Origin of the sequence: Enterobacter sp. 22452, assembly GCF_052045065.1 — a bacterium.
Taxonomy (GTDB): domain Bacteria; phylum Pseudomonadota; class Gammaproteobacteria; order Enterobacterales; family Enterobacteriaceae; genus Enterobacter; species Enterobacter mori.
Genome location: NZ_JBQEOB010000001.1, coordinates 993817 through 1049231 on the forward strand (window position 1 = coordinate 993817; position 55415 = coordinate 1049231).

Here is a 55415-nt window from a genome sequence, read left to right on the forward strand (position 1 = left end):
CGCGATTGTTTCTGACTCACCCCTCTTTAAGGAGTATCTCAAGGTACAGAATGCCGGGATAGCCAGTTCCATCTCGCGGTTTGATAAAATCGAACGCATCTACGCGTTTGAGAAAAACAAACGCTATGGTTTGGTGACGACCGTGGCAGTCAGCAAGGAGGAGGCGCTCTCTCCCTGGCGCAAGCAGGCCATTCAGCTCGCCGTCGTTATTCTTATTTTAACCGCCGTGCTGATCGTGGCTTCCTACTTTTTGTATGTAGACTTATCCAGAAAAAACCGGGTTAACAAAGAGCTTCAGATCATTGCCTCTGAAGATGCTTTGACCGGGCTTTTCAATCGCCGCGCATTTGATGAAAAGATCCTGTCTGAAATTGCGCGCTGTGCGGCTGACAATTCCCCGATTTCGGTGCTGATCGTGGATGCGGATTTCTTCAAAAAATACAATGACAACTACGGGCACCCGGAAGGGGATCGCTGTCTTAGCCTTCTGGGAGAGTGTCTCAGGAAAAGCCTTACGCGCAACAACCAAATTGTGGCGAGATACGGCGGTGAGGAGTTTGCGCTCATCTTGCCTGACACCGATATCGAGGAGGCGTGTCGCCTTGGCAAATCGATTATTCGCAATGTCTGTTCCCTGAATATTGAACACGATTTCAGCCCCTTTGGGCGGGTAACGGTAAGCGTAGGGGTCTCAACCGCGCGTGCCGTGGAGATTGCAGGCAGCCAGCAGGACATTATTATTGCTGCCGATCGTGCGCTCTATCAGGCAAAACGGGCCGGACGAAACCAGCACGCTTTTATTGCGGTATGACGTGTCTGTCTTGCAGGCAAAAAAAGCCCACTCAAGAGTGGGCAAGAAATACTGGAAGCAATGTGAGCAATGTCGTACTGAATACCTGAGTATTTCACTCAACTATTCAGTGTTGAGAAAGATAATCTTTCTCAACAAAAGATGCAACCCTACATTTCATGTGGAACGGCATTTTTTTATAGCTCAGATTTTACTCAATCAAACCCTGTGATGCCTATCACAAATTTCCTTTCTTAAATCCTGTGCTATCCTTTTCTGTGTCGTTGATTTAATGACAAAAACCATACAGAGAGGAAAGCTATGGGAATTTTATCCTGGATTATCTTTGGGCTGATTGCGGGGATCCTGGCGAAGTGGATTATGCCGGGCAAAGATGGTGGTGGGTTCTTCGTAACCGTCATACTGGGGATCGTGGGTGCAGTCGTTGGCGGCTGGATCAGTACCCTGTTCGGTTTTGGCAAAGTAGATGGCTTCAATTTTGGCAGCTTTGCCGTCGCGGTGATTGGCGCCCTGGTGGTTCTGTTTATCTACAGAAAAATCAAAAGCTAAATCTGTTATTTGCTGAAAAAGGCTGCCAGATGGCGGCCTTTTTACATTGGAGGTTTACCACCAGCCGAACTGTGAACCTGCGACAGCCACGATTGCCACGACCAACATAATGATGGTTGTTTTTCTCATTTATGCCCCCGGCGCAGCGTAACCGCCAATGAAAAACCAGGCTAAAAAAATCACCGCCGTTATAAAAATAACAACCGGGAAGAGGATCCCTATTCGCATGCCATCACCTTTATCGTTTTACGTAACGCCGTAAAGTGTACGGCGTTAATCCATCGTGAGAAAGCGTGTTTTGCTTTTTCCTTTTTTGTCTTGATACATCGCCATATCTGCCGCCTGTAACGCGCTGTCCGCATCGGTGCTCGTGGGATCAACTTCGACGATACCCAGACTCGCACCCGGATACACAATATGAACCTGACCGAGCCAGTATTCACCCGCGATGCGAGCGCTAAGCCGGGTTTTCAGCAGATTAATTTGCGTCCTTTCGGCTTCTTCTGTGCTTTGACTCAGACAGGCTACCAGAAACTCATCGCCGCCTAATCTTCCGACGATCTCGTCCTCGGTCTGTTCGTCAGTGAGTCGCTTGCCCACTTCAATCAGGAATCGATCGCCCGTCTCATGCCCGAAGCGATCGTTAATCAGTTTGAAATCATCCAGATCGATAAACGCAATAATGGCGTTACGTTTAAGGTGTTTAGCTAAGGAAAACAGGGTGGTGAGATTCTCGAAAATCGCCCGACGGTTGGGCAACCCCGTGAGGGCATCGGTATAAGAGTGGGCGATAAGCGCGGCATTGGCTTCGCGAAGCTGGGCCACCAGGGACTCTTTCTGAATGGACTGTGCAATTAAACCGGCAAACAGCTTCAGCACTTGTTCACCGCGCTCGCTAAGCTGCTTCTTCTCCGTGCTGGTCGCGCACAGGGTCCCGTAAATCGAACCATCAGCCAGGTGAATAGGGATACTCATGTAGGATGTAATCCCAAGCGCTTTTGCGGCTTCGCAATCAGGCCAGCGACCCGCCACGTCGTTGCTGAACAGAGTATCGCTGTCTATCGCACGCTTGCACAGGGTATCCCCCCACGGAACGCTCAGCCCTTCAGGGATCTGCATCTGCTTACTGTTGCGGGCATAAAGAATGTGCTGCAACCGCGCGTTGATATCCACCTTTGTCAGGTAGGTGGATTCCATTTCGGTCACAATTTCCAGCATCTCCAGTAGCTGGCGTACAAGACTTTCTAAGGATTGCTCGGTGGCGAGTGTTTCAGAAACACGGGCAAGGATGATATCCGACATGACGTGGGTTGACTCCCATACAGAAGACGTCTGCATCTGCATGTTAATGTTATGCTGAAATTTTCCAATTTCGACATAGTAAAACATGAATATAACAAATTTTATACATTCTCCGGGGCGATTCTGGAGACAAAAAGGCCCCGGTGCAGAGACCGGGGCAAAGACATCTTGATTACGGAATGATGTTCTCTGGTCATATCGAGAACACGCTGCACTGTAAGGGGCAAAAGTGCAGTTACGATGGAGAAATCATGGAGAAAACCCTCCTGACCCGTTACCCTGACGTTTTCAGGACGCTTTAAGGATCGCGATGATGAAATATCTGTTACTGGCACTGGCGTTACCGCTCGCGGCATGCACAACAAAAGCCACTCAACCTGACGCCCCCATGCCGCCGCATGCGATAGGGATGGCGAACCCGGCCTCCGTGTACTGCCTGGAGAAAGGTGGCGAACAGATCCCGGTGCAAAGTCCGCAGGGTGTGCGTACCGAGTGCAAACTGCCTGGCGGTGAAGTGATTGATGAGTGGGACCTTTACCGTCGCGATCATCCGCAACCTGCCAGGTGACAGCGGGATACTGTCTGCGATACACTTCTCTTTAGGATTATTCTTAGCCAGTTTCTGGCGATATTGACCGCGAGAGAAGTATGTTTCAGTTAAAGCCGGGCAGCCTGGCGATAATCATTGGCGCGCGTACGCCAGCTGGCCGCCGCAACGTTGGAAAATCTGTGGAGCTGTTTGGTCTTTGCCAGCCAGGTCAGCGTTTTGTTAATCCAGTAAACGGCGTGATGACGCAGTTGCCTGCAACGGCGGACCGTGCACTGTGGCTGGTGACGGGAGATGTCTATGCGTTTGATAATCAGCATGGCTTTGCGTTTGTCCGCCCGGAACATCTGCTGCCGCTGACGCCGGACGAAACATCGCAGACCTGTGATGAACTGACGATCGGTTGATTACAGATGGCGCAGCCAGTCAGCCAAAACCTGGGCATGATTTTGCGCCTCATCTTTAGCGCCGTAGAGCAGGGTTAAGGTCTGCCTGTTTGCCAGAGCCGCCAGACGCTGGCCTTCGTCCTTATGCTGCGCCAGTTCTTCCCGATACGCCTTACTGAAGGCAGTGAAATCAATCGTTTCGCTATGAAATGCTTTGCGCAATTCATTTGAAGGCGTGAGCGTTTTACACCATTCATCATACGCGAGGTCTGTTTTTTTCACCCCGCGTGGCCACAACCTGTCCACCAGAACCCGATAACCGTCGTCCTGACTGGCCCGATCGTACAGGCGCTTGCACTGAATCATATTTCACCCCTCCCAATTTAAGGTATTGTGATAATTGCAGAAGATCGGTAGTCTGAGGTTCCTTATGTTATCTGATAATTCTTTGGCATAAGGACTCCCTCATGGAACACCTCCCGGTTAAAACGACCCTGCGCATTGCCCTTGTTGGCGATTATAACGCTAATGTGGTTGCGCATCAGGCGATCCCACTGGCAATTGACGATGCCGCTGCTGTACTGGATCTCACCGCCGATTATGACTGGCTTGCAACAACGGAGCTGACCAGTCCGGAAGACCTGGTAGGCTATGATGCCATCTGGCTGGTGCCTGCAAGTCCCTATAAGAACACCGAGGCGGCCTTCATCGCCGCACGCTACGCCCGTGAAAACAGTATTCCCTTCCTCGGGACCTGCGGTGGATTCCAGCATGCATTGATTGAGTACGCGCGCAATGTGCTGGGCTGGAGCGATGCGGCTCACGCCGAAACGGATACCGAAGGGACGATGGTGATTGCGCCGCTGACCTGCTCGCTGGTGGAAAAAACCGATGCCATTGAACTGCGCAACAATACGCTCATCGCGAAAGCCTACGGAAAGCCGGAAATTGTAGAGGGTTATCACTGCAACTATGGCGTGTCGCCAGAATTTGCGCAGGAGCTGGAAAGCGGTGATATGCGCGTGACGGGCTGGGACGAACAGGGCGACATTCGCGCAGCCGAACTGGTTACGCATCCGTTCTTTGTGATCACCTTATTCCAGCATGAACGTGCAGCCCTTGAAGGGCGTCCGGTGGTGCTGGTGCAGGCGATGCTGCGCGCGGCACGCGGATAAAACAAGGGCAGACTATCAGGTCTGCCCTTGTCATTAGCGGGGTGTGATCTCCCGGTCACGCCCGGCAAGCACGCCGAAAACTGCCATCACCGCGGCGGCCAGCGCGCAGGCCATGAGTGGAATGCGCCAGTCCCCGGCTGTGTCGTGAACTTTCCCCATCAGAGGTGGCCCGCAGGCGGCCAGCAGATAACCAATCGACTGCGCCATACCGGATAACGCCGCCGCCTGGTGCGCAGAGCTGGCGCGCAGACCGATGAAGGTCAGGCCGAGGATCATGGTCGCACCCGAGCCAAAGCCAAACACCAGCGTCCATATTACCGCCATGTCAGGCGCAAACCAGAACCCCGCCGCGCTCACCGCGCACATCAGTGCCACGATACCGGCGATCCCGCGCTGATCCTTCAGGCGATGGAGGAGCAGTGGGACAGCAAGACCCGGCACGGCGGTGGCCAGCTGTAGCAGGCCGTGCATCGAACCTGCCTGTGTTTCACTGTAGCCGTGGCTGAGTAAAATCGCCGGCAGCCAGCCGATGATCACGTAGTAAATCAGCGAGTTGATTCCCAGAAACAGAGTCACCTGCCAGGCAAGGGCAGAGCGCCAGATGGCGCGATTGTGCAACGCGCCTGCGCCGGTCACGGTGGCAGCAGGAGTCTGACGCCACTGCGGCAGCCACAGCAGCAGGGCGACCAGCGGGAAGATCATCAGCATCAGCAGCGCGCCGTGCCAGCCCGCATCACCCAGCGCCAGGGGAACAATCAGCGCAGAGCCTAACGCAGCAGACGCCCCCATTGTCAGGGAATACGCCCCGGTGAGCTTAGCCACCTGTCCCGGGAAGTCGCGCTTGATTAACCCTGGTAACAGCACATTGCCCAGTGCGATACCACAGCCGATGACCGCCGTGCCGATAAACAGCAGAGAGGCCGAAGGCAGGGAACGCACGCCAATTCCGGCGCAAATCAGCAGCAGGGCGAGAAACAGGCTGCGCTCCATGCCGATACGGCGGGCGACACCTGCGGCGAGGGGAGAGATTAACGCGAATGCCAGCAGAGGCAGCGTGGTGAGCAAACCCGTTTGTGCGGTGGTTAAGCCGTAGTCCTGACGGATGGTGTCAAGCAGCGGCGCTGCCCCGGTAAAGGTGACGCGAAGCGTGGTGGCAATCATCAGGATGCCTGCAATCAGCAGCGCGCCGTGTTTTCCTGACGTTCGAATAGCTGTAGTCATTATGTTCTCATACGTTCAAGCGAGCGCACACAATACCGATTTTCAGCGTGGTTGAAATCAAGCTAAAATGACAGTTTATCGCTAATATCGGACAACTTTATGATCGGTCTTGGGCTGGATGGCTACGATCCGGATAGCCAGCACGACGCGGCGGTGGCGTTTCGCATCCGCGTGGTGGCTGAAGAACAGCATATTCCGCTGCATCATCACCGTAAAGGTCAGCTGATTCTTGCGCTGGGGGGCGCGATCACCTGCGAGGTGGAAAACGCTATGCTGATGGTGCCGCCGCAGTATGCCGTGTGGGTTCCGGGGGAGATGCCGCACAGCAATAAGGCCACACCAGGCGCACAGCTGTGCTTCTTATTTATTGAACCCGGCGCCGTCAGTTTGCCCGATCGCTGTTGCACCCTGAAAATCTCCCCGCTGGTGCGGGAACTTATTTTGTCGCTGGCGGATAAATCGCGTGAAGAGCTGCGCCTTGCGGCCACATCGCGCCTGGTGGATGTCCTGTTTGACGAGTTACCGCTCCAGCGCCAGGAGCATCTGCAGTTGCCCGTGTCGCCCCATCCTAAAATTCGGCTGATGAGCGAGAAGATGGCAGAAGAGCCTGCCGCCTGGCAAACGCTGGCGCAATGGGCGAGTCACTTTGCCATGAGCGAGCGCAACCTGGCGCGGCTGGTCGTAAAAGAGACGGGGTTGAGCTTCAGGCGCTGGCGACACCAGCTGCAGTTGATTGTCGCCTTGCAGTTGTTGATTGGCGGGAACTCCGTGCAGCAGGTGGCACAGTCACTGGGGTATGACTCTACCACCGCCTTTATTACCATGTTCAGGAAAGGGTTGGGGCAGACGCCTGCTCGCTATATTGCCAGCCTGACTACGACTTCCCAATAAACAGCGAAACCAGCCCGGCGGCAATCAGCGGCCCCACCGGCACGCCGCGGAACAGCGCTACGCCGAGCACGGTGCCTACCAGCAGGCCCGCCACCAGCGAGGGCTGGCTGCTCATCAGCGTCACGCCGCGTCCACCCAGCCACGAGACAAAAACACCCACCGCGATCGCCACCAGCGATTTCCAGTTCATGAACGAATGCAGCAGTGTCGAGGCGGGAAGCGTGCCGCTGGCGATAGGAGCCATCACGCCGATGGTCAAGATGATAATCCCGATGGTGAGGCCTTGTTTTTCTATCCACGGGAAAAAGGTATTGAGCGGGGTCACGCGCACAATAATTAGCACCAGAATCGAGATGGCGACCGTGGTGTTATGGCTGACAAAGCCGAGCGCGGCGAGTGCCAGAAGAATGAGCAGAGTAGGGTCAAACATAGGGAATCCTTGCCAAAATAATTAACCTGCTTACTGTACGCGCAAACGCGACGCAGGACAGTTTTAAAAAGATTTTGTTGTTGTCATAACCTTGTCATTTACGCGGATTAAAACGGAGGCAGATATCGCAAAAGGGGTCGCCATCATGAACGATCACATGTTTGTTGAAACGCTGATTATCTCCTCATCGTTTTTCGCTATTGCCGTGATTCTCGTCGCCTCCGTACTGTTTCTGGAAAGAAAAGGCTGACGGGGGCGTCAGCCTTAGCGGTTACGCTTTATGGAAGGTCACCAGCTCAGGACGGGCGATGCGCAGGTAATCCTGGGTATCCATAATAACGGATTTCTCCAGCAAGCCAGCGTTAAACGCGATTTCGTCGAAGCGCTCGAACAGCAGCGGGTCGGCCACCAGCGCCAGGTCAGGATGGAAGCTAAAGGGCGGGATAGCGCCGAAAACGCAGGCGGTCAGGGTATCGACTTCCGCCGGGCTGGCGAGCGAGGCCTTAAGCCCGCCAAAATGGCTGGCAAGCTTGCTCAGGTCGGCCTGCAGGTCGGCGGCCAGGATCGCCAGAACGTGTTTTTTTACGCCGTTGCCTTTCACTTTGCACACCAGCGCTTTTGCGCCTTGTCTCAGATCGGTCCCGCGAATTTCACTTACCGCTTCACATTTCCCCACCGCCTCGTGCTCCATCACCCGAAACCGCGCGCCCTGCCCGGTAAGTAAGGTAATCAGCTGCTGGTGAGTTGCCGTCCCAATAACATCTTCAGACATAACGATTTTCCCGGTAATAAACCCATTTGCAGCTTGCTACATTATCACGGGATGAACGGGGTCGAAAGAAAACAGCCAGCGGATTCGCTGGCTGCTGGGTTATGCATTGCTGGTGGCAGACTGCTTGTGGAACAGCTCCCGGAATACCGGATAGATATCATCCTGATCGCGGATATGCTGCATGGCAAAGTTATCGAACATCGACTGCAAATGTTCATACTCCCGCCACAGAGTCTGGTGCGCGCGGCGGGTGATTTCGATATAGCTGTAGTAACGCACGACGGGCAGAATTTTCTTCGCCAGAATTTCATGACACAGCGGTGAGTCGTCTGCCCAGTTATCGCCATCCGACGCCTGCGCGGCATAGATGTTCCACTGCGCCGGGTCATAACGCTCTTTCACCACTTCATCCATCAGCTTCAGGGCGCTCGATACAATGGTCCCACCGGTCTCCTGTGAGTAGAAGAATTCATGTTCATCCACCTCTTTCGCCTGAGTGTGGTGGCGGATATAGACCACCTCCACGTTCTTATAGGTTCTGCTCAGGAACAGATAGAGCAGAATATAAAAACGCTTCGCCATATCTTTGGTGGCCTGGTCCATTGAACCGGAAACGTCCATCAGACAGAACATCACCGCCTGGCTGGATGGCTCTGGACGTTTTTCGTAGTTCTTGTAACGCAGGTCAAAAGTGTCAATAAACGGCACGCGGTCGATTTTTGCCCGTAGCTCGGCAATCTCTTTGCGCAGGCGCTCCTCTTCCAGCAGTTGCGCCGGTTCCGTGTTTTCCACGACCTTCAGGCTGGTTTCCAGCTCGCGCAGTTCACGTCGTTTACCTGCCGTCATCGCCGTCCGTCGCGCCAGTGAGTTCTGCAGCGAACGCACGACGCTGATATTGGCGGGCACGCCGTTTGCTGTATAACCTGCGCGATGGGTTTTGTATTCGTTAAGCTGGCGTTGCTGGTTCTTTTTCAGATTAGGCAGCGCCAAATCCTCAAACAGCAGGTCGAGATATTCATCTTTCGAGATCTGGAAGACAAATTCATCCTGACCTTCACCGTCCTGGCTGGCTTGTCCCTGACCGCTTCCAGAACCGCCGCCACCGCCTTGTGGACGCTCGATTCGGTCATTCTGAACAAAGTGATCGTTACCTGGGTGGACGCGATGGCGCAGACCGCCTCGCCCCTGATGAAACATCGGTTCGCTGATGTCATCAGTGGGGATGGAGACAGACTCGCCGCTGTCTACGTCAGTCACCGAGCGTTTGTTGATGGCCTCGGAGATCGACTGTTTAATTTGCGCTTTATAACGACGCAAGAAGCGCTGGCGGTTCACCGTGCTCTTGTTTTTGCCGTTAAGACGCCGGTCAATAAACCAGGTCATATACCCCCCGTACTGCATTTGCCAACTTGCATTTTGTAGGCCCGGTAAGCGTGAACGCTACCGGGCACTTGTTTTAAGACGATTTGCGCACGCGCAGGTACCATTCGCAGAGCAGGCGGACCTGTTTGCGGGTATAGCCTTTCTCCATCATACGGTCGACAAAATCGTCGTGCTTTTTCTGCTCGTCGGTTGAGGTTTTGGCGTTAAACGAAATAACCGGCAACAGCTCTTCGGTATTGGAGAACATTTTTTTCTCAATAACCGTGCGCAGTTTTTCGTAGCTGGTCCAGTTCGGGTTACGCCCGTTGTTATGCGCTCTGGCGCGCAGGACGAAGTTGACAATCTCATTACGGAAGTCTTTCGGGTTGCTGATACCGGCAGGCTTCTCAATTTTTTCCAGTTCTGCATTCAGGGATTCACGGTCAAACAGCTGACCGGTATCCGGGTCGCGGTACTCCTGATCCTGGATCCAGAAGTCAGCATAGGTGACATAACGGTCGAAAATGTTCTGCCCGTATTCAGAATAGGATTCCAGATAGGCCGTCTGGATCTCTTTGCCAATAAACTCGGCGTATTTCGGGATCAGGTAGCCTTTCAGGAACTCAAGGTAGCGTTCAGCCTGCTCCTGCGGGAACTGCTCGCGCTCGATTTGCTGCTCCAGGACGTAGAACAGATGCACCGGGTTGGCCGCCACTTCCGCATGGTCAAAGTTAAAGACGCGGGAGAGGATCTTAAACGCGAAACGCGTGGACAGACCGTTCATCCCCTCGTCGACGCCAGCGTAATCGCGGTACTCCTGATACGACTTCGCTTTCGGGTCGGTGTCCTTCAGGCTTTCACCATCATAGACGCGCATTTTCGAGTAGATGCTGGAGTTTTCCGGCTCTTTCAGACGCGACAGAATGGAGAAGCGAGACAGCGTTTCCAGCGTTCCTGGTGCGCAAGGGGCGTGCACCAGCTCACTGTGGTTAAGCAGTTTCTCGTAAATTTTGATCTCTTCCGAGATCCGCAGGCAATAAGGTACTTTGACAATGTAAACACGGTCGAGGAACGCCTCATTGTTTTTATTATTACGGAAGGTGACCCACTCAGATTCGTTGGAGTGCGCCAGAATGATGCCGTTAAACGGCAGGGCGGAAATACCTTCCGTCCCGTTGTAGTTCCCTTCCTGGGTGGCGGTCAGCAGCGGATGCAGCACTTTAATCGGTGCTTTAAACATCTCGACGAACTCCATAATCCCCTGGTTTGCACGGCACAGGGCGCCGGAGTAGCCATAGGCGTCCGGGTCGTTTTGCGCGTGATGTTCCAGCTTACGGATATCGACTTTGCCTACCAGGGCCGAAATATCCTGGTTGTTCTCGTCGCCGGGTTCCGTTTTGGCGATGGCAATCTGTTCCAGAATTGACGGCCAGACTTTGACGACGCGGAATTTGGTAATATCGCCACCAAACTCGTGCAGGCGTTTTGCCGCCCACGGTGACATAATCGTGCCGAGATAGCGGTGCGGGATGCCAAACTCTTTATCAAGGATCTGCGCATCTTCCTGCGGATTAAACAGGCACAGCGGGTGGTCATTGACCGGGCTGCGTTCCCCGTTGGCACTCAGCACGTAAATCGGCACGCGTTGCATCAGGGCTTTCAGGCGCTCAGCAAGCGACGATTTACCGCCACCCACAGGACCCAGTAAATAGAGGATCTGCTTCTTCTCTTCCAGACCCTGAGCAGCATGCTTCAGGTAGGAGACGATCTGCTCGATGGCATCTTCCATGCCATAAAACTCTTCAAACGCCGGATATCGGGCGACTACCCGATTCGAAAAGAGACGGGAAAGCCGTGGCTCCAGGGCAGTATCAACCATGTTAGGCTCACCAATAGCCATCAATAGCCGTTCTGCCGCATTGGCATAGGCACTGCGATCTTGCCGACAAATGGTAAGAAACTCCTGCAGTGTGAACTCTTCGTCCTTGGCAGCTTCGTAGCGCTGGCGATAGTGATCGAATATATTCATGGCATGCCGTCCTTTCGTTTTTTAGCACAGGATAAGAGCCGTTCGTATGAGTAGTGGAGGCTCCCGGAAGAGAATTTCTCGCACCTCACTGCCAGAGCAGCAACCTGTGTGCCAGGTCAGACGCTAAGAAGTGCGGGGGTGTGCAGCAAAATCTCTTCTTAAATTAAAGCGTAGATGGCATTTGCAAAACTTGCATGCTGAGAAAATCTAATTTCAATGACATATCAATAACTCATCCAAAAATTCCCACGTGCGTAATAAGGCGAAGCCGCGTTTTTCATTCAGGGTTCACATAAATGAAAGCAGCCTGTCATCTGAAAAGTAAAAAATAACGGGTTAATCAGACTCATTAGTCAGCAAAAAATTTTGGGATGAACGGGAATGGCGGTTACACTTCACCCGCTGATTATTTGACTACAGGAAAGAATGGATTGTGACCAAACTCAAACTTCTGGCATTGGGCATCCTTGCCGCTACCGCAGTGAACACCGCACAGGCAGAAAGTCAGTGGACTGTTGGCGCGGGCGCGGGTGTCATTAACAGCCCGTACAAACAGTATGACCGCGACGTGTATCCCGTTCCCGTTGTCACCTATGAAGGCGATAACTTCTGGTTCCGTGGCCTGGGCGGCGGCTACTATCTGTGGAACGATACGGCTGACAAGCTGTCGATCATGGCGTATTACGACCCGACGCACTTCAAGCCAGGCGACAGCGACAGCAACGCGCTTCGCCAGCTGGACAAGCGCAGAAGCTCGCTGATGGCGGGTCTTTCTTACGTACATAATACCCAGTACGGCTTCCTGCGTACTGCGCTGGCGGCGGATACGCTCGACAACAGCAACGGCTTTATCTGGGATCTGGCGTGGCTTTATCGCTACACCAACGGCGCGCTGACGCTGACGCCGGGCATTGGTGTGCAGTACAGCAGCGAGAACTACAACGACTACTATTACGGCGTCTCTAAAGCTGAATCTCGCCGTAGCGGTTTGAAAAGCTACAGCGCGGATGATGGCTGGGATCCGTACCTGGAGCTGACCGCGAGCTATAACTTCCTGGGTGACTGGAACGTTTACGGTACTGGCCGTTACTCCCGCCTGAGTGATGAAATCAAAGATAGCCCGATGGTCGACAAATCCTGGTCAGGCCTCTTCTCTGTGGGTGTGACCTACAAGTTCTGAGTGTGCATCATTAGCGTGCATTCTGTGCATCAAAACGGGGCGCTTGCGCCCCGTTTGTTTTATTTTGGTGCAACAGAACAATATTAACGCTTCACAATCTTAATCGTCTGTCCTAAACGGGATGGTTTTTCTTCGCTTGCTTTCTGCGGCGTGCTCACGCAGGCGGTTTCTACGCAAACAAAGGTTTTATAACCGTCATCCGTTACGTCCGCCATGCTGACAGAAAGCGCCGGGCCTGGGTTCCAGCCGACTACGTCGCTGTGATGGTGATGAACCACTTCAATACCGCGATTCAGGGCACCGTCATGGATCACGCTGCATGCTTCCGGGTGCAGGTAAACGCGGTCGGTACGGTCAGGGAACGTTTGCACGCCGTCGCTCAGCTTGCCTTGCTTCGCGTTATCCACCTTGTCGATAAAGGTATCACCAAGACCGCTCACTTTTACCGCGCTAATATCACCCACGTTGAAATAGGTGTGCAGGGCTGACGTGGTTTCAAACTCGCCATGGGCTTCCAGCTCAATTTCGCAGGTTTTCGCCAGCTTGAAGCGGGCATAAAGGGTGAAATCGTGCGGCCACAGGGCGCGAGTTTCATCGTTTGCCTGCAGTTCAAAGGTCAGCACCGCGCCGTTATCATCTTCGTTGTGTGCTTTCAGCGTCCACTGTTGATTACGGGCAAAACCGTGAGACGGCAAACCCGGTTGCGCGGAAGGGCCAAACCATGGCCAGCAGATCGGCACGCCGCCACGGATAGCCGCCCCTTTTTTGAATGAGGTCGCATCGCTCAGCCATAAGCCTTCCACTTCTCCTTCCGGTTTCCAGGAGAGCAGGTGAGCGCCGTTCAGCGCCACGGAAGCTTTTACGCGCGGATGGTCTACAACGATAATATCAGCACCGTCGATCTGACGGCGGGAGAGCACAGGGGTAAGTTGTTCGACTACCGGAAGTGCAAAAATTTTATTAATCATTAAGCAATCCTCTGTCTTAAAACAATAAAAAAGGCGACCGAAGTCGCCTTTTTGGATCAAACACTCATCTCAACTTATTTGGAGATGTGAGCGATCAGGTCCAGTACTTTGTTAGAGTAGCCGGTTTCGTTGTCGTACCAGGAAACCAGTTTAACGAAGTTGTCGTTCAGTGCGATACCTGCTTTAGCATCGAACACGGAAGTGCACACTTCGCCGTTGAAATCGGTAGATACAACGTCGTCTTCGGTGTAGCCCAGAACGCCTTTCATTGCGCCTTCGGAAGCAGCTTTGATTGCTTTCTTAATTTCTTCATAAGAAGCAGCTTTTTCCAGACGAACGGTCAGGTCAACAACGGATACGTTAGGAGTTGGAACGCGGAACGCCATACCAGTCAGTTTGCCGTTCAGCTCTGGCAGTACAACGCCTACAGCTTTAGCAGCACCGGTAGAAGATGGGATGATGTTCTGAGCTGCGCCACGGCCGCCGCGCCAGTCTTTGTGAGACGGGCCATCAACAGTTTTCTGAGTAGCGGTAGTTGCGTGAACGGTGGTCATCAGGCCTTCAACGATACCGAAGTTGTCGTTGATAACTTTAGCCAGTGGAGCCAGGCAGTTGGTGGTGCAGGATGCGTTGGAAACGATGTCCTGGCCAGCGTATTTTTCGAAGTTAGCACCACGAACGAACATTGGGGTGTTGTCTTTGGAAGGACCAGTCAGAACAACTTTCTTCGCACCAGCGGTGATGTGTTTACGTGCGGTTTCGTCGGTCAGGAAGATACCGGTAGCTTCAGCTACAACGTCAACACCAATTTCGTTCCATTTCAGGTTAGCTGGGTCTTTCTCAGCAGTAACGCGGATGGTTTTACCGTTAACAACCAGGTGGCCGTCTTTCACTTCAACGGTGCCGTCGAAACGACCGTGAGTTGAGTCGTACTTCAGCATGTACGCCATGTATTCAGCGTCCAGGAGATCGTTGATACCAACGATTTCGATGTCAGAACGTTTCTGAGCAGCACGGAAAACAATACGGCCGATACGGCCAAAACCGTTGATACCTACTTTGATAGTCATATATTCCACCAGCTATTTGTTAGTGAATAAAAGGTTGCCTGTAAAATTACAAAAACCTTACGCAGCGTCAAGCGGAATCGTGTCAATCATTGCGACAAATCAATCCTGTGACTAACGTTTGTGCGACTGACTCGCCTCACTTTCCCTTTGAGCTAGCAACCACATGGGGGCTGCGGCCGGGATTTTAAAGGCCTCGCAGGATAAAAATGTGAAACAGATCACAATTGCCTGACCGCCTTTTCGCGACACATAAGTTTAGAACAAAAGTGCACGCAAGGGTGTTAATGTTTTGTTAGAATTCGGGTCAGAAGATGTCTGTTTCTACAGCGAGATGTAAGCATATGTCGAACCAACGTAACCCCGACGATTTGAAAAAAAACCTCACAGAAATGCAGTTTTACGTGACGCAGAACCACGGAACGGAACCGCCATTCACCGGGCGTTTACTGCACAACAAACGAGACGGCGTCTACCACTGTCTGGTGTGCGATGCGCCGCTGTTTAATTCGCAAACAAAATATGATTCAGGCTGTGGCTGGCCGAGCTTTTACGAGCCGGTTAGCGATGACGCGATCCGCTATCTGACGGACTCCTCGCACGGCATGGTACGCACTGAAATTCGTTGCGGAAACTGTGATGCGCACCTCGGGCATGTCTTCCCCGATGGGCCTCAGCCAACGGGTGAGCGTTTTTGCGTGAATTCAGCTTCGTTAAGCTTCACTGATGACGAAAATGGCGATCACACTAAAGGTTGAAAAATCGATTCAGCAAATTATTCCTTTAAAAGGGAGACATCATGAATATTGATGACATGATTAGCGGTATGACACCGGAGGTTTATCAGCGTCTGGTGACGGCCGTTGAACTGGGAAAATGGCCTGATGGTGTGGCGCTCACCCCGGAGCAAAAAGAGAACAGCCTGCAGCTGGTGATGTTATGGCAGGCGCGCAACAACACTGACGCGCAGCACATGACTATCGATACCAAAGGCCAGATGGTGATGAAAAGCAAGCGCGAGCTGAAAGAAGACTTCGGCATCACGCCGAAGCCGATTGCGACGATGAAAATGCAATAACGGTGCGGGTTGATGCCCTCACCCAACCCTCTCCCACGGGGAGAGGGCTTGATTGTCTTACTGCTTATGCGGGATCCCGAGCGACTCCGCCAGCTGCTTCGCTAACTGGTTGTTGTCGTCCGCGCCGTACTCCCAGAACATCGCCCCTGCCAGACCTTTCTCTTTGATGTAGTCCGCTTTGATCGCCACAGAACGTGGGTTCTCATAGGAAATCGCAAACAGCGCCTTCCCGTCGGCAGAATTCACCGACAGCCACGGCACCTTCGCCTGGTCATCCCAGTGCTCGGTAAAGCGCTTCTGCGGATCGTTCAACAGGTTCTTCACGATATCGTTGTACTTCACGTAGGTATCTTTGGTCAGGTCATAGCCGAGTGACTTGAACACCCCGATCTCCTGAGGTCCGAAGTAGGGCTGGGTCACCGGATTTTTTTGCGCATCCGCTTTCGTCCAGTCGATCCCCGGCTCGACGGCGCGTTTCGGCACGCGGCCATAGAAACCGATCCCGAGGTTCATCTGCTGTGGCTTCAGCCCGGCGGCCAGATAATTGTTCACCACAAAATCGACGCTGTATTTATCGGCCGCGGCTACTGTCGGCCAGGCGCTGGAGTCATACAGGTTCGCGTTGAAATACTGCGTCCCGTACGCCATGTCGTAGGTCATCAGGTTGATGTAGTCGAGCAGCGGGGCGATGGCTTTGACATCCACCCAGCTTTTCGGACTTTCCGCATTCGCGCCTACCGCGATGGTGACCAGTTTTTTCTGCCCGAACGCCTCACGCATCTCTTTCAGCAGGGCGGTGAAGTTATCCCGGTCGGCAGGCGTGCTGGCAACCAGCCCCCACGCGCCGTTGACTGGATACTCCCAGTCGAGATCGATCCCGTCCAGACCGTATTTATCGACGATCTCCTGCGCGGAGCGGATGAACACCGCGCGCGTCTCTTTAGTTGCCGCTGCGCCAGAGAAGCCACGCGCCCCCCAGCCGCCAACAGAAAGCAGCACTTTGAGGTTCGGGTTTTGTTTACGCAGGGTCGGGATCAGTGCCAGGTCGGAGGCGACTTTTGGGGATAGCCAGATTTGATGCAGCTTTGCCGGATCTTTTAGCGCAGCGTTGGTTTCGTCTTTCTCATTGTTGTAAACCAGACCAAACGAGTAGTTCAGGTGGGTGATCTGGCGGACGTCCAGCTTATTGATATCGCCACCCGGTCCGGCGGTGACATCGCCACCCCCGTTAAAGTAGCCCACGGACATCAGGGGACTGGCGGAGGCAACTGACGCGCAAAGCAAGGGTAATGCTGCCAGCAAGGGCAAACGTTTCATACAAGTTCCTCTTTGACTTATCAAAAAAACCACGCCACAGAAAAAGGGTGGCGGAAAAATAGCCTGATGAGAATAGCATTGCCGCTTCGCTAAGGATGCGAGGGAGTTCACTTTATGGGAGATCGGAGAGGGGGGGCCGGGTGGCGCTGCGCTTACCCGGCCTACAAATCCAGAGAAAGTAGGCCAGGTAAGGCAACGCCGCCACCCGGCTAAAAAGGCTTACGCCTGCGTTTCCAGCCAGTCTTCAAGCGTATACAGGGTCGCGCCTTCGGCGGCCATATCCATAAACGCCTGGGCGCTGTCCTGCGGGTTAATGTTCACCCCGCGGCAGCCGTCGGTGATGACGCTGACGGTATACCCCAACTGGAGCGCGTCCAGCACGGTAAACTTCACGCAGTAATCCGTCGCCAGGCCCAGCACAATCAGCTCCGTGATTTCGTGGTGACGTAACCATGCGTCCAGCGCCGTTTTCTGGCGATGCCCGTTATCAAAAAACGCGCTATAGCTGTCGATAGTCGGGTTTTCCCCTTTATGGAACACCGCGTCGATGGCCTTTTGATTCAGGAGCGGATGCAGCTCCGCGCCTTCCGTCTGCTGAACACAGTGATCCGGCCAAAAGGTTTGCGCCAGCCCGTCGAGTTCACCCTGGGTGAAGGGCGCAACGTCGTGCTGGCTGGCAAAGCTGCCGTGGTTCGCCGGGTGCCAGTCCTGGCTTGCGACAACCGCCTCGCCGCGGGCTTTGCACCAGTCAATCAGCGTATTCGCCACATCAACGGTGCTGTCACCTTCCGCGACGGCCAGCGCGCCGCCCGCGCAGAAATCATTTTGCAAATCGACCAGTAACAGAGCGCGTTGCTTCATGTGGCCTCCTTATTCGTCCGGGGTCAGTTCGCCGCGCAGGTTTTGCATCATCGCGCTACGAATGGACTGGATGTCCAGATCCTGGCTCAGTAAATAGTGAAGTTTAGTCAGCGTTGCCTCAACGGTCATATCGAAGCCGCTGATGACTCCGGCATGTGCGAGCGCGTTGCCGGTGGCGTAGCCGCCCATGTTCACCTTGCCGGACATACACTGGGTCAGGTTCACCACCACGATCCCGCGCTCGCTGGCTTCCTGAAGCTCTTTCAGGAATTCGCCGTTCTGCGGGGCGTTGCCGACGCCGTAAGAGCGCAAAATCAGCGCTTTCACCGGCTGACGCAGGAAGTTACGTACCACGTCCGCAGAGATCCCAGGGTAAATCGTCACCACGCCAATCGGTTGTGGGGTAATCGGGTGCACAATCAGCTCACCGGCAGTGTTCGGCGCAGGCGGCGTGCCCAGACGACGGATATGAATACCCGCTTCCAGCAGCGGCTGCAGGTTAGGTGAGGCGAAGGCGTCGAAGCCGTCGGCGTGTGCTTTGGTGGTGCGGTTGCCGCGGTAAAGACGGTTGTTGAAGAACAGCGACACTTCGTTGATCGGGTAATTGGCCGCCACGTAAAGGGAATTCAGCAGGTTGATCTGGCCGTCCGAGCGCAGCTCCGCCAGCGGGATTTGCGAGCCAGTGACGATAACCGGCTTGCCCAGATTCTCCAGCATGAAGGAGAGCGCGGAAGCGGTAAACGCCATGGTGTCGGTGCCGTGCAGGATCACAAAGCCGTCGTACTGGTCGTAATGGGCTTTAATATCATCCGCGATGTGCTGCCAGTCTTCCGGCGTCATGTCGGAGGAGTCCATCAGCGGCTCGTATTCGTGGATGGTAAAGTCAGGCATTTCCGGGCGGTGGAATTCAGGCATCAGTGCAAGCTGACGCTGCAGGTGGCCGGAGACAGGAATATAGCCATTTTCAGAGCGCTGCATCCCGATGGTACCGCCAGTGTAGGCTACATAAATCGATTTCTTCTGCATGGGTGTGAGTTCTTGTTCTTCAAAAGAAAAAATCCCCTCTTCGTGGAAAGAGGGGACGGTTTTTAACGGACGTTCGCGCAGGTCAGGCAAAACGCGTAACGACTCTGTGGATCATTAAAGGCCGCGAGTTTATCGCTTTCCGCCTTCATCGCTTTCGCCGCCGTGGCAACAGGCGCAGGCAGGTAAGCCTGCAGTGCCTCCGGCAGCATGGCGCGAACGGAAACGGACATGCTGTCCATCACCATATCGAAGAACGACGGCTCGTCCTGATAATACTCAACGTGCCACTGCTTAAGCTTCGCCAGTTCGGCCGCTTTCTTAACGGCGTCGTCAAAGTCACCCAGGCTGTCTACCAGTCCGTTGTTCTTCGCGTCCTGTCCGGTCCAGACGTGGCCCTGCGCAATCTGGTCAATCTGTTCTGGCGTCTTTTTACGCGAGTCGGCAACCAGCGTGATGAAGCGCTTGTACCCGTTTTCAATGCTGAGCTGCATCATCTCAGAGACTTCAGGCGGCAGAGATTTCGTCACCGACACATCCGCCAGCGGAGAAGTGGAAACGCCATCGGTATGCACGCCCAGATAGTCCAGACTGTTTTCCACGGTGTTGATCACCCCGAAGATGCCGATAGAGCCGGTCAATGTACTTGGGTTGGCGACAATGTAGTTCGCTGGCGTCGAGATCCAATACCCGCCCGATGCGGCCATTCCGCCCATTGATACCACCACCGGTTTGCCAGCAGCGCGTGCCGCGGCCAGTTCCGCGCGGATCACCTCAGAAGCGCTCACGCTGCCGCCAGGGCTGTTTACGCGCAGAACAATCGCTTTCACTTTCGGGTCAAGGCGCGCATCGCGGATTTGCGAGGCGGTGGTGTCACCGCCAACGTTCCCCGGCGTCTCCTGGCCGTCCATAATAGCGCCGTTAGCGAAGACCACGGCAACGCTGTCGCCGGTCTCATCCGGTTTTTTCGCTGCGTAGTCATACATGCTGATGGCGCTGAAGTTTTTATCCTCTTTGCTCCAGCCAAACTGTTTGGTCAGCGCTTTTTCGACATCCGCACTGGAGCCGAGTGCATCAACCAGCTTGTTGTCGAGCGCATATTTCGCGGTATCGCCGTCAACCTTACGCAGCCCGTCCAGCATGCCGCGTGCGCCAGGGAAGACCTGTTCAGCGGTAATCTGACGGTTGGCGGCGATGGTGCCGAGATAGTTCTGCCACAGTTCGCCAATCCAGCGGCTGTCCGCTTCACGGGCGGCAGGGGACATATCGTCACGGATAAACGGCTCGACGGCAGATTTATAGGTGCCGACGCGGAAGACGTGGGTGGTGACTTTCAGCTTGTCGAGCAGCGACTTGTAATACAGCCCGTTGGTGGCAAAACCATGAAGGTCGACCGTACCCTGCGGCGAGAGCCAAATTTTATTGGCAAAGCTCGCCAGATAATATTGCCCCTGGCTGTAGCTGTCGCCCACGGCAATCACCGGCTTGCCGCTGTCGCGGAACTCGCGCAGCGCTTTACCGATGTACTGCATGGAAGGCTGATCGCCTCCGGCAAAATCTTTCAGATCCAGCACGATCCCGGTGATGTTGCGGTCGTCTTTGGCCTGACGAATGGTATCGACGATATCGAACAGGGAGTTTTCCTGCAGGCGGTCGGATGTTGCGCCAAACAGCTGGCGGCCAATCACGCCCAGACGGTTGCTGGTGGATGGTTTATCCACGATGACGCCGGTGATGTCGAGTAACAACGCCCCGCGGGTTGAATGTTGAGCCTGGTTGGCGTTGCTGATGTGCATCCAGACGCCTACGCAAACCAGCACCAGGAAGATGAAAAAGATGTTCATCACCAGGTTGCGGACGAAGTTGAGCAGTCGCCACGTCCATTTAAAGAAACCGGCAAAGATTCGCCAAAGGGTTCGCATGTATTCTCCCTAACCAGAAAATGACTGTTTCCGTCGCCACGTGACGGTAATGTTGGGCTATCGTAATGACCCAACCGCCACTTGTCAGCAGGAATCGCCTGACACGCTGTAACAAAATCTGCCGTCGTGTTAATTTTGTGAGTAAATTTCAAGAAAGGAGTTAACCAATGGATGCACTTGAACTGCTTGTTAACCGCCGTAGCGCGTCGCGTCTGGCCGAGCCTGCTCCAGCGGGCGAGCAGCTGGAAAACATTCTGCGTGCGGGCCTGCGGGCGCCGGATCATGGCACGCTCCAGCCCTGGCACTTCTTTGTGATTGAAGCCGAAGGCCGCGACCGCTTCAGTGAATTACTGGAAAAAGGCGCGGTTGCTGCTGGTCAGGATGAGAAAGGGATTGATAAAGCCCGCAGTGCGCCGTTCCGCGCGCCGATGATCATCGCTGTCGTGGCGAAATGTCAGGCCGACCACAAGGTGCCGGTCTGGGAGCAGGAAATGTCCGCTGGCTGCGCGGTGATGGCGATGCAAATGGCCGCCGTCGCGCAGGGCTTCAATGGCATCTGGCGCACCGGACCGCTGACCGAAAGTTCGGTCGTGCGTGAGGGCTTTGCCTGTGGCGAGCACGATAAAATTGTCGGCTTCCTCTATCTTGGCACCCCGCAGCTTAAAGCCTCCAGCACCATCAGCGTGCCGGACACCACGCCTTTCGTCAGCCGTTTCTGATAACCCGCGCTAAACTGTCTGGATTCTGAGCATCCGCCGCAGAATTCAGACAGTCATACTTACCTCTTTATGGAATGAGCGCTACCATAGCGCGATTGAGATGACAGGAGACGTCCATGAGCGAGCAAACCATTCGTTTAACGCAATACAGCCACGGAGCCGGTTGCGGTTGTAAAATTTCCCCGAAAGTGCTGGAGACCATCCTGCACAGTGAACAGGCGAAGTTTGTCGACCCGAACCTGCTTGTCGGTAACGAAACGCGTGACGATGCAGCGGTTTATGACTTAGGTAACGGCACCAGCATTATCAGCACCACTGACTTCTTTATGCCGATTGTCGACAACCCGTTCGATTTCGGGCGCATTGCGGCGACTAACGCCATCAGCGATATCTTCGCGATGGGCGGTAAGCCGATCATGGCGATTGCCATTCTGGGCTGGCCGATTAACACCATTCCACCTGAGATTGCCCGCGATGTGATTGAGGGCGGACGCTTTGCCTGTCAGCAGGCAGGGATTGCCCTGGCCGGTGGTCACTCTATCGATGCGCCGGAGCCGATCTTCGGCTTGGCCGTTACGGGCGTGGTACCGACCGAGCGCGTGAAGCGCAACAGCACCGCGCAGGCGGGCTGCAAGCTGTTCCTCACCAAGCCGCTGGGCATTGGCGTACTCACCACCGCCGAGAAAAAATCCCTGCTGAAGCCCGAGCATGTTGGTCTGGCAACGGAAGTGATGTGCCAGATGAACCTCGCGGGTGCGGCTTTCGCCAATATCGACGGCGTGAAGGCGATGACCGACGTGACCGGTTTTGGTCTGCTGGGGCACCTGAGTGAAGTCTGCCAGGGCGCTGGCGTCCAGGCGCAGGTCTGGTATCAGGACGTGCCGAAGCTGCCGGGCGTGGAAGAGTATATTGCTCAGGGCGCGGTGCCGGGCGGTACCCAGCGCAACTTCGCCAGCTACGGTCACCTGATGGGCGAAATGCCTGAAGCGTGGCGCAACCTGCTGTGCGATCCGCAAACCTCCGGCGGCCTGCTGCTGGCGGTGACGCCGGGATCCGAAGCCGACGTTCAGGCGACCGCCGCTGAGTTTGGCATCACCCTGACGGCGATCGGCGAGCTGGTGACCGCGCGCGGCGGCCGACCGATGATTGAGATCCGTTAATTCGATGCGGTTGTTTATTGCCGAAAAACCGAGCCTGGCCCGCGCCATTGCCGATGTGCTGCCTAAACCGCATCGCAAAGGCGACGGCTTCATCGAATGCGGTAACGGGCAGGTGGTCACCTGGTGTATTGGTCACCTGCTTGAGCAGGCGCAGCCGGATGTCTACGACAGCCGCTACGCCCGCTGGAACCTGAACGATCTGCCTATCGTGCCGGAAAAATGGCGCCTGCAGCCACGGCCTTCGGTCACAAAACAGCTCAACGTGATCAAGCGCTTCCTGCATGAAGCGGCTGAAATCGTGCATGCGGGTGACCCGGACAGGGAAGGGCAGCTCCTGGTCGATGAAGTGCTTGACTACCTGGAGCTGGCGCCGGAAAAGCGCCAGCAGGTGCAGCGCTGTTTAATTAACGACCTCAACCCGCAGGCCGTCGAGCGGGCGATCTCGCGCCTGCGCGCCAACAGCGAGTTTATCCCGCTGTGCGTTTCCGCACTGGCGCGTGCGCGTGCCGACTGGCTGTACGGTATCAATATGACTCGCGCCTACACCATCCTCGGGCGCAACGCGGGCTATCAGGGCGTGCTCTCCGTGGGCCGCGTGCAGACGCCGGTGCTGGGGCTGGTGGTTCGCCGTGATGAAGAGATTGAAAATTTCGTCGCCAAAGATTTCTTTGAAGTGAAAGCGCATATCGTCACCCCAAAAGACGAGCGCTTTACCGCCGTCTGGCAGCCGAGCGACGCCTGCGAGTCATACCAGGATGAAGAGGGGCGTCTGCTCCATCGTCCGCTGGCCGATCACGTGGTTAACCGCATTACCGGGCAGCCCGCTATCGTCACCAGCTATAACGATAAACGGGAATCAGAACCCGCGCCGCTGCCGTTTTCGCTTTCTGCACTTCAGATTGAGGCAGCTAAAAAGTTTGGCCTGAGCGCGCAGAACGTACTGGATATCTGCCAAAAGCTCTACGAAACCCATAAGCTCATCACCTACCCGCGTTCGGACAGCCGCTATCTGCCGGAGGAACACTTTGCCGGACGTCACTCGGTGATGAACGCCATCGGCGTGCATGCGCCGGATCTGCTCCCGCAGCCGGCGGTCAACCCGGACACCCATAACCGCTGCTGGGATGATAAAAAGGTGGATGCCCACCATGCGATTATCCCGACGGCGCGTGCCAGCAGCGTCAATCTGACCGAGAACGAAGCGAAGGTGTACAACCTGGTCGCCCGTCAGTACCTGATGCAGTTCTGCCCGGACGCGGTGTTCCGTAAATGCGTCATTGAGCTTGAGATTGCCAAAGGCAAGTTTGTCGCCAAAGCGCGTTTCCTTGCGGAAGCGGGCTGGCGCACGCTGCTCGGTAACAAAGAGCGCGACGAGGAGAACGACGGCACGCCGCTGCCGGTGGTCGCTAAAGATGACGAGCTGCTGTGCGAGAAGGGCGAAGTGGTTGAGCGTCAGACCCAGCCGCCGCGCCATTTCACCGACGCGACGCTGCTTTCCGCCATGACCGGGATCGCCCGTTTTGTGCAGGATAAAGATCTGAAGAAGATCCTCCGCGCCACCGACGGCTTGGGTACGGAAGCAACCCGCGCGGGGATTATCGAGCTGCTGTTTAAGCGTGGTTTTCTCGAGAAAAAAGGGCGCTATATCCATTCGACAGAGCCGGGCCGGGCACTGATTCACTCCTTGCCAGAGCTGGCCGCGAGGCCGGACATGACCGCGCACTGGGAGTCGGTGCTGACGCAGATCAGCGAGAAGCAGTGCCGCTATCAGGACTTTATGCAGCCGCTGGTTGGGACGCTTTACCAGCTGATCGATCAGGCGCGCAGCACGCCGGTGAAAACGTTCAGAGGGATGGTTGCACCCGGTGGTGGCGCGAAGAAACCGTTTAAAAAGAAAAAGAGCGCGGCAGCCTCTTAAACCGTAGGCCGGGTAAGGCGCAGCCGCCACCCGGCGAAAAGCAGCTCTGCGGCCTGAAAAAAGCCCGGTGGCGCTAACGCTTACCGGGCCTACAAGGGCGAGAATGCAGCGAGAGCTTAAATCACGCCCTGCCCAATCATCGCATCTGCCACCTTCACGAACCCGGCAATATTCGCCCCGCGCACGTAGTTGGTTTGCGATGCTTCACCACCGTACTCCACGCAGGCATGGTGAATATCCAGCATGATGTGGTGCAGGCGCGCATCCACTTTCTCCGCCTTCCAGCCCATACGCGCGGCGTTTTGCGCCATCTCGAGGCCGGAGGTCGCCACGCCGCCCGCATTAGCGGCCTTGCCCGGCGCAAACAGCACGCCCGCGTCCAGGAACAGGTCCGTCGCGTCGATGGTGGTCGGCATATTCGCCCCTTCGGCTACGGCTTTCACGCCATTGCTAATCAATGTACGCGCGGCGTCCACGTCCAGCTCGTTCTGCGTTGCGCACGGCAGAGCGATATCCACCGGCACGCCCCACGGCTGTTTCCCTTCCAGGTAGGTCAGGCCAAACTCTCGGGCATAATCCGCCACGCGACCGTCGCGGCTGGCTTTGATTTCACACAGGCGCGCCAGTTTCTCCGCCGTGAAGCCCGCTTCATCCACCACCGTGCCGCTGGAGTCAGAGGCGGTTACCACGCGAGCGCCAAACTGCATCGCTTTCTCAATAGCGTACTGCGCCACGTTACCGGAGCCGGACACCGCGACGCGCATCCCTTCAAAACCTAAGCCGTGACGCTTGAGCATGGCTTCGGTGAAGTAAACCAGGCCGTATCCGGTCGCTTCCGGGCGGATCAGACTCCCGCCAAACGACAGCCCCTTGCCGGTAAAGACGCAGGCGCTGTTATTGGAGAGTTTTTTCATCATCCCGGCCATAAAGCCCACTTCACGTCCACCGACGCCGATATCACCGGCAGGAACGTCGGTGTCAGGACCAAGATGACGATACAGTTCGGTCATTAGCGCCTGGCAGAAGCGCATCACTTCGCCTTCGCTTTTGCCTTTCGGATCGAAATCGCTGCCGCCTTTCCCGCCGCCCATCGGGAGCGTGGTGAGGGCGTTTTTAAAGGTCTGCTCGAAGCCGAGGAACTTCAGAATCGACAGGTTTACGGACGGGTGGAAGCGCATGCCGCCCTTAAACGGGCCAATGGCTGAGTTAAACTGTACGCGCCACGCACGATTGACCTGCACCTGATTGCGATCGTCAACCCACGTCACGCGGAATTGGATCACGCGCTCTGGCTCGACAAGGCGTTCAAGCAGAGACATCTGACGGTAACGCGGATTTTGTTCAAGGAAGGGCCACAGGGTGGTCATCACTTCACGAACGGCCTGCGCGAACTCGCTTTGGTGCGGGTCGCGCTGCTGAACATGGGCAAGGAAACTTTCCAGAGTGCGTGTCTGATCCATAGATATAAGAGCCTCTTATATTAATTTATGTATGTTGCTTATGCGATTTGTGTTGTTTTTTTGACTATACCACCCGTACCGCTTTGTGAGGCAAGCAGAAATGTGTGCCGAAAGGGAAATTCATGAGAGAGGGCGGGTCATAACCAAAAGCGATGACGAGATAAATTAAAGGTTCTGCTCAGGTTTACCGTTATAGTCAATATCAGGACACAACAGGAAGACAAGTCGATGAACCGTTACGTGATGACCGCGTTATGTTTGATGTTTACCGCTGGCGCTCAGGCGGACCGCATTCGCCCGGATGTGGAAGTGAACGTGCCGCCAGAGGTTTTTAGCTCCAGCGGCCAGCGCGCGCAGCCGTGCAATCAGTGCTGCATCTATCAGGATCAAAACTATTCTGAAGGGGCGGTGGTAAAAGCGGACGGTGTTTTACTGCAGTGCCAGCGTGATGAACGCACCATTAGCACGAATCCGCTGGTCTGGCGTCGCGTAAAAGAATAAAGGCCTCCAGCAGCGGAATATCCGCCGGGGCTAAGTCGTAGGCGAACGCCTCTTCCGGCGTACACCACACCAGCGCGCTGTGGTAATGCGCCGTGAGCTCTCCACTGAAGACGGGAACATGCCAGGCGTGCAGGTTGATTAGCCGCTGCGACACTTCGCGCTGGTGGCTTGCCACGTAGTGCGCAGGCTGAGCCTCAATGCCCAACTCTTCACGCAGTTCGCGGATCAGCGCTTCGGGCTGGGTTTCACCGGCTTCGACTTTCCCGCCTGCAAATTCCCACATTCCCGGCTGGTCGGCGTGGGCAGGGCGCTGCGCCAGTAAAATCTTGTCGTCTTTTTCGATGATGGCGGCAACGACATCGAGTGTTTTCAGCATGGTCGTCAATAATTGTTAGCAAAAAAAGACATATTATCGTGCCCTTTCTCAGAGTCCAGCTATCAGGAGAATCAGGTGAAAAAGACCAGCACCTGGGTTGCCCCCATCGAATCCCTTCCCGCCAGCCTTAAGCCGATTGCCGCCATGCAGAAAAAACATTTTGGCGCGGTGCTTAATCCCACTCGCTGGTGGGGACGGATGCCGCGTCTGTTCTGGCTGGTGGCGCTGTTTGTCGGTTATCTGGAGCGCCGCAAGGCACCTCTTTCCCCGGTGCTGCGTTCACTGCTGATGACACGCGTGTCGCAGCTGTGTCACTGCGCATTTTGTATTGATGCCAACAGCCTGCGGCTTGCCGAGCGGGCGGGCGCACTGGATAAAGTTCAGGCGGTGAGCCACTGGCGTGAAAGCGGTGTATTCAGCGACGAGGAGTGCGCTGCGCTGGCATACGCCGAAGCCGTCAGCGTCACGCCGCCTCAGGTGGATGACGTGGTCAAAGCGCGGTTGAAGCGCCACTTTACAGACGACGCGATTACCGAAATGACGGCGTTGATTGCGTTTCAAAACCTCTCGGCACGTTTTAATGCCGCGCTCGACATTCCTGCTCAGGGGCTGTGCGCAACCTTTAAAGAGAAACCCCATGCTTGATAAACACCTGCATCCTCGCCTGAAACCTCTCCTTAACCAGCTCGTGGCCGTGCTGGATAAACCCTTTATTACCCCTGATGGCCTGACGTTAACGGGATTTGCCGTCGGCGTGCTGGCGCTGCCGTTTCTGGCGCTCGGCTGGTATTTTGCTGCGCTGGTCGCCATCGTATTCAACCGCCTGCTGGATGGCCTGGACGGTGCGCTGGCGCGCCGCAGGGGATTAACCGATGCGGGAGGGTTTCTGGATATCGCGCTCGATTTTCTGTTTTACGCGCTGGTCCCGTTTGGCTTTGCCCTGGCTGCGCCCGCCGGGAATGCGCTGGCCGCCGCCTGGCTGTTGTTCGCGTTTATCGGCACCGGCAGCAGTTTTCTGGCGTTTGCGGCGCTGGCGGCGAAACACGATATCGACAACCCCGGCTATGCGCATAAGTCGTTTTATTACATCGGTGGGCTAACGGAAGGGACGGAAACCATCGCGCTGTTCGTGCTGTGCTGCCTGTTTCCGGCACACTTTACGCTTTTTGCGTGGATATTCGGCGCGTTGTGCTGGCTGACCACCACAACGCGCGTCTGGAGCGGCTATGTGACGCTGAAGTCACTCAACGCTTAGAGGGTACTCTCAGGCCCGCGCTTGCCGGTAGAGACCGGATTTTGCGAATGACTGCTCCATTCGTACCAGCCGCCGTCATAGACGGCGACGTTCTTCCAGCCCATCGCGCGGGCGTACATAAAGCTTTCTGACGCCCGCCAGCCGGTGCCGCAATAAAACGCGACGTGCTGCTCAGGCTGGATGTGCCAGGTCTTCCACATTGCGGCAATATCCTCGGCGCTGCGCATGGTGCCATCCGGGTTGTGGAAATCTTCCATGTGGGTCGCGTCGCTGCCCGCGTGACCCCATCTCGCCCCGGCAATGTCACCTTTGGGCTTGATGTAGCTGTAGCCGCTGGTGTCACCGATAAACTCCGGCCACGAACGAATGCTGACCAGCGAGGCATCCTGACGGTGTAGCATGCCGCGCGCCTGTTCCATATCCACCATCAGCTGCGGCTGGCCGGGGATCGGTGCACCGAAATCAGGGGCGGGCTTCACGTTTGCGGGCATACCGCGCTCAACCGGCAGGTTGGTCTCTGACCATGCTTTCCAGCCGCCGTCGAGAATGCGAACATCCTTCACGCCCGCATACAGCATGATTTGCGCCACGCGCGCGGCGGCGTAAACGTCACGGCCATACAGAATGACGGTGGTATCGTGACGGATCCCGTGTTTCGCCAGCATCGCTTTCAGCGCGTCGTCAGAGACCTTATTCCACAGCGGCTCGCTTTCCACCTCGTTGGTGTCGATGTAACCCGCGCCGGGGATATGGTTCAGCAGGTAAAACTTCGGTGCGCCCCAGGCGGCTTCAATCACTTTCCAGTCGCCAGCCGGGGCGGCGGCGACCGGTTTGCCTTGTTGCAGCTGGTGGATCCACTGCGGGTAGACGAGTTGTTCAAAGTGCGGCAGGCGCTGTAAACGGTCGGGTGTTTGCAGGGCATCGCTGAGAAGCGACACATGCGTGTATCCGGCCTTCTCCAGGCTGGCTTTAACGGCCTGGTTGTCTGCATCGCGACCGTAAAGGGCAATGGGCGTGGACGGGGTAAGCTGGTGCTGTTTTATCCACGCGCCAATCTGCTCGTCGCTCATGGCGCTAAGCCAGGAGGCCGCCAGGTTGAGCGCGGCGGGTTCATGCCCGGAGGGGCCGCTGAGCGTTTGCGGCCAGCCGTTGTAAAACGCGCTGGGGCGGGTGTCGATGGCTTTGCCCTGTTGTGCCTGCAGTTCGGCCAGCGTAAGCGAAGAGGACATATTAGCCGCCACAGAGGAAAAAGAAGCGAGGCCGCAAAGCAGGGCCAGCGCGGTCAGTTGAGAAACACGTTTCATCGAATAACCTGACATCAGTAAAAGAGGGGGGCATTGTCGTCTCTCCCGGATCTGAAAACATTGCGTTAGCACATTATTGCCAGAGAGAAATCTCGAACACCTCGCCACCGGGCGGAATGTCTTCCTCATCATGAGTGACCAGCACCACCGGAATATTACGTTCCCGGATGACGTCAAACACCCAGGTTCGAAACGTCGTCCGTAACGCTTTATCGAGGCGGCTGAAAGGTTCATCCAGCAATAATGCCTGCGGCTCCGCAAGCAGGGCGCGCAGCAGGCTGACCCGGGCGCGTTCTCCGCCGGAAAGCGTAGCAGGGTCGCTGGCAGAGTAATTTGCCAGCCCGGCAGAACGTAGCGCCTGCTCAACGCGCTCCCGACGCGCCTCGCCTTTAATGCGGGAAGGCAGGGCGAGCATCAGGTTTTGCCCGACGCTAAAGTGGTCAAACAGCAGGGCGTCCTGAAAGAGGATCCCTAAACCACGCGTTTCCACGGGCAAGGTGTCACAGCGGCGTTCATCAAGCCACAGTTCTCCCTGCGCCTTAAAATCAGACGATAACGCCCCTACCATCCAGGAGAAAAGTGTCGATTTCCCGCTACCGGACGGCCCCATCAGGGTCACTATCTCCCCGCGCGGTACACAAAAATTGACCTGCCGGAAAAGCGGTTCAATGGTCAGATTTTGCACCTTTAACATTAACGTAATCCTCGACGGTAGCGGCCTGCCAGTCTGGATAAGAGGGCGGCGATGCCAAAAACAATGCCTGTTACCAGCAGTAATCCCAGCGCGCGGGTAGCCAGGATCGGAAGACTTCCCCCGCTGCTGAGCGCCACGGTTTCAGTGGTCAGCGTGGCAAAACGTCCGGCACCCAGCCACAGTGTGGGCATGTATTGCGCCATGCTCACCGAAAACCCGGTGGCAAAAGCCAGTAATGCCGGGCGTACCAGCAGCGGGCATTTTAGCATCCAGAATATTTTCATCCGTCCCCAGCCAAGCGTTCTGGCGGAGAGGAACAGTCGGGGATCCAGCTTTTGCCAGGCAGGTTGCAGCACCAGCAGCGTCCAGGGCAGCACCCACAGCAGGTGCCCCCAGAGCACGGCAGCGAACTGCCCGTCGATGCCCAGCGTGAGCGCAACGGCATATTGACCGGAGACAAGAGGTAGCGCGGGCAACGCGAGCGGCAGCCAGACCCACAGCGCGCCTCTTCTGGGCCCCCATTCGAGCCAGAGAAAACTCAACCCAAGCGCCAGCACGCCAGAGAGTAGCCCCAGCGTAAGACTGGTGGTTAACGGGGACAGCGCGGCATCTTCGGGACGCGCTAAACCGAGCAGCACGATGGCGCAGAGGATCCCACATCCCGGTAGCCACCAGGCGAACGACTTTTCCGGTACCGGCAGAGACGCGCGGCGCCTGACGCCGGAGAGGTTCGGCAAGGTGCGTCGCCAGGCTTTCCAGATGCCGAATCCCACTCCGGCCAGCAGCGCCAGAGTCAGGAGTAAGAGAAGGCAAACGAGCGTTCCCTGCGCCTGCTGCTGCGCATCGCCCTGGCTGAGCCACTGCCAGGCCAGCACCGCCAGCGTGGGGGGATTACCTGGCCCCAGAATAATGGCAACATCCACCACAGACAGCGACCAGGCCAGCACGGCCAGCATCACGGCACCCAGCGCGGGGGCAATGGTCGGCAGGACCAGCCAGCACAGGCGCTGAAGGCGTCCGTAACCCAGGGTACGCAAAACCACATTCTTCTGCGCCAGCTGCGCTTCAGGCAGCGCGGCATAGAGTGCCCACAGGACAAACGCGCTCTCTTTGACCGCGAGCGTCAGCCCCAGTCCGATGCCATAACGATCGAGCTGCGGTGAGCAGAAAGTGCAGACCTGATAAAACAGCCCTCCCTCGGCAAACAGGAGTAACGCGCTGGTCGCGAAAGCGACGTGGGGCACCGCCAGCATCCAGGGTAACTGCGTGCACAAGCGACGCCAGCGTTCGCCGGGCCACAGCAGCGTGATGAACCCCAGGGCAATCACCAGCGAACCCAGCGTTGCCAACAGCGTCGAGACCAGCGTGGCGGCAAACGCCTGCGGCAGCTGGGGATCGTCAGCCAGCGCCTGCCAGCTATCGAGCGACAGCGCCGGGGTAAACAGCATAGCGACGGCAGGAAGCAGCGGGAGATAAATCACCGCCATTACCAGCCAGATCGCCGCGCTTAGCGGGTGCCGTAGCGGCGAAGCCATTCCTGCTCCAGCGCGTTAACCCAGGCGGCGTGCGGTTCAGGAAGAACTGCCGGTAACGCATCTGGCGTGTGGCTGCGAAGCCGCTTCGCCTCATCGGCGGGTAGCGTTCCCGGGTCCAGCACGCTCGGGTCACCCCACACGGCCGGGTCGGCTTTGCGGATCTGCGCCTGCGGTGAAAGCAGGAAGTTTGCCACCACTTTTGCCCCCGCACTGGCGCTGGCATTCGCCGGAATAGCGACAAAATGGACGTTACCGATCGTACCGTTCTTAAACCCGAAGCTGTAGCTGTCGGCAGGGAGTTCACCGCTGGCGACCTTTTGCCGGGCATGCGCCGGGTTAAAGGTCATCGACAGAGCCAGGTTGCCGCTGGCGAGCAGGGCATCCATGCGCGCGGGCGAGGGCGGAAAATCTTGCCCTTTACGCCACAGCAGTGGATGCAGCGTGTCGAGGTAGCGCCACAGCGGCGCGGTAACCTGCTGGAAGGTATCATCCGGCGCTTTTTTTAGCGCGTCAGGCTGCATGGTGAGCGTCAGAAGCAGCTGTTCCAGGAACGCCGTGCCGGTAAAGTCAGGCGGGCGCGGATAAGTGACGTTGCCCGGATGCTGCTGCGCCCAGGCCAGCAATGCCTGAGGGGTATCTGGCGGCGCAGGCATGCTTGCTTTACGGGCGATAAAGGTCAGCTGCGCGCCGCCCCACGGCGATTCTGCTCCCTCGGTTGGGATGGCAAAATCCTCCGTAACCGGTTTACGCGTATCAACGTATCGCCAGTTCGGCAGCTGCTGCGCCCATTCGGTTTGCAGCAAACGCGCCTCTTTTAGGGTGCGGAAATTTTCTCCGTTAACCCAGAGTAAATCGACCGAGCCGTTGTGGTTTCGCCCTGCGGCATGTTCCGTCTGGATGCGTTTTACCGCATCGGCGGCATCCGCCAGACGAACAACCCTGAGGTCAATCGCGTAGTGCGTTTTCATTTCGCCGCTAACCCAGTCCAGGTAGCGGTTAACCGCCGGATCGCCACCCCAGGCATTAAACCAGACGGTCTGGCCTTTTGCCTGTTGTTGAAGGGATTGCCAGCTGTCTGCAGCAAAGGCTGGCGTCGCCAGCAGCAGGCTTGTCAGAAACGCGCAAAAACGCACACGGCGCATAATGCCTCACTTTTTGAACGAAGAGGTGTAACGGGAAAAGAGCCAGCGGGTGGCCAGCGGGAATAACCCCAGTAGTGTAAAGGCGAACAGCACACCCGGCGACAAAATATCGCGCAGCGATGTCACTCTTCCAAGCTCGCGCCCGGCGTTGAGAAAGACAACCGTTGCAGGCAGCATGGCGGCCTGACTTACCCACCAGTAGCGACGCACCGTGATGCGGGTCAGCCCCATCAGCAAATTCACCAGGAAAAACGGAAACAGCGGCATCAGGCGAAGGGCAAAAAGGTACCCCGCGCCGTCACGCGTCATCCCGGCATTGACCGTTTTCATCTGTAGCGTAAAACGCCGTTGCACCCCGTCGCGAAGCAGATAACGGCTGGCGAGCATCGCCAGCGTGGCGCCGAGTGTGGACGCAAACGACACCAGCAGTACGCCTTCCCACAAGCTGAAAAGTGCACCACCCAGCAGCGTCAGGATGGCTGCGCCAGGGATCGACAGGGCGCTTACCACGACATAGATAACAAAATAGGTGAGCGCACTTCGAAGGGGGGCATGTTCGACCTGCGTGAGCAACGCCTGCTGGTGCGTTTTTATCACGTCGAGGGATAGCGTACCCGGTGGCAGGAGGATGAACGCCAGCGCAAAGGCGCCCAGAAGGGCGCACAGGAAAAGTGTTTTTTGAATGTTCACACAGGGTTACAGCTTGAATTTCGCCCACACCGGCGCGTGGTCAGACGGTTTTTCCATGCTACGGATATCGTAGTCAATACCGGTTTCGATGCAGCGTTCTGCCAGCGGGGAGCTGGCCAGCAGCAGGTCGATACGCAGGCCACGGTTGTCATCAAAGCCCTTTGAGCGGTAGTCAAACCACGAGAAGCGATCCTGCGTCTCCGGGTTGGCGGTACGGAAGGTATCCACCAGGCCCCAGTCCAGCAGGCGTTGCATCCACTCGCGCTCTTCCGGCAGGAAGGAACATTTGCCGGTACGCAGCCAGCGTTTGCGGCTGTCTTCACCGATGCCAATATCCAGGTCGGTCGGGCTGATGTTCACATCACCCATAATCAGCACCGGGTTGTCTTTGTTCAGTTCGGTGGTCAGATAGTCCTGCAAATCCTGATAAAACTTGGCTTTTGCCGGGAATTTGGTCGGATGGTCGCGGCTTTCGCCCTGGGGAAAGTACCCATTGATCACGGTGATGTTCCCCAGCGGGGAAGGCAGCTCCGCCATGATGATGCGGCGCTGTGCCTCTTCGTCATCGCCGGGAAAACCACGGCGCACAGAAACTGGCGTCTCTTTGGTCAACAGCGCAACGCCGTAATGGCCTTTCTGCCCATGATAAAAGACGTTGTAACCGAGTTTCGCCACCTCTTCGAGGGGGAACATGTCGTCGTGAACCTTGGTCTCCTGCAGGCCGATCACATCTGGCTGATGTTGCTCAACAATGGCTTCAAGCTGATGAGGACGGGCGCGCAGGCCGTTGATATTAAAAGAGACAAATTTCATAGTCGCTGCCAGTGCAAGGTGAATAGTGCATGGATGGTAGCAGAAATTGTGTCGTCTGTTATCCGCTTCGCCCAATTACTGCGACAGATAATGCCAACGGTGCAATTTTTGCACCATTCTGACGCGCCTTGCCCCCAAACAGAGCGTAAATGGTCAATAAATTTCGCGAGCGATCACAATTCCAGAATTATATTTGGCCTGTGCATACTCTTTCTGATTTTCATGCGGCAAAGCGCCGCTTGTCGTAAAAATATTCACTTTTTATGCATTAACAGTGAATAACTCCATATCGTAACCTGTTGATATTCTGTCTCGCTATCCCGTTTATGCATTTTTATCGCTGGCTGGCACGAAGCGTGCAATCTACATTCACAGTGCAAACACCCAATTATTTAACATTCAAATAACTTTTTATTTACCGGATGAGGTCGCTATGTCTCTGTCAATTACGCGTGAAAATTTCGATGAATGGATGATGCCGGTTTACGCTCCGGCGGCTTTTATTCCGGTACGTGGGGAAGGATCGCGTCTGTGGGATCAGCAGGGCAAAGAGTACATCGACTTTGCGGGGGGGATTGCGGTGAATGCGCTGGGCCATGCGCACCCGGCGCTGCGTCAGGCGCTGAACGACCAGGCGGCGAAGTTCTGGCATACCGGTAACGGCTTTACCAACGAGCCTGCGCTGCGCCTGGCAAAAAAACTGATCGACGCGACCTTTGCCGAAAAAGTGTTTTTCTGTAACTCGGGGGCGGAAGCCAACGAAGCGGCGCTGAAGCTGGCGCGCAAATATGCCCACGACAAGTTTGGCACGCACAAAAGTGGGATTGTGGCGTTTAAGAATGCCTTCCACGGCCGCACGCTGTTTACCGTCAGCGCAGGCGGTCAGCCCTCTTACTCTCAGGACTTTGCGCCGCTGCCACCGGATATCCGTCACGCCATCTATAACGATCTGCAGTCCGCCAGCGAGCTGATTGACGACACAACCTGTGCGGTGATCGTCGAGCCGATGCAGGGCGAGGGTGGCGTACTTCCGGCGCAAAAAGCCTTCCTGCAGGGGCTGCGCGAGCTGTGCGATCGTCACAATGCAGTGCTGATTTTCGACGAAGTGCAGACCGGCGTGGGCCGCACCGGTGAGCTGTATGCCTATATGCACTATGGCGTTACCCCGGACGTGCTCTCAACCGCCAAAGCGCTGGGCGGCGGCTTCCCGATTGGGGCAATGCTGACCACCGATAAATTTGCCAGCGTGATGACCGTGGGCACCCATGGCACCACCTATGGCGGTAACCCGCTGGCTACCGCCGTCGCCGGGCAGGTGCTCGACATCATTAACACCCCTGAGGTGCTGAAAGGCGTTAAGCAGCGTCACGACTGGTTTGTTGAGCGCCTGAATGCCATCAACAGCAAAATGGGGCTGTTTAAAGAAATTCGCGGTCTGGGGCTGTTAATTGGCTGCGAACTCACGCCTGAGTTTGCCGGAAAAGCTAAACTTATTTCACAGGAAGCGGCAAAAGTGGGCGTGATGGTGCTGATTGCCGGTGCCAACGTGGTGCGGTTTGCCCCTGCGCTGATCGTCAGCGAAGAAGAGGTGAGAACTGGCTTAGACCGTTTTGCGCTGGCCTGTGAACAGGTGAAATCCGGGGTGTCATCATGATGGTCATCCGTCCCGTTGAGCGCGGCGATCTCGCCGGGCTCATGCAGCTTGCCGGTAAGACAGGAGGCGGGCTGACCTCGCTTCCTGCCGATGAAAAAACGCTGTCGGCGCGTATTGAGCGCGCCCTGCACACCTGGCAGGGGACGTTGCCAAAAAGCGAACAGGGCTATGTGTTCGTGCTGGAAGAGACCGACACGGGCACCGTGGCCGGGATCTGCGCCATTGAAGTGGCCGTCGGGCTTAATGACCCGTGGTACAACTACCGCGTCGGCACCATGGTTCACGCCTCGAAAGAGCTGAACGTCTATAACGCGCTGCCCACGCTGTTTCTCTGTAATGACCACACGGGTGCCAGCGAGCTGTGCACGCTGTTCCTCGATCCGGCGTGGCGAAAAGAGGGCAACGGCTATCTGCTCTCCAAATCGCGCTTTATGTTTATGGCCGCCTTCCGAGATCGCTTTAACGAAAAAGTGGTTGCCGAGATGCGCGGCGTGATTGATGAGACAGGCTACTCGCCGTTCTGGGAGAGCCTGGGCGAGCGCTTCTTCTCAATGGAGTTCAGCCGGGCAGACTATCTTTGCGGCACGGGCCAGAAAGCCTTTATTGCCGAACTGATGCCGAAACATCCTATCTATACCCATTTCCTCACCCCGGAAGCGCAGGCCGTGATCGGCGAAGTGCATCCGCAGACCGCGCCCGCCCGCGCGGTGCTCGAGAAAGAGGGGTTCCGCTACCGTAACTATGTCGACATCTTCGACGGCGGCCCAACGCTTGAGTGTGACATTGACCGCGTGCGCGCCATTCGTAAAAGCCGTCTGGTGACGGTCTCCGAAGGACAACCCGCGCCGGGGGAATGGCCAGCCTGTCTGGTCTCCAACGAAAATTACAATAATTTCCGCGCCATGCTGGTACGTACTGACCCTAAATGTGAGCGTCTGGTACTGACGGCGGCGCAGCTGGATGCGTTGAAATGTAACGCGGGCGACACGGTTCGCCTGGTGCGTCTCTGCCCTGAGGAGAAAACAGCATGACTTTATGGATTAACGGTGACTGGGTAACGGGTGAAGGCGACCTGCGGGTAAAAACCAATCCGGTCGGCCAGGCGGTGCTCTGGAAAGGAAATGATGCCAGTGCCGGGCAGGTAGAACAGGCGGGCCAGGCTGCTCGCCGCGCGTTTCCGGCATGGGCAAAACAGCCCTTCGCCGTGCGCCAGGCGATTGTGGAAAAATTTGCCGGGCTGCTGGAGGCGAATAAGGCCGAACTGACGCGCATCATTGCGTCCGAAACCAGTAAACCGCGCTGGGAAGCGACCACCGAAGTGACGGCGATGATCAACAAAATCGCCATTTCGGTGAAGGCCTACCACATCCGCACCGGTGAACAGCATACCGAGATGCCGGACGGCGCGGCCACGCTGCGCCACCGTCCACACGGCGTGCTGGCGGTATTTGGCCCGTACAACTTCCCGGGGCATCTGCCGAACGGCCACATTGTGCCCGCGCTGCTGGCGGGCAATACCGTTATTTTCAAACCGAGCGAGCTCACGCCATTAACCGGCGAGGCGGTGGTTAAGCTGTGGGAACAGGCCGGTCTGCCGCCGGGCGTGCTGAACCTGGTGCAGGGCGGGCGCGAAACCGGTCAGGCGCTGAGTGCGCTGAGCGATATCGACGGCCTGCTGTTTACCGGCAGCGCCGGAACGGGCTATCAGCTGCACCGCCAGCTGGCAGGGCAGCCGGAGAAAATTCTGGCACTGGAAATGGGCGGCAACAACCCGCTGATTGTCGAAGATCCTGATGATATCGACGCCGCGGTGCACCTGACGATTCAGTCCGCCTTTATTACCGCCGGACAGCGCTGTACCTGTGCCCGCCGCCTGTTGGTCAAGCGTGGCGCGCAGGGGGATGCCTTCCTGAAGCGTCTGGTAGAGGTGAGCGCGCGTCTGGTGCCTGCCGCGTGGGATGCCGACCCGCAGCCGTTTATTGGCGGGCTTATTTCCGAACAGGCCGCGCTGAACGTGCTGAAAGCCTGGCAGGACCACGTCGCGCGCGGCGCGAAAACCCTGCTGGAGCCGAAGCAGGTTCAGCCAGGTACCTCGCTGCTGACGCCGGGCATTATTGAGATGAGCGGCGCGAGCAACGTGCCGGATGAAGAGGTCTTTGGCCCGCTGCTGTGCGTCTGGCGCTATGACGATTTTGATGCGGCCATTGCGATGGCGAATCACACCCGCTACGGCCTGTCGAGCGGGCTGATTTCACCGCATCGTGAGAAGTTTGAACAGCTGTTGCTCGAAGCGCGCGCCGGGATTGTGAACTGGAACAAACCGCTGACCGGCGCGGCAAGTACCGCGCCGTTCGGCGGCGTGGGCGCGTCGGGCAACCATCGCGCCAGCGCGTGGTATGCCGCCGATTACTGCGCGTGGCCGATGGCGAGCCTGGAAACTCCGGCGCTGACGCTGCCGGAGACGCTTAATCCGGGGCTGGATTTTACAAAGGGAGACGCCCATGAAAGCGCGTGAGGTCAACTTTGACGGGCTGGTGGGGCTGACGCACCACTATGCCGGTCTCTCATTCGGGAATGAAGCCTCGACGAAGCACCGTTTTCAGGTCTCCAACCCGAAGCTGGCGGCGAAGCAGGGGCTGCTAAAAATGAAGGCGCTGGCGGATGCCGGTTTCCCGCAGGCGGTCATCCCGCCGCAGGAGCGCCCGAACGTGGCCATCCTTCGTCAGCTCGGTTTTAGCGGTACTGATGAGCAGGTGGTGGAAAAAGCGGGGACGCAAACGCCGCACCTGCTCTCTGCCGCGAGTTCCGCGTCGTCAATGTGGGTGGCAAACGCGGCGACCGTCGCGCCGTCAGCCGACACGCTGGATGGCAAAGTCCATCTGACCGTGGCGAACCTGAATAATAAATTCCACCGCGCCACCGAAGCGGAAACCACCGAGCGCGTGCTGCGCGCCATTTTCCATAATGACGCCCGTTTCGAGGTGCATCAGGCCCTGCCGCAGGTGGCGATGTTTGGCGACGAAGGGGCGGCCAACCACAACCGGCTGGGCGGTGATTATGGCGATCCTGCCGTGCAGCTGTTTATCTACGGGCGGGAAGAGGGCGGTCACAACGCGCCCACGCGCTATCCTGCACGCCAGACGCTGGCGGCGAGCCAGGCGGTTGCCCGACTGAACCAGGTCAATCCGTCACAGGCGATCTTTGCCCAGCAAAACCCGCAGGTGATCGACCAGGGCGTATTCCATAACGACGTGATTGCCGTCTCCAACCGTCAGGTGCTGTTCTGCCATGAACAGGCGTTTGCGCATCAGGAGAGGCTGCTCGCCACGCTGCATGAGCATGTACCCGGTTTTACGCCGATTCAGGTACCCACACAGGCGGTGAGCGTGCAGGATGCGGTAGAAACCTACCTCTTCAACAGCCAGCTGCTGAGCCGTGACGATGGCAGCATGATGCTGGTACTGCCGCAGGAGTCCCGTAATCATCAGGGCGTGTGGCGTTATTTGAGCGAACTGGTGAAAGCTGATAACCCGATTGATGAACTGCGCGTCTTTGATCTGCGTGAAAGCATGGCCAACGGCGGCGGGCCAGCCTGTTTACGTTTGCGCGTGGTGTTAACCCAGGACGAAATGCAGGCGGTAAACCCGGCGGTCATGATGAACGATGCGCTCTTTGCGCGGCTGAACGACTGGGTAGACCGTTACTATCGGGATCGCTTAACCCAGGCCGATCTGGTTGACCCGCAGCTTCTGCGTGAAGGGCGCGAGGCGCTGGATGCGTTATCGACAATCCTGCAGCTGGGATCGGTTTATCCGTTCCAGCGCTAAGGGGCTGATATGGAAAATTTACTGGCGCTGACGCTGGCAGACGAAACGCCCGAACAGACTGAGGGCGATGGTCCCTCATTCCACTGGCGCTGGCTGGGACGGGGCGTACTTGAACTGACGCCGTTTGCGCAGAGCGACGTATCGCTTCTGCTGTCGAGCGGTATTCACGGCAACGAAACCGCACCCGTTGAGATTGTCGACCTGCTGCTGCGCGCGTTGTACCGTGGAGAGATTACGCTCGCGTGTCGCGTGCTGGTGATGTTTGGCAATCCGCCAGCGCTGGCGCAAAACAAACGTTACCTGGTGAGTGATATCAACCGGATGTTTGGGGGCCGCTGGTCGCAGTTCCCCCAAAGCGATGAAACGGCGCGCGCGCAGTGGCTGGAGAGCGTAGTGACGACGTTTTTTGTCACCGCGGGGGGAACGCGCTGGCACCTCGACCTTCATACGGCTATCCGTGCCTCTTATCATGTGCGTTTTGGCGTCCTGCCGCAGCGCAGTCAGCCCTGGGATGAAACCTTTCTGAGCTGGCTGGGGGATGCGGGGCTGGAAGCCCTGGTCTTCCATCAGTCGCCGGGCGGTACGTTCACCCATTTTACGTGTGAAAACTTCGGCGCGCTGGCCTGCACGCTGGAGCTGGGAAAAGCGCTGCCTTTCGGGGAGAACGATCTGACGCGCTTTGCTCCGACGCACTCTGCGCTTCGGGCACTGCTCGGCGGCACCGCGCCGGAACATGCGCACGAGCCTGTCGTGCGTTATCGGGTCGTGCAGCAGATCACCCGTCGCAGCGATGCCTTCCTTCTCCATATGGCGGCCCACACGCTGAACTTCACGCCGTTCCGTCAAGGGGTACTCCTGGCAGAAGACGGTGACGAGCGATACGAGGTGCAGAAAGCCACAGAGTATGTTTTATTCCCCAATCCGTCGGTGGCGTTTGGTCTGCGAGCCGGACTGATGCTGGAAAAATTAGCCTGATAATTTCCCCTCTTGAAGTAAGAGGGGGGATTATTTTCTTAGCAATGAAGGCGGTTATATCTCTTTTGCAGAATATTCCTGGATAATTGCTTTATTAATAAACGCCACTTCGTTATACTCCTACATAATCTCTTTAAAATCAGCGTATTGAATATTTATGTTTCACCTCTCCATGTTTTATCCTTAATTCCTCCACATTTGGCGAAAAATTGTTTTTTACACTTTCATTGTTTTACCGTTGCTCTGATTAATTGACGATAAACCCCGTAAAGTTAATATCGTCAACACGGCATAGCGCCGAAGAATAACTGAAAGTAAGGAAATACATTATGCGTAAGTTAACTGCACTGTTTGTTGCCTCTACCCTGGCCCTGGGCACTACCAGCATGGCGTTCGCCGCAGATACCGCCACCACGACCGCCGCGCCAACTGAAGGCAAAATGATGATGCATCATAAAGGCAAGCCGGGTATGCACCATGAGATGATGATGTTTAAAGACCTGAATCTGACCGACGCGCAGAAACAGCAGGTTCGCGACATCATGAAAAGCCAGCGTGACCAGATGAAACGTCCTCCGCTGGAAGAGCGCCGCGCGATGCATGACATCATTGCCAGCGACAGCTTCGATAAAGCGAAAGCGGAAGCGCAGATCGACAAAATGGCCGAGCAGCATAAAGCCCGCATGCTTGCCCACATGGAAACCCAGAATAAGATCTACAACATTCTGACCCCGGAACAGAAAAAACAGTTTAATGCCAATTTTGAGAAGCGTCTGACAGAACGTCCGGCGCCGGAAGGTAAAATGCCAGCACCAGCCGAATAATCGGTTCACCCTCTTAAGACCGCCGGGATCCTGTTCACATAAGCAAAAACGCTGTGGACAGGACCGGCGGTTTTTTCTTTCTGCCCACCTCTTGCCTGCCGCCGCCAGCGCGGTATTCTCCTGTAGTCGCGTCAGAGATTTACTAAGGTTTGCCCACTCTGCTGCCGATAATACGTCTGTAGATTTCCAACGATAATAAACAAGACAGCAATGACAGCGATGTCTTTGCCCTGGCGCAGGTTGCGCCCCTCAGGAGTGGTGATGGAGTTCTTTGATATCCGTAAGATGCCGGTCAGTCTCTGGCGTAATGGCGCTGGCGAAACACGCGAAATATGTTGTTTTCCTCCCGCGACGCGTGATTTTTACTGGCGCGCCAGCATTGCCTCTATTGCCAGCAATGGCGAGTTCTCGTCGTTTCCCGGCGTCGATCGGGTGATCACCCTGCTGGAAGGGGGAGAGGTCACGCTGGATGCCGGTCAGGCATTTTTCCATACGCTGAAGCATCACCAGCCCTACAGTTTTGCCGGCGATCTGCCGGTGAAAGCGCTGCTGACGGATGGGCAGATGTCGATGGATTTTAATATTATGACCCGGCGGGATTGCTGCCAGGCGAAGGTTCGCGTCGCGGACCGGACCTTCACCACCTATGGCTCCCGCGGTGGTGTGATATTTGTGTTAAGCGGCGCATGGCAGCTTGGCGAAAAATTGCTGACGGCGGATCAGGGAGCCAGCTGGGAGGAGGGCACGCATACCCTCCGGCTGCTGGAATCTACAGGAACGCTGTTGTTCAGTGAAATTACGTGGCTGCCAGGTCATTAAGCGAGATGATCTCGTACTTGCCGGTTAACACGGGTTTACAGAGTATTTTGTAGCCGTCGTGGTCGAATCCGGCGGGGGTACGCAGCAGGGTTGCGGCGTCTTGCAACGTATCAACGGCGCCCAGCCAAAGCCAGTTGTGGACGATGTGATACTGCGTCATCAATTCACCCACTTCCTTCAGGGCAACGGCGCCCTCCCATGGCCAGCATTTGACGCTGATGGCCCCCAGCCCGGCGAGCAGTCGGGCATTATGTTCCTCGACGCTCTCTTTCCCACAACAGGCACCCGCGCAGCGTTTCAGCGCCGAGCGGAAACAGGCGCGACCGCGCGTGGTGCCCTCTAACCCTAAAAGGCTGTAGCAAAGCTGTAAATCGTCGGCGATCGCCTGCAAAGCCTGAAGTGCCGCGCGTTTATTGGCGAACAGGCCATAGAGGTTCGGCTCATGGGAAAAATCAACGTCACGGGCGTACACAACCTGTGGTTTGCCGTTGATGATCTGCAGGGAACAGAGCTGGCGATTGCGTCGAAGCCGCTTATTGAACAGCGGCTGCTGCTCTTTTATCAATCGGGCTTCCAGCAGCAGCGCGCCCATTTCACCCGCAGTCGGAAACCAGGTGATGCGTCTCGACTGGCGGAGCATCGCGGCTTCGTCCGGCGTGCGCAGATGGGATAATACCCGGCTGCGAATATTCACGCTTTTACCGATATAGAGCGGTAGGGTGTCGCTTTCGCCGTGAAAGATGTACACACCCGGCTGTTTAGGCAACGCTTCAAGCCAGGGGCGAAGATGTTCGGGATATTCATAGATAGCCGCCGCTTCAAACTCAAGACGCGGGGCGGATTGACGCCTGCTCACATACTGCTCCATATACTGTTCAGGTATACAGTGTAGCAGGTGTGTGGTGGTTAAAAAAGAGCCGGGTGTCGGCTACGCCTTACCCGACCATGACGTGCGGCCTGATGCCCTCACCCCAACCCTCTCCCACGGGAGAGGGCGCAAACACAAAAAACGGTAACCAGGGTTACCGTTTTGCTTTATTTTTTCCAGAAGTCGTCGAACACCGTAATCGGCGTGTGACGCTTGTGCTCGGTTTTCAGATACCAGCCTTCGATAATCTTCGCGGTACTTTCATCCAGCTGTTTGCCTTCCAGATAATCGTCAATATTGTCATAGGTCACGCCCAGTGCAGCTTCATCCGGCAGGGAAGGGCGATCGTCTTCCAGATCGGCGGTTGGCGCCTTCTTGTATAAATGCTCCGGGCAGCCAAGTGCGGCGAGAAGCTGTTTACCCTGACGCTTGTTGAGGCGGAAGATCGGGTTAATGTCGGTGCCGCCGTCGCCGTATTTGGTAAAGAAACCGGTGACCGCTTCTGCTGCGTGATCGGTGCCAACAACAACACCTTTGGTCATGCCCGCAATGCTGTACTGCGCTTTCATACGCTCACGCGCTTTTTCGTTGCCGCGTACGAAATCGCTTAGTTCAATACCGGCTTCGCGCAGCGCCTGTTCGCTCGCCAGCACGGAACCTTTAATGTTCACGGTCAGAACACGGTCGGGCTGAATGAAGGTAATCGCGTCCTGGCAATCTTGTTCGTCGGCCTGCACACCATAAGGAAGGCGCACGGCGATAAACTGCAGCGCATTATCACCCGTTTCTTCACGCAACTCTGAAATGGCCATCTGGCACAGTTTGCCGGTCAGCGTAGAGTCCTGGCCGCCGCTGATGCCCAGCACCAGAGACTTCAGGAAAGCGTTAGTTTTTAAGTAGGACTTCAAAAAATCAACGCTTCGGCGGATCTCTTCATTTGCATCTACTGCAGGTTTCGCGCCCAGCGCCTGGATAATCTGTTGTTGCAGAGCCATTACGCCCTCCCTATGCAGAACGAGACAGAAAAATGTTATCTGTTAAAACTAACCCTTTGGGCGTAAAACGACAAGGATCACAGTTTCGAGTGCGCTAAATTGCGCCGCTTTAGCAGCTTATCGTTGTTTTATTAGAATTTTCCGAAATTCGTGTGGCGTAACTCGCAAAGTTGAACAATAGTATTTTTTATCCCATGCTTAGATAACACGCTGATAAACAAGAGGACGGAATATGAACAAGAACGTAGCAGGAATTTTAAGCGCAGCGGCGGTACTGACTATGCTGGCAGGGTGTACGGCTTACGATCGCACCAAAGATCAGTTTACCCAGCCAGTTGTAAAAGACGTCAAAAAAGGGATGACGCGTTCGCAGGTTGCTGCAATTGCAGGTAAACCTTCTTCTGAAGTCACCATGATTCATGCGAAGGGAACCTGTCAGACCTACATACTGGGTCAACGTGATGGTAAGGCAGAGACCTACTTTGTCGCGCTGGATGATACCGGTCATGTGATTAACTCCGGCTATCAGACCTGTGCAGAATACGACACCGATCCCCAGGCCCCTAAGGCGCAGTAACCGCGCTTGCCTGAGGATGTTAACTAACCGGCCTGGTGGCCGGTTTTTTTATGCATACGTAAATCTTATTTCTTTGCGCGAATTATTTGCCCGAAATGTGAAGAGAGTCAACAAGCCAGGTCAATGAGAGACAATTTAGGCCTGTGCAGAATTATCCCCCCTCTGTACCATTACGTATACTCACTCCAACGATAAACAACAGTCAGCACACTACCTGTCAGCCAGGAGAGCGAGTCGAGTGATAGCGAGACGGCAGGCAGTCATACAAGAGGGAAATTATTATGGAAAAGAAACATATCTATCTGTTCTGCTCTGCAGGCATGTCAACGTCACTGCTGGTGTCAAAGATGCGTGCGCAGGCGGAAAAGTATGAAGTGCCTGTGGTGATCGAAGCGTTTCCGGAAACGCTGGCGGGCGAAAAAGGACAGACCGCAGATGTCGTTTTACTGGGACCGCAGATTGCTTACATGCTGCCAGAAATTCAACGTTTGTTACCGAATAAACCGGTCGAAGTTATCGACTCGGGGCTGTACGGCAAGATTGATGGTTTAGGTGTACTGAAAGCTGCTGTGGCAGCCATTAAAAAAGCTGCTAATTAATTATTTATTTTTCCCGTCAAAGAGTTATTTCACACACAATACGCCGTAACATGCGTTACGGCATTTAAGGGTATTTTCCTATGAGTAAAGTCATCGCTTCACTTGAAAAGGTACTCCTTCCTTTTGCTGTTAAAATAGGAAAGCAGCCTCACGTTAATGCCATCAAAAACGGCTTTATTAAATTAATGCCGTTGACGCTGGCCGGGGCAATGTTCGTTTTAATTAACAACGTTTTTCTGAGCTTTGGTGAAGGTTCCTTCTTTTATTCATTAGGAATTCGGTTAGACGCTTCCACTATTGAAACCCTTAATGGTCTTAAAGCCATCGGCGGCAACGTATACAACGGTACGTTGGGTATTATGTCGTTGATGGCGCCTTTCTTTATCGGGATGGCGCTGGCTGAAGAGCGTAAAGTGGATCCTCTGGCCGCAGGTTTACTCTCTGTCGCAGCATTTATGACGGTTACCCCATACAGCGTCGGCGAGGCTTATGCTGTCGGTGCTAACTGGCTGGGTGGCGCAAATATTATTTCGGGTATTGTTATCGGTCTGGTTGTTGCGGAAATGTTCACGTTCATTATTCGCCGCAACTGGGTTATCCGTCTGCCTGATAGCGTACCGGCATCGGTATCTCGTTCATTTTCCGCGTTGATTCCAGGCTTCATTATTCTCTCCATTATGGGGATTATCGCCTGGGCGCTCTCTCACTGGGGCACAAACTTCCACCAGATCATTATGGACTCTATCTCTACGCCGCTGGCGTCAATGGGTGGAGTGGTGGGTTGGGCGTATGTCATCTTTACCTCACTGCTGTGGTTCTTCGGCGTGCATGGTTCACTGGCACTAGCGGCGCTGGACAGCGGTATCATGACCCCTTGGGCACTGGAAAACGTTGCGCTTTATCAGCAGTACGGCTCCGTTGATGCGGCGCTGGCAGCCGGTAAAACCTTCCATGTGTGGGCGAAGCCGATGCTTGACTCCTATATCTTCCTGGGGGGTACCGGGGCGACGTTGGGTCTGATCATCGCGGTCTTTATTGTCTCTCGTCGTGCCGATCATCGTCAGGTTGCGAAGCTGGCGCTGCCGTCAGGCATCTTCCAGATTAACGAACCGATTCTGTTTGGTCTGCCAATCATCATGAACCCGGTGATGTTCATTCCATTCATCCTGGTGCAACCGCTGCTGGCGGCAATCACCCTGACCGCGTACTACCTGGGCATTATCCCGCCGGTGACCAACATTGCACCGTGGACCATGCCAGCCGGTCTGGGCGCGTTCTTTAACACCAACGGTAGCGTCGCGGCCTTCCTGCTGGCGATATTTAACCTCGGGATTGCAACCCTGCTTTACATGCCATTCGTGGCAATAGCGAACAAAGCGGCAACCGTTATCGATGAAGAAGAGAGCGAAGAGGATATCGCCCTCGCACTGAAATTCTAAAATTGCACGGCGCGGGGCAACCCGCGCCAGCTAAAAGGAGCTTAACGATGTTAGATTTGGATAGTATTGTCGCAGACGAAACCGTAGAGAACGATCTGGAAGAAGTGGTGATGGGGCTTATCATCAACTCTGGACAGGCACGCAGCCTGGCGTATGCCGCGCTGAAGCAGGCCAAGCAGGGTGATTTCGCCGCAGCAAAAAACATGATGGACCAGTCCCGTCTTGCACTGAATGAAGCCCATCTGGTGCAGACGAAGCTCATCGAAGGCGACCAGGGCGAAGGGAAAATGAAGGTGAGCCTGGTGCTGGTACATGCCCAGGATCATCTGATGACCTCCATGCTGGCGCGCGAGCTGGTGGCAGAGTTAATCGAGCTTCACGAGAAGATGCAGTAAGTCAGGTCAGGCAGCAGGAGGTCAGCACGATGGAAATTAAAACCGCACTTGAGCAGCAGCTGTTTAATGGCAAGAATTTTCACGTGGTTATTTACAACAAGACGGAGAGCGCCAGTGGTCTGCACCAGCATGACTACTACGAGTTCACGATTGTTCTGACCGGCCGCTACTACCAGGAGATCAACGGCAAGCGCGTGTTACTGGAGCGCGGAGATTTTGTCTTCCTGCCGATGGGGTCCTATCATCAGAGCTTTTACGAGTTTGGTGCCACACGCATTCTAAATGTGGGCGTCAGCCGACGCTTCTTTGAGAAACATTATCTGCCGCTGGTTCCGTTCTGCTTCGTGGCGTCACAGGTCTATCGCGTCAAAAACGAGTTCATGACCTGGATCGAAACGGTTATTGCCTCACTCAACTTCCGCGACAATGAGTTCGACGAGTTTATTGAAACCGTGACGTTTTATGTGATGAACCGCCTTCGCCATCATCGTGAAGAACAGCAGGTCATTGATGACATCCCACAATGGCTTCGCAGCACCGTTGAGCTCATGCACGACAAAGGGCAGTTCAGCGACAACGCGCTGGAAAATATGGTTTCGTTGTCGGGCAAGTCGCAGGAGTATTTAACCCGCGCGACGCAGCGTTATTATCGTAAAACGCCTGTGCAAATCATTAATGAAATCCGCATTAACTTTGCCAAGAAACAGCTGGAAATTACCAATTACTCTGTCACCGATATTGCTTATGAGTCAGGTTACAGTAGCCCCAGCCTGTTTATTAAAACGTTTAAGAAGTTTACTTCGTTCACACCAAACAGTTACCGCAAAAATCTGACGGTAATTAATTAATACCCGGCAATTTTATTCGCCACGAACATTGACGTAATTGCTTGCCCAAATAGCGGGAAGAGAACGCTATACCTTGCAGGCGGTTAACCTGATACGCTAAGGGAGATATTATGCAACAGAAATTAAAAGTCGTAACCATTGGTGGCGGCAGCAGCTATACCCCGGAATTACTGGAAGGTTTCCTGAAACGTTATCATGAATTACCGGTCAGCGAATTATGGCTGGTGGATGTAGAAGAAGGCCAGGAAAAGCTGAATATTATTTTCGACCTGTGTAAACGTATGGTTGAGAAAGCCGGTGTGCCCTTGACCGTACATAAAACGCTGGATCGCCGTCTGGCGCTGAAAGATGCTGATTTCGTCACCACCCAGCTGCGCGTCGGGCAGCTGAAAGCTCGCGAGCTGGATGAGCGTATTCCGCTGAGCCACGGCTATCTGGGACAGGAAACCAACGGTGCGGGCGGTCTGTTTAAAGGTCTGCGTACCATTCCGGTGATTTTCGACATCATCAAAGACGTGGAAGAGATTTGCCCGAATGCGTGGGTGATTAACTTTACCAACCCGGCGGGAATGGTGACTGAGGCAGTCTATCGCCACACCGGTTTCAAACGCTTTATCGGCGTCTGTAATATCCCGATTGGCATGAAGATGTTTATCCGCGACGTGCTGGCGCTGACCGACAACGACGAGCTCTCCATCGATCTGTTCGGCCTGAATCACATGGTGTTTATCAAAGACGTGATCGTTAACGGCACGTCGCGCTTTGCCGAACTGCTAGACGGTGTTGCTTCGGGTCGACTGACCGCCGCATCGGTGAAGAACATTTTCGATCTGCCATTCAGTGAAGGGCTGATCCGCTCCCTGAACCTGCTGCCATGTTCGTATCTGCTCTACTATTTCAAGCAGAAAGAGATGCTGGCTATCGAAATGGGCGAGTACTATAAAGGCGGCGCGCGTGCCCAGGTGGTACAAAAAGTTGAGAAGCAGCTGTTTGATTTGTATAAAGATCCAAATCTTAATGTTAAACCGAAAGAGCTGGAGCAGCGCGGCGGGGCATACTATTCAGATGCGGCCTGCGAAGTGATTAACGCCATTTACAACGACAAGCAGGCTGAGCACTACGTCAACGTGCCGCATCATGGCCACATTGATAATATCCCGGCTGACTGGGCCGTTGAGATGACCTGCATTCTGGGTCGCGATGGCGCGAAACCGCACCCGCGCATTACCCACTTTGACGACAAAGTGATGGGTCTGATCCACACCATTAAAGGCTTTGAGGTGGCAGCAAGCAATGCGGCGTTGAGCGGTGAACTGAATGATGTGCTTCTGGCCCTGAACCTCAGTCCGCTGGTGCACTCCGACCGTGATGCGGAGCAGCTGGCGAGTGAGATGATCCTGGCGCATGAAAAATGGCTGCCAAACTTTGCTGCAACGGTTGAGAAACTGAAGTTCACCCACCGTTAAGAGGATGTACGATGGAAAACCTGCTGATCGTAAACGCCGATGATTTTGGCCTGTCGAAAGGGCAGAACTACGGCATCATTGAAGCATGTCGTCGGGGTGTGGTGAGTTCAACCACGGCATTGATTAACGGCGAGGCGGTTGAACATGCGGCTCAGCTAAGTCGGGACGTTCCCGAGCTGGGTGTGGGCATGCATTTTGTTCTGACGCTGGGTATGCCGCTTTCACCGATGCCGGGCCTGACGCGTGACGGACAGTTAGGGAAATGGATTTGGGAAATGGCAGAGCAGGACGCTCTGCCGCTCGAAGAGATTACCCGTGAACTGGATTGCCAGTTTAACCGCTTTGTTGATGTGTTTGGCAAGGAGCCGACGCACATCGACAGCCATCACCACGTGCACATGATCCCGGCGATTTTCCCGATTGTCGCGGAGTTTGCACAGCGTAAAGGCGTCGCGATCCGCGTGGATCGTGAGGTACCCGGCGTGCCGGACTGCGCTGTGAAATCAACAGATGGATTCAGCAGTGCATTTTACGGCGACGAGATCGACGAAGCGCTGTTCCTGAAGGTGCTGGATGAGTCCGCCGCTCGCGGTGAAAAGTCCGTAGAGGTGATGGCGCACCCGGCATTTGTCGATAATACCGTGCGGAAAAGTGCCTACTGCTGGCCGCGTCTGGTGGAACTGGATGTGCTGACGTCGGCGTCGCTGAAGTATGCGATTGCCGAGCGCGGGTATCGGTTGGGGACGTTTGGGGATCTTTGAGATAAAGCCCGGTGGCGGCTTCGCCTTACCGGGCCTACAAAACCAATCGAAATGTAGGCCGGGTAAGCGCAAGCGCCACCCGGCTTTTTTTACGCCGGAATCTGATCGATCTTACTGCTGCGCGACCAGACGCGGTGCGCAGCGAGTAAATCAAACAGCTTCGTCATAAAGGCATCGTCAACGTTATCGCCCTCGACAATGCCGTCCTCACCCTGATCGGCCACCTTCAACTGCGCCTTAAACTGTCGCGCGTCGCCTGCCAGGGCGATCGGTTTCAGGTGCTTATAGGCTTCCAGCAGATAATACACGGCGTCACCGTTGGTCAGCAGGCTGTCAATGTCCCCGCACGGCACAATCACCGCATCGACGGTCAGCGAAGGCGCCCCGGCAAAGGTCGCCGCCACCGGCAGCACGGAGCCATCATCGGCGGTCACTTCGCCCATACGGGAATAAAGCAGTTTCGCATGCACGCCCTGGGTTTTCAGCGCCTGCATAATCCCCAGCACGTCGCTGGCGCGGGTTTTATCGTTCAGCAGAATGGCGACCACGCGGCCCTTAATCGATCCGCCCGGTACGGCGTACAGGCTCAGAGACGGATCCTTTTTCAGCCCGTTAACGTCTTTCGGTGGCGCTGCATTACGTTGCTCATCGGTCAGGGTAATACCAAGGTTATCGGCGACGCTCTGCGCCAGCTGGATATCGATTCGCGCCAGCTGATCGACCACGCGCTCGCGGATGTAGGTACGCACCACCTTGCTCAGCTCAAAGCTGAAGCCGCCGATGATATGCTGCTGCTCAATCGGGGTCTGGCTGTTCCAGAACAGGCGAGGATGGGCGTAATACTCACCGAAGGATGGGCTGCGTTCGCGAATTTTGGTCCCCTCGACGCGTTCCTGATACGACTCAAACCCGCCACGTTTCGGGCCCGGTGGTGTTTCACGCGGCCAGTTATCGTTGATCGAGTTCGGTTCGTAGTTCGCCGGGTTGGTGTCGATATCCTGGCGATGCATCCCGTCGCGCTGGAAATTGTGATACGGGCAGGTAGGGCGGTTAATGGGGATTTCGTGGAAGTTCGGCCCGCCGAGACGGCTAATCTGCGTGTCGGTGTAAGAGAACAGACGACCCTGTAATAGCGGGTCGTTGGTGAAATCCAGACCGGGGACAATATGGCCCGGGTGGAAGGCGGCCTGTTCATTCTCGGCAAAGAAATTATCCGGATTACGGTTGAGCACCATTTTCCCCACCAGCTGAACCGGCACCAGTTCCTCAGGAATGAGTTTAGTCGGATCAAGCAGGTCGAAATCAAATTTGAACTCGTCCTCTTCCGGAATCAGCTGTAACCCCAGTTCGTATTCCGGGAAGTCTCCGGCTTCGATGGATTCCCACAGCTCGCGGCGATGGAAGTCCGGATCGCGCCCGGTCAGCTTCTGCGCTTCATCCCACACCAGCGACGCTTTACCCGCAACAGGTTTCCAGTGGAAGCGCACGAAAGTGGCTTTGCCTTCCGCGTTAATCAGGCGGAAGGTGTGGATGCCAAACCCTTCCATGGTGCGATAGCTGCGCGGAATGCCGCGGTCTGACATTGCCCACATCACGTTGTGCAATGTTTCTGGCTGTAGCGAGACGTAGTCCCAGAAGGTGTCGTGCGCACTTTGTCCCTGCGGTATGGCCCAGTGGGGCTCCGGTTTTACCGCATGGACAAAGTCAGGAAATTTATGCGCATCCTGAATGAAAAACACCGGGGTATTGTTGCCAACCAGATCGAAAATACCTTCTTCGGTGTAAAATTTGGTGGCAAAACCGCGGATATCGCGCACCGTGTCGGCCGAGCCAGCGCCACCCTGCACGGTAGAAAAGCGTACAAACACCGGGGTAATTTTATCCGGGTCGGAGAGGAAATCCGCTTTGGTAATGTCTTTCAGGCTTTTATAGGGCTGGAAGTATCCGTGCGCCGCCGAGCCGCGCGCGTGAACGATGCGTTCCGGTATGCGCTCGTGGTCAAAATGGGTAATCTTTTCGCGCAGGATGAAATCTTCCAGCAGGGTCGGCCCACGCGTGCCTGCGCGAAGGGAGTTCTGATCGTCAGCAATACGCACGCCCTGATTGGTCGTGAGCGCAAAACCTTCGCTACCTTTACGGTGTGGCTCAAGCGATTCCAGCTTCTCGTTCCCCGTATCCGGCGATTTCATGCTTCCCGGTGCGGTAGGCTGCTCGCCAGGCGCGGAAGGGCCCGGTGAGGGGCGGTGAGAGCCGTCAGCAGGAGCGAGAGAGTCCATACCCGGTTGCGATTCTTCAGTGCCATGAATCGGTGATTGATGTGTTTTATCTTTGTTCGACATTGCACGTTTCTCCTTTATCCATTGCTAAAAACCCTATTAAGGATAGAACAATGTCGTGAGATGGCTCGCCAACTAAGAGTTTTCACATGCCGTCATTAACGAAAGGAGCCATCTCACCCACTCGGAGCGCGACGGAAGGTAGTCGGATCGGCTATCATAGAATTTTCCTGCTTCAAGAATTTGCTTTAGTGAACCCGTCGCTTATGAAACCTCTTCGTCAACAAAACCGCCAGGTTATTAGCTATGTACCCCGCGTTGAGCCCGCGCCGCCTGACCATGCCCTGAAAGTGGATGGTTTTCGCGACGTCTGGCAGTTACGGGGTAAATACGTGGCCTTTGTGCTGATCGGCGAACATTTTCGCCGCTCACCCACCTTTACGGTGCCGGAGTCAGCGCAACGGTGGGCGATGCAGATCCGCCAGGATGAAGAGGTTGAAGAATAACAGCCATAAAAAAACCGCCATCAGGCGGTTTTTTTATTTCAACAGTGATTAACGGTGCGCCAGTTCAGCGTCGTCTTCACTTTCCAGAATCGCTTTGTCGGTCTGCTTCAGCCACTGGCTGGTTAGCGTACCGGCGGTCATGGAGCCACTCACGTTCAGCGCGGTACGTCCCATGTCAATCAGCGGCTCAACGGAGATCAGCAGCGCAACCAGCGTCACAGGCAGACCCAGCGCAGGCAGCACAATCAGTGCGGCGAAGGTTGCACCACCACCGACACCCGCAACCCCTGCGGAACTCACGGTAACAATGCCCACCAGGGTGGCAATCCACACCGGATCCAGCGGGTTGATACCCACAGTCGGCGCGACCATTACGGCCAGCATTGCCGGGTACAGACCCGCACAGCCGTTCTGTCCAATGGTGGCACCAAAGGAAGCAGAGAAGCTGGCGATGGACTCAGGAACGCCCAGGCGACGCGTTTGTGCTTCCACGTTCAGCGGAATAGACGCTGCACTGGAACGGCTGGTAAACGCGAAGGTCAGCACTGGCCACACTTTACGGAAGTATTTCAGCGGGCTGACGCCGTTAACGCCCAGCAGGATGCCGTGCACCACAAACATGATGCCCAGACCCAGGTAAGAGGCGACGACAAAACTGCCCAGCTTGATGATGTCCTGCAGGTTTGATCCCGCAACCACTTTGGTCATCAGTGCCAGCACGCCGTAAGGCGTCAGCTGCATGACCAGACGGACCAGCTTCATTACCCAGCTCTGCAGGGTATCGATAGCGGTCAGCACGCGTTCACCTTTTGGCGCATCGTCTTTCAGCAGCTTCAACGCAGCCACACCCAGGAACGCGGCGAAGATCACCACGCTGATGATGGAGGTTGGGCTTGCACCGGTCAGGTCAGCAAACGGGTTTTTAGGAATAAAGGAGAGCACCATCTGCGGAACCGTCAGGTCGGCCACTTTGCCAACATAGTTGGTTTGAATCGCCGTCAGACGCGCGGTTTCAGCCGTACCCTGGACCAGGCCTTCAGCGGTCAGGCCAAACAGGTTGGTCACCAGCACGCCCACCAGCGCGGCAATCAGCGTGGTGAACAGCAGCGTACCGATAGTCAGGAAGCTGATTTTCCCCAGCTGAGTCGCATTATGCAGACGCGCAACGGCGCTCAGAATAGACGCGAATACCAGCGGCATCACAATCATCTGCAGCAGCTGCACGTAGCCGTTACCGACAATGTTGAACCATTGAATGGAATCTTTCAGTACCGGGTTATCGGAGCCGTAAACAGCGTGTAATGCCAGACCAAAGGCCACACCCATGACCAGACCGACCAGCACTTTTTTCGCCAGGCTCCACTGTTTGTGGCGCGCCTGCGCGAGAAGCAATAGCAATACAACGAACACAATAATGTTCGCGATGAGTGGAAAATTCATCCCCGTTCTCCTGATTTATTATACGGTCGGTTTTTACCGATCCTGATGGCGCAAGGTTAGCAGAAGTGTGATGCAGCGCTTATATCCAAATGGAATGGTTTATGACAAACGGGATTATTTTGTTTGTTTACTGTTCAATCTGGTGATGAATGAAACGATTGAACTGAAATTGCAGCGAATTGATCATCTGCGATGACCAGCGAACTGCACCATTTTCGGGCAACGTCTGCGGCATCCAGACGGCGTAGGCGAAGAGTGCCATGCACAAAACGCGCTCCAGCTGATTGCCTTTTTGCGGGGCGAGAATGGGAAAACGGAAACGCCACCGGCAGGGCCACAGGAGGGGGACACCGGCAGGCGTCAGCATATCGGCAAGAATATGGCTTAAATAACCCAGCACCATCCCCTGTATGGCATCTGCCGGCACTATCCAGCTTTCAGGCACTTTTAAATAGAACAGGGTAAGCAGGGCAAATACGGCCAGCAGGCTGTGGGTAAACCCACGATGGCCAAAGGCTCTGGCAATGGGTTTGGCGATCCACTTCAACCGTTGTCCAAGAAACGACTTGGGGTGATCGATGTCCGGCAGGAGGCAGGTTAATACGGCGGAAGGGACGATATGCCACCAGTCACCCTGTGCCAGCACAGGGGTCAGTTCAGCGTTTTTGGCAAACACTGCGCATGCAAT

Annotated in this window: 58 protein-coding genes and 1 pseudogene (2 of these 59 only partly in view); 31 read left to right on the plus strand and 28 right to left on the minus strand. The window is 55.7% G+C overall.

Translation table 11 applies throughout. The annotated features are described in order from the left end of the window. Both ACTJJA_RS04815 and ACTJJA_RS04820 read left to right on the plus strand, forming a co-directional pair. On the plus strand, positions 1 to 811 hold the 3' portion of the coding sequence (locus ACTJJA_RS04815) for a sensor domain-containing diguanylate cyclase (RefSeq protein WP_440666477.1). The gene continues 662 nt to the left of window position 1, outside the view; the window shows 811 of its 1473 coding nt (coding positions 663–1473); the start codon falls outside the window, past its left edge; it ends in the stop codon at positions 809 to 811. Positions 812 to 1111: 300 nt separating this feature from the next. Beyond that, positions 1112 to 1360: a GlsB/YeaQ/YmgE family stress response membrane protein gene (locus ACTJJA_RS04820; RefSeq protein WP_010430025.1), complete on the plus strand. Its 249-nt coding sequence runs from the start codon at positions 1112 to 1114 to the stop codon at positions 1358 to 1360. Between the two features lie 54 nt (positions 1361 to 1414). On the opposite strand, the gene yoaJ is transcribed toward ACTJJA_RS04820, so the two are convergent. Genes yoaJ through ACTJJA_RS04835 form a run of 3 tightly spaced genes read right to left on the minus strand, consistent with a single transcriptional unit; the run spans position 1415 to position 2662 of the window. Next, the gene (gene yoaJ / locus ACTJJA_RS04825) at positions 1415 to 1489 is read right to left on the minus strand and encodes a protein YoaJ (protein WP_100167096.1); all 75 of its coding nucleotides are present in this window, start codon (positions 1487 to 1489) and stop codon (positions 1415 to 1417) included. Continuing rightward, on the minus strand, positions 1490 to 1588 hold the full coding sequence (locus ACTJJA_RS04830; RefSeq protein ID WP_010430030.1) for a YoaK family small membrane protein: 99 nt from the start codon (positions 1586 to 1588) through the stop codon (positions 1490 to 1492). Between the two features lie 45 nt (positions 1589 to 1633). Next, positions 1634 to 2662 (minus strand): sensor domain-containing diguanylate cyclase, encoded by a 1029-nt coding sequence (locus ACTJJA_RS04835; RefSeq protein WP_440666480.1) that lies wholly within the window; start codon positions 2660 to 2662, stop codon positions 1634 to 1636. Positions 2663 to 2975: 313 nt separating this feature from the next. Between ACTJJA_RS04835 and ACTJJA_RS04840 the strand changes: the two genes are divergently transcribed. Then, a complete protein-coding gene (locus ACTJJA_RS04840; RefSeq protein WP_440666573.1) occupies positions 2976 to 3230 on the plus strand; it encodes a putative hemolysin in 255 nt (84 codons plus the stop codon). Positions 3231 to 3310: 80 nt separating this feature from the next. Then, positions 3311 to 3616, plus strand: a complete 306-nt coding sequence (locus ACTJJA_RS04845; RefSeq protein ID WP_042714215.1) for a periplasmic protein — start codon at positions 3311 to 3313, stop codon at positions 3614 to 3616. On the opposite strand, the gene ACTJJA_RS04850 is transcribed toward ACTJJA_RS04845, so the two are convergent. Beyond that, positions 3617 to 3961, minus strand: coding sequence for a DUF488 domain-containing protein (locus tag ACTJJA_RS04850; RefSeq protein ID WP_440666482.1), 345 nt, complete (start codon positions 3959 to 3961; stop codon positions 3617 to 3619). It abuts the gene before it with no gap. Positions 3962 to 4062: 101 nt separating this feature from the next. On the opposite strand from ACTJJA_RS04850, the gene ACTJJA_RS04855 reads away from it, so the two are divergent. Further along, entirely contained in the window at positions 4063 to 4770 is a 708-nt protein-coding gene (locus ACTJJA_RS04855) for a CTP synthase C-terminal region-related (seleno)protein (protein WP_010430044.1), read from the plus strand. A 33-nt stretch (positions 4771 to 4803) separates the two neighbouring features. Here the strand turns inward: ACTJJA_RS04855 and ACTJJA_RS04860 are convergent, their stop codons facing one another. Then, positions 4804 to 5991 carry a CynX/NimT family MFS transporter gene (locus ACTJJA_RS04860; protein WP_440666484.1) on the minus strand — a complete coding sequence of 396 codons (1188 nt, stop codon included), beginning with the start codon at positions 5989 to 5991 and terminating at the stop codon, positions 4804 to 4806. Positions 5992 to 6090: 99 nt separating this feature from the next. Between ACTJJA_RS04860 and ACTJJA_RS04865 the strand changes: the two genes are divergently transcribed. Further along, positions 6091 to 6882, plus strand: coding sequence for an AraC family transcriptional regulator (locus ACTJJA_RS04865; protein WP_420985185.1), 792 nt, complete (start codon positions 6091 to 6093; stop codon positions 6880 to 6882). On the opposite strand, the gene ACTJJA_RS04870 is transcribed toward ACTJJA_RS04865, so the two are convergent. Beyond that, positions 6866 to 7312, minus strand: a complete 447-nt coding sequence (locus tag ACTJJA_RS04870) for a DUF441 domain-containing protein (protein WP_010430052.1) — start codon at positions 7310 to 7312, stop codon at positions 6866 to 6868. The two genes, ACTJJA_RS04865 and ACTJJA_RS04870, sit on opposite strands and share 17 nt — an antisense overlap. A gap of 145 nt (positions 7313 to 7457) precedes the next feature. Between ACTJJA_RS04870 and yoaI the strand changes: the two genes are divergently transcribed. Beyond that, entirely contained in the window at positions 7458 to 7562 is a 105-nt protein-coding gene (yoaI, locus tag ACTJJA_RS04875) for a small membrane protein YoaI (RefSeq protein WP_010430055.1), read from the plus strand. A gap of 21 nt (positions 7563 to 7583) precedes the next feature. On the opposite strand, the gene ACTJJA_RS04880 is transcribed toward yoaI, so the two are convergent. From ACTJJA_RS04880 to yeaG, 3 genes are all read right to left on the minus strand, one after another. Then, positions 7584 to 8084, minus strand: coding sequence for a YbaK/prolyl-tRNA synthetase associated domain-containing protein (locus tag ACTJJA_RS04880; RefSeq protein ID WP_010430058.1), 501 nt, complete (start codon positions 8082 to 8084; stop codon positions 7584 to 7586). A gap of 99 nt (positions 8085 to 8183) precedes the next feature. Then, the gene (locus ACTJJA_RS04885) at positions 8184 to 9467 is read right to left on the minus strand and encodes a YeaH/YhbH family protein (protein WP_440666487.1); all 1284 of its coding nucleotides are present in this window, start codon (positions 9465 to 9467) and stop codon (positions 8184 to 8186) included. 73 nt (positions 9468 to 9540) lie between these two features. Further along, the gene (gene yeaG / locus ACTJJA_RS04890; protein ID WP_042717518.1) at positions 9541 to 11475 is read right to left on the minus strand and encodes a protein kinase YeaG; all 1935 of its coding nucleotides are present in this window, start codon (positions 11473 to 11475) and stop codon (positions 9541 to 9543) included. 433 nt (positions 11476 to 11908) lie between these two features. Here yeaG and ACTJJA_RS04895 point away from each other — a divergent pair, with 433 nt between their 5' ends. Continuing rightward, complete coding sequence (locus tag ACTJJA_RS04895) at positions 11909 to 12655, plus strand: MipA/OmpV family protein (RefSeq protein WP_010430068.1); 747 nt, start codon at positions 11909 to 11911, stop codon at positions 12653 to 12655. 83 nt (positions 12656 to 12738) lie between these two features. Here the strand turns inward: ACTJJA_RS04895 and ACTJJA_RS04900 are convergent, their stop codons facing one another. Both ACTJJA_RS04900 and gapA read right to left on the minus strand, forming a co-directional pair. Then, entirely contained in the window at positions 12739 to 13623 is an 885-nt protein-coding gene (locus ACTJJA_RS04900) for a D-hexose-6-phosphate mutarotase (protein WP_440666490.1), read from the minus strand. A gap of 74 nt (positions 13624 to 13697) precedes the next feature. Next, the gene (gene gapA, locus ACTJJA_RS04905) at positions 13698 to 14693 is read right to left on the minus strand and encodes a glyceraldehyde-3-phosphate dehydrogenase (RefSeq protein WP_010430074.1); all 996 of its coding nucleotides are present in this window, start codon (positions 14691 to 14693) and stop codon (positions 13698 to 13700) included. Positions 14694 to 15034: 341 nt separating this feature from the next. Here gapA and msrB point away from each other — a divergent pair, with 341 nt between their 5' ends. Together msrB and ACTJJA_RS04915 are read left to right on the plus strand one after the other, a co-directional pair. Beyond that, the gene (gene msrB / locus ACTJJA_RS04910) at positions 15035 to 15448 is read left to right on the plus strand and encodes a peptide-methionine (R)-S-oxide reductase MsrB (RefSeq protein ID WP_010430078.1); all 414 of its coding nucleotides are present in this window, start codon (positions 15035 to 15037) and stop codon (positions 15446 to 15448) included. A gap of 41 nt (positions 15449 to 15489) precedes the next feature. Then, complete coding sequence (locus ACTJJA_RS04915) at positions 15490 to 15768, plus strand: YeaC family protein (protein ID WP_010430080.1); 279 nt, start codon at positions 15490 to 15492, stop codon at positions 15766 to 15768. Between the two features lie 57 nt (positions 15769 to 15825). On the opposite strand, the gene ACTJJA_RS04920 is transcribed toward ACTJJA_RS04915, so the two are convergent. The 4 genes from ACTJJA_RS04920 to sppA form a co-directional block, all read right to left on the minus strand. Continuing rightward, the gene (locus tag ACTJJA_RS04920; RefSeq protein ID WP_440666493.1) at positions 15826 to 17085 is read right to left on the minus strand and encodes a glycoside hydrolase family 18 protein; all 1260 of its coding nucleotides are present in this window, start codon (positions 17083 to 17085) and stop codon (positions 15826 to 15828) included. Positions 17086 to 17304: 219 nt separating this feature from the next. Continuing rightward, complete coding sequence (gene pncA, locus ACTJJA_RS04925; RefSeq protein ID WP_042718414.1) at positions 17305 to 17946, minus strand: bifunctional nicotinamidase/pyrazinamidase; 642 nt, start codon at positions 17944 to 17946, stop codon at positions 17305 to 17307. Positions 17947 to 17955: 9 nt separating this feature from the next. Further along, on the minus strand, positions 17956 to 18972 hold the full coding sequence (gene ansA, locus ACTJJA_RS04930; RefSeq protein ID WP_010430087.1) for an asparaginase: 1017 nt from the start codon (positions 18970 to 18972) through the stop codon (positions 17956 to 17958). 62 nt (positions 18973 to 19034) lie between these two features. Beyond that, on the minus strand, positions 19035 to 20891 hold the full coding sequence (sppA, locus tag ACTJJA_RS04935) for a signal peptide peptidase SppA (protein WP_100166984.1): 1857 nt from the start codon (positions 20889 to 20891) through the stop codon (positions 19035 to 19037). Between the two features lie 167 nt (positions 20892 to 21058). On the opposite strand from sppA, the gene ACTJJA_RS04940 reads away from it, so the two are divergent. The 3 genes from ACTJJA_RS04940 (at position 21059) to ACTJJA_RS04950 (ending at position 24688) form a co-directional block, all read left to right on the plus strand. Then, positions 21059 to 21610, plus strand: a complete 552-nt coding sequence (locus ACTJJA_RS04940; protein ID WP_440666496.1) for an NAD(P)H nitroreductase — start codon at positions 21059 to 21061, stop codon at positions 21608 to 21610. Positions 21611 to 21726: 116 nt separating this feature from the next. Further along, positions 21727 to 22770, plus strand: a complete 1044-nt coding sequence (selD, locus tag ACTJJA_RS04945) for a selenide, water dikinase SelD (RefSeq protein ID WP_108416788.1) — start codon at positions 21727 to 21729, stop codon at positions 22768 to 22770. Positions 22771 to 22774: 4 nt separating this feature from the next. Further along, on the plus strand, positions 22775 to 24688 hold the full coding sequence (locus ACTJJA_RS04950; protein WP_323343443.1) for a DNA topoisomerase III: 1914 nt from the start codon (positions 22775 to 22777) through the stop codon (positions 24686 to 24688). A 116-nt stretch (positions 24689 to 24804) separates the two neighbouring features. Here the strand turns inward: ACTJJA_RS04950 and gdhA are convergent, their stop codons facing one another. Further along, positions 24805 to 26148 (minus strand): NADP-specific glutamate dehydrogenase, encoded by a 1344-nt coding sequence (gdhA, locus tag ACTJJA_RS04955; RefSeq protein ID WP_120158880.1) that lies wholly within the window; start codon positions 26146 to 26148, stop codon positions 24805 to 24807. A 228-nt stretch (positions 26149 to 26376) separates the two neighbouring features. Here gdhA and ACTJJA_RS04960 point away from each other — a divergent pair, with 228 nt between their 5' ends. Then, on the plus strand, positions 26377 to 26649 hold the full coding sequence (locus ACTJJA_RS04960; protein ID WP_089599082.1) for a YnjH family protein: 273 nt from the start codon (positions 26377 to 26379) through the stop codon (positions 26647 to 26649). Here ACTJJA_RS04960 and ACTJJA_RS04965 read toward each other — a convergent pair. Continuing rightward, complete coding sequence (locus ACTJJA_RS04965) at positions 26609 to 27025, minus strand: pyrimidine (deoxy)nucleoside triphosphate diphosphatase (RefSeq protein WP_440666499.1); 417 nt, start codon at positions 27023 to 27025, stop codon at positions 26609 to 26611. The two genes, ACTJJA_RS04960 and ACTJJA_RS04965, sit on opposite strands and share 41 nt — an antisense overlap. Positions 27026 to 27100: 75 nt before the next feature. Here ACTJJA_RS04965 and ACTJJA_RS04970 point away from each other — a divergent pair, with 75 nt between their 5' ends. Both ACTJJA_RS04970 and ACTJJA_RS04975 read left to right on the plus strand, forming a co-directional pair. Further along, positions 27101 to 27670 (plus strand): carboxymuconolactone decarboxylase family protein, encoded by a 570-nt coding sequence (locus tag ACTJJA_RS04970; protein WP_440666501.1) that lies wholly within the window; start codon positions 27101 to 27103, stop codon positions 27668 to 27670. Beyond that, a complete protein-coding gene (locus ACTJJA_RS04975) occupies positions 27663 to 28280 on the plus strand; it encodes a CDP-alcohol phosphatidyltransferase family protein (protein WP_440666503.1) in 618 nt (205 codons plus the stop codon). The genes ACTJJA_RS04970 and ACTJJA_RS04975 overlap by 8 nt, the downstream gene beginning before the upstream one ends. Here ACTJJA_RS04975 and ACTJJA_RS04980 read toward each other — a convergent pair. The 6 genes from ACTJJA_RS04980 to xthA form a co-directional block, all read right to left on the minus strand. Then, the gene (locus tag ACTJJA_RS04980; RefSeq protein ID WP_440666505.1) at positions 28277 to 29584 is read right to left on the minus strand and encodes a rhodanese-like domain-containing protein; all 1308 of its coding nucleotides are present in this window, start codon (positions 29582 to 29584) and stop codon (positions 28277 to 28279) included. The genes ACTJJA_RS04975 and ACTJJA_RS04980 overlap by 4 nt on opposite strands. Positions 29585 to 29657: 73 nt before the next feature. Further along, positions 29658 to 30278 carry an ATP-binding cassette domain-containing protein gene (locus tag ACTJJA_RS04985; protein ID WP_440666507.1) on the minus strand — a complete coding sequence of 207 codons (621 nt, stop codon included), beginning with the start codon at positions 30276 to 30278 and terminating at the stop codon, positions 29658 to 29660. Further along, positions 30278 to 31813, minus strand: coding sequence for a thiamine ABC transporter permease (locus ACTJJA_RS04990; RefSeq protein WP_440666509.1), 1536 nt, complete (start codon positions 31811 to 31813; stop codon positions 30278 to 30280). The genes ACTJJA_RS04985 and ACTJJA_RS04990 overlap by 1 nt, the downstream gene beginning before the upstream one ends. After that, positions 31786 to 32946 carry an ABC transporter substrate-binding protein gene (locus tag ACTJJA_RS04995; protein ID WP_440666575.1) on the minus strand — a complete coding sequence of 387 codons (1161 nt, stop codon included), beginning with the start codon at positions 32944 to 32946 and terminating at the stop codon, positions 31786 to 31788. Before ACTJJA_RS04995 ends, ACTJJA_RS04990 begins: the two co-directional genes overlap by 28 nt. Before the next feature lie 15 nt (positions 32947 to 32961). Beyond that, complete coding sequence (locus tag ACTJJA_RS05000) at positions 32962 to 33645, minus strand: TVP38/TMEM64 family protein (protein WP_440666511.1); 684 nt, start codon at positions 33643 to 33645, stop codon at positions 32962 to 32964. Between the two features lie 6 nt (positions 33646 to 33651). Beyond that, positions 33652 to 34458 carry an exodeoxyribonuclease III gene (xthA, locus tag ACTJJA_RS05005; protein WP_100166976.1) on the minus strand — a complete coding sequence of 269 codons (807 nt, stop codon included), beginning with the start codon at positions 34456 to 34458 and terminating at the stop codon, positions 33652 to 33654. Positions 34459 to 34891: 433 nt separating this feature from the next. Here xthA and astC point away from each other — a divergent pair, with 433 nt between their 5' ends. The 7 genes from astC to ves all read left to right on the plus strand — a co-directional run bounded on the left by astC (position 34892) and on the right by ves (position 42557). Then, positions 34892 to 36112: a succinylornithine/acetylornithine transaminase gene (gene astC, locus ACTJJA_RS05010; RefSeq protein WP_010430119.1), complete on the plus strand. Its 1221-nt coding sequence runs from the start codon at positions 34892 to 34894 to the stop codon at positions 36110 to 36112. Beyond that, positions 36109 to 37143, plus strand: coding sequence for an arginine N-succinyltransferase (gene astA, locus ACTJJA_RS05015; RefSeq protein WP_100166975.1), 1035 nt, complete (start codon positions 36109 to 36111; stop codon positions 37141 to 37143). Before astC ends, astA begins: the two co-directional genes overlap by 4 nt. Next, the gene (gene astD, locus ACTJJA_RS05020) at positions 37140 to 38627 is read left to right on the plus strand and encodes a succinylglutamate-semialdehyde dehydrogenase (RefSeq protein WP_440666514.1); all 1488 of its coding nucleotides are present in this window, start codon (positions 37140 to 37142) and stop codon (positions 38625 to 38627) included. Before astA ends, astD begins: the two co-directional genes overlap by 4 nt. Next, positions 38614 to 39939 carry an N-succinylarginine dihydrolase gene (gene astB, locus ACTJJA_RS05025; RefSeq protein ID WP_440666516.1) on the plus strand — a complete coding sequence of 442 codons (1326 nt, stop codon included), beginning with the start codon at positions 38614 to 38616 and terminating at the stop codon, positions 39937 to 39939. The genes astD and astB overlap by 14 nt, the downstream gene beginning before the upstream one ends. 9 nt (positions 39940 to 39948) lie before the next feature. Then, positions 39949 to 40914 (plus strand): succinylglutamate desuccinylase, encoded by a 966-nt coding sequence (gene astE, locus ACTJJA_RS05030; RefSeq protein WP_440666518.1) that lies wholly within the window; start codon positions 39949 to 39951, stop codon positions 40912 to 40914. A 329-nt stretch (positions 40915 to 41243) separates the two neighbouring features. Then, positions 41244 to 41738 (plus strand): ATP-independent periplasmic protein-refolding chaperone Spy, encoded by a 495-nt coding sequence (gene spy, locus ACTJJA_RS05035; protein ID WP_440666520.1) that lies wholly within the window; start codon positions 41244 to 41246, stop codon positions 41736 to 41738. Positions 41739 to 41999: 261 nt separating this feature from the next. After that, the gene (gene ves, locus ACTJJA_RS05040) at positions 42000 to 42557 is read left to right on the plus strand and encodes an environmental stress-induced protein Ves (RefSeq protein WP_108416801.1); all 558 of its coding nucleotides are present in this window, start codon (positions 42000 to 42002) and stop codon (positions 42555 to 42557) included. Here ves and cho read toward each other — a convergent pair. Both cho and nadE read right to left on the minus strand, forming a co-directional pair. Beyond that, entirely contained in the window at positions 42535 to 43413 is an 879-nt protein-coding gene (gene cho, locus ACTJJA_RS05045; protein ID WP_440666522.1) for an excinuclease Cho, read from the minus strand. The two genes, ves and cho, sit on opposite strands and share 23 nt — an antisense overlap. Positions 43414 to 43592: 179 nt before the next feature. Next, the gene (gene nadE, locus ACTJJA_RS05050; RefSeq protein WP_440666524.1) at positions 43593 to 44420 is read right to left on the minus strand and encodes an ammonia-dependent NAD(+) synthetase; all 828 of its coding nucleotides are present in this window, start codon (positions 44418 to 44420) and stop codon (positions 43593 to 43595) included. Between the two features lie 232 nt (positions 44421 to 44652). On the opposite strand from nadE, the gene osmE reads away from it, so the two are divergent. From osmE to chbG, 7 genes and pseudogenes are all read left to right on the plus strand, one after another. Then, a complete protein-coding gene (osmE, locus tag ACTJJA_RS05055) occupies positions 44653 to 44997 on the plus strand; it encodes an osmotically-inducible lipoprotein OsmE (RefSeq protein ID WP_010430142.1) in 345 nt (114 codons plus the stop codon). Positions 44998 to 45272: 275 nt separating this feature from the next. Then, on the plus strand, positions 45273 to 45596 hold the full coding sequence (gene chbB / locus ACTJJA_RS05060; RefSeq protein WP_440666577.1) for a PTS N,N'-diacetylchitobiose transporter subunit IIB: 324 nt from the start codon (positions 45273 to 45275) through the stop codon (positions 45594 to 45596). An 80-nt stretch (positions 45597 to 45676) separates the two neighbouring features. Beyond that, positions 45677 to 47035: a PTS N,N'-diacetylchitobiose transporter subunit IIC gene (chbC, locus tag ACTJJA_RS05065; RefSeq protein WP_010430146.1), complete on the plus strand. Its 1359-nt coding sequence runs from the start codon at positions 45677 to 45679 to the stop codon at positions 47033 to 47035. 47 nt (positions 47036 to 47082) lie between these two features. After that, entirely contained in the window at positions 47083 to 47430 is a 348-nt protein-coding gene (gene chbA / locus ACTJJA_RS05070) for a PTS N,N'-diacetylchitobiose transporter subunit IIA (RefSeq protein ID WP_440666527.1), read from the plus strand. Positions 47431 to 47441: 11 nt separating this feature from the next. Beyond that, positions 47442 to 48278, plus strand: a pseudogene (gene chbR, locus ACTJJA_RS05075) (transcriptional regulator ChbR); the annotation flags it as partial. A gap of 110 nt (positions 48279 to 48388) precedes the next feature. Beyond that, positions 48389 to 49744 (plus strand): 6-phospho-beta-glucosidase, encoded by a 1356-nt coding sequence (locus ACTJJA_RS05080; protein WP_089599100.1) that lies wholly within the window; start codon positions 48389 to 48391, stop codon positions 49742 to 49744. An 11-nt stretch (positions 49745 to 49755) separates the two neighbouring features. Next, positions 49756 to 50505, plus strand: a complete 750-nt coding sequence (gene chbG, locus ACTJJA_RS05085) for a chitin disaccharide deacetylase (protein WP_108416803.1) — start codon at positions 49756 to 49758, stop codon at positions 50503 to 50505. A gap of 89 nt (positions 50506 to 50594) precedes the next feature. Here chbG and katE read toward each other — a convergent pair whose 3' ends face one another. Next, complete coding sequence (gene katE / locus ACTJJA_RS05090; RefSeq protein WP_108416804.1) at positions 50595 to 52844, minus strand: catalase HPII; 2250 nt, start codon at positions 52842 to 52844, stop codon at positions 50595 to 50597. 167 nt (positions 52845 to 53011) lie between these two features. Between katE and cedA the strand changes: the two genes are divergently transcribed. Further along, complete coding sequence (cedA, locus tag ACTJJA_RS05095) at positions 53012 to 53287, plus strand: cell division activator CedA (protein WP_256350567.1); 276 nt, start codon at positions 53012 to 53014, stop codon at positions 53285 to 53287. 48 nt (positions 53288 to 53335) lie between these two features. Here the strand turns inward: cedA and tcyP are convergent, their stop codons facing one another. Beyond that, positions 53336 to 54727, minus strand: a complete 1392-nt coding sequence (gene tcyP / locus ACTJJA_RS05100; RefSeq protein WP_216356951.1) for an L-cystine transporter — start codon at positions 54725 to 54727, stop codon at positions 53336 to 53338. 127 nt (positions 54728 to 54854) lie between these two features. Then, positions 54855 to 55415, minus strand: the 3' portion of a protein-coding gene (locus tag ACTJJA_RS05105) for a metal-dependent hydrolase (RefSeq protein ID WP_010426116.1). 30 nt of this gene lie beyond the right edge of the window; only the last 561 of its 591 coding nucleotides appear in the window; its start codon lies off the right edge, out of view — the gene reads right to left on this strand; it ends in the stop codon at positions 54855 to 54857.

Excerpts from the sequence above, each read along its gene's own strand:
- tcyP (WP_216356951.1), bottom strand. The coding sequence starts at position 54,727 with ATGAATTTTCCACTCATCGCGAACATTATTGTGTTCGTTGTATTGCTA.
- ACTJJA_RS04860 (WP_440666484.1), bottom strand. The coding sequence starts at position 5,991 with ATGACTACAGCTATTCGAACGTCAGGAAAACACGGCGCGCTGCTGATT.
- ACTJJA_RS04900 (WP_440666490.1), bottom strand. The coding sequence starts at position 13,623 with ATGATTAATAAAATTTTTGCACTTCCGGTAGTCGAACAACTTACCCCT.
- ACTJJA_RS04870 (WP_010430052.1), bottom strand. The coding sequence starts at position 7,312 with ATGTTTGACCCTACTCTGCTCATTCTTCTGGCACTCGCCGCGCTCGGC.
- sppA (WP_100166984.1), bottom strand. The coding sequence starts at position 20,891 with ATGCGAACCCTTTGGCGAATCTTTGCCGGTTTCTTTAAATGGACGTGG.
- pncA (WP_042718414.1), bottom strand. The coding sequence starts at position 17,946 with ATGAAGCAACGCGCTCTGTTACTGGTCGATTTGCAAAATGATTTCTGC.
- yoaI (WP_010430055.1), top strand. The coding sequence starts at position 7,458 with ATGAACGATCACATGTTTGTTGAAACGCTGATTATCTCCTCATCGTTT.
- osmE (WP_010430142.1), top strand. The coding sequence starts at position 44,653 with ATGAACAAGAACGTAGCAGGAATTTTAAGCGCAGCGGCGGTACTGACT.
- ACTJJA_RS04975 (WP_440666503.1), top strand. The coding sequence starts at position 27,663 with ATGCTTGATAAACACCTGCATCCTCGCCTGAAACCTCTCCTTAACCAG.
- ACTJJA_RS04865 (WP_420985185.1), top strand. The coding sequence starts at position 6,091 with ATGATCGGTCTTGGGCTGGATGGCTACGATCCGGATAGCCAGCACGAC.
- ACTJJA_RS04885 (WP_440666487.1), bottom strand. The coding sequence starts at position 9,467 with ATGACCTGGTTTATTGACCGGCGTCTTAACGGCAAAAACAAGAGCACG.
- astA (WP_100166975.1), top strand. The coding sequence starts at position 36,109 with ATGATGGTCATCCGTCCCGTTGAGCGCGGCGATCTCGCCGGGCTCATG.
- ACTJJA_RS04965 (WP_440666499.1), bottom strand. The coding sequence starts at position 27,025 with ATGCTGAAAACACTCGATGTCGTTGCCGCCATCATCGAAAAAGACGAC.
- yeaG (WP_042717518.1), bottom strand. The coding sequence starts at position 11,475 with ATGAATATATTCGATCACTATCGCCAGCGCTACGAAGCTGCCAAGGAC.
- katE (WP_108416804.1), bottom strand. The coding sequence starts at position 52,844 with ATGTCGAACAAAGATAAAACACATCAATCACCGATTCATGGCACTGAA.
- ACTJJA_RS04990 (WP_440666509.1), bottom strand. The coding sequence starts at position 31,813 with ATGGCTTCGCCGCTACGGCACCCGCTAAGCGCGGCGATCTGGCTGGTA.
- astD (WP_440666514.1), top strand. The coding sequence starts at position 37,140 with ATGACTTTATGGATTAACGGTGACTGGGTAACGGGTGAAGGCGACCTG.
- chbG (WP_108416803.1), top strand. The coding sequence starts at position 49,756 with ATGGAAAACCTGCTGATCGTAAACGCCGATGATTTTGGCCTGTCGAAA.
- msrB (WP_010430078.1), top strand. The coding sequence starts at position 15,035 with ATGTCGAACCAACGTAACCCCGACGATTTGAAAAAAAACCTCACAGAA.
- astB (WP_440666516.1), top strand. The coding sequence starts at position 38,614 with ATGAAAGCGCGTGAGGTCAACTTTGACGGGCTGGTGGGGCTGACGCAC.
- ACTJJA_RS04880 (WP_010430058.1), bottom strand. The coding sequence starts at position 8,084 with ATGTCTGAAGATGTTATTGGGACGGCAACTCACCAGCAGCTGATTACC.
- ACTJJA_RS04835 (WP_440666480.1), bottom strand. The coding sequence starts at position 2,662 with ATGTCGGATATCATCCTTGCCCGTGTTTCTGAAACACTCGCCACCGAG.
- ACTJJA_RS04915 (WP_010430080.1), top strand. The coding sequence starts at position 15,490 with ATGAATATTGATGACATGATTAGCGGTATGACACCGGAGGTTTATCAG.
- spy (WP_440666520.1), top strand. The coding sequence starts at position 41,244 with ATGCGTAAGTTAACTGCACTGTTTGTTGCCTCTACCCTGGCCCTGGGC.
- ACTJJA_RS04830 (WP_010430030.1), bottom strand. The coding sequence starts at position 1,588 with ATGCGAATAGGGATCCTCTTCCCGGTTGTTATTTTTATAACGGCGGTG.
- chbC (WP_010430146.1), top strand. The coding sequence starts at position 45,677 with ATGAGTAAAGTCATCGCTTCACTTGAAAAGGTACTCCTTCCTTTTGCT.
- astC (WP_010430119.1), top strand. The coding sequence starts at position 34,892 with ATGTCTCTGTCAATTACGCGTGAAAATTTCGATGAATGGATGATGCCG.
- astE (WP_440666518.1), top strand. The coding sequence starts at position 39,949 with ATGGAAAATTTACTGGCGCTGACGCTGGCAGACGAAACGCCCGAACAG.
- ACTJJA_RS04855 (WP_010430044.1), top strand. The coding sequence starts at position 4,063 with ATGGAACACCTCCCGGTTAAAACGACCCTGCGCATTGCCCTTGTTGGC.
- ACTJJA_RS04840 (WP_440666573.1), top strand. The coding sequence starts at position 2,976 with ATGAAATATCTGTTACTGGCACTGGCGTTACCGCTCGCGGCATGCACA.
- ACTJJA_RS04980 (WP_440666505.1), bottom strand. The coding sequence starts at position 29,584 with ATGAAACGTGTTTCTCAACTGACCGCGCTGGCCCTGCTTTGCGGCCTC.
- ACTJJA_RS04845 (WP_042714215.1), top strand. The coding sequence starts at position 3,311 with ATGTTTCAGTTAAAGCCGGGCAGCCTGGCGATAATCATTGGCGCGCGT.
- chbA (WP_440666527.1), top strand. The coding sequence starts at position 47,083 with ATGTTAGATTTGGATAGTATTGTCGCAGACGAAACCGTAGAGAACGAT.
- nadE (WP_440666524.1), bottom strand. The coding sequence starts at position 44,420 with ATGGCTCTGCAACAACAGATTATCCAGGCGCTGGGCGCGAAACCTGCA.
- gdhA (WP_120158880.1), bottom strand. The coding sequence starts at position 26,148 with ATGGATCAGACACGCACTCTGGAAAGTTTCCTTGCCCATGTTCAGCAG.
- ves (WP_108416801.1), top strand. The coding sequence starts at position 42,000 with ATGGAGTTCTTTGATATCCGTAAGATGCCGGTCAGTCTCTGGCGTAAT.
- gapA (WP_010430074.1), bottom strand. The coding sequence starts at position 14,693 with ATGACTATCAAAGTAGGTATCAACGGTTTTGGCCGTATCGGCCGTATT.
- ansA (WP_010430087.1), bottom strand. The coding sequence starts at position 18,972 with ATGCAGAAGAAATCGATTTATGTAGCCTACACTGGCGGTACCATCGGG.
- ACTJJA_RS04950 (WP_323343443.1), top strand. The coding sequence starts at position 22,775 with ATGCGGTTGTTTATTGCCGAAAAACCGAGCCTGGCCCGCGCCATTGCC.
- ACTJJA_RS04960 (WP_089599082.1), top strand. The coding sequence starts at position 26,377 with ATGAACCGTTACGTGATGACCGCGTTATGTTTGATGTTTACCGCTGGC.
- ACTJJA_RS04940 (WP_440666496.1), top strand. The coding sequence starts at position 21,059 with ATGGATGCACTTGAACTGCTTGTTAACCGCCGTAGCGCGTCGCGTCTG.
- ACTJJA_RS05080 (WP_089599100.1), top strand. The coding sequence starts at position 48,389 with ATGCAACAGAAATTAAAAGTCGTAACCATTGGTGGCGGCAGCAGCTAT.
- ACTJJA_RS04920 (WP_440666493.1), bottom strand. The coding sequence starts at position 17,085 with ATGAAACGTTTGCCCTTGCTGGCAGCATTACCCTTGCTTTGCGCGTCA.
- xthA (WP_100166976.1), bottom strand. The coding sequence starts at position 34,458 with ATGAAATTTGTCTCTTTTAATATCAACGGCCTGCGCGCCCGTCCTCAT.
- ACTJJA_RS04985 (WP_440666507.1), bottom strand. The coding sequence starts at position 30,278 with ATGTTAAAGGTGCAAAATCTGACCATTGAACCGCTTTTCCGGCAGGTC.
- ACTJJA_RS04820 (WP_010430025.1), top strand. The coding sequence starts at position 1,112 with ATGGGAATTTTATCCTGGATTATCTTTGGGCTGATTGCGGGGATCCTG.
- selD (WP_108416788.1), top strand. The coding sequence starts at position 21,727 with ATGAGCGAGCAAACCATTCGTTTAACGCAATACAGCCACGGAGCCGGT.
- ACTJJA_RS04850 (WP_440666482.1), bottom strand. The coding sequence starts at position 3,961 with ATGATTCAGTGCAAGCGCCTGTACGATCGGGCCAGTCAGGACGACGGT.